Below are 57435 nucleotides of genomic sequence, written 5' to 3'. Positions count from 1 at the left end.
GCTCCGATATTATCAAGCGGAGAAAAGATAGCTGAGCGTGCGCCAACGACCACACGAGCTTTACCTGACTTTATCTTGCGCCACTCGTCGTACTTCTCCCCATCAGATAGACCAGAGTGCATGATAGCCACTTGCTTGCCAAAGCGGGAGATAAAGCGGTGAGTCATCTGAGGAGTCAAGGAAATCTCAGGCACGAGGACAATCGCCGTTTTACCTTGCTTTAAGACCTTGTCAATGATATGCAGGTAAACCTCGGTCTTTCCAGAACCTGTCACGCCTTCTAGTAAAAAGGGGGTGCTATCCTTGCCAATCGCTGCACTCACCGTCTCAACGATAGTCTGCTGTTCGTCATTTAAGGTCAGAAAATCCGTCTTTTCCACCGTCTCAAAATAACTGTCCGCTCGATTAACAAGACGCTCAGACAGCGTGATTGCCTGCGCTTCGATGAAAAACTGGACTACGTCTCGTGAGTACCTTTCTCGCAAATCACTAAGCTTGCCCTTTGAAGACGTCTCTAGGTACTCTTTCAACGCCTGACGTTTCTTGGCTCTCTGGCTAATCTCTAGAGAAGCTAGAGTGCTAGAATTGACTTGATAGTATTTCTGCGTTTTAACCGTCTTTTTGTCCTTGGCGAGGTAATCAAGGGCAACCTTTTTTTGCCTAGCCAACTTAGTAAGAAGCTGTTTTTGGGCGTCTGATACTTCTGAATAGCGCATGCTCGCTTGTCCTGAAAAAACACTGTCAACGACATCTTGTGGCGTCTCATCCGTCACGGAAAAAAGCTTGTCATACTGTGAGTTCAAAAGACTTGGTAGCATAGACTTGAGGATAGAAATCTTGTAGGAAAAGACTGTTTTTCGCATGGCGTCCGCAAGCGCTAGCTGTTCTTCATTGAGAACCGGCTCTGGGTCAAGCACTTCTGCGATTTCTTTGAGTGACTGTGAACTGTCTAGCTGCTCCTTAAAGCCAACGACAAAGCCCTGCAAGAGCCGATTACTAGCCCCAAAGGGCACGTGAACCCGACTACCAAGCGCAACGTCCTCTTCTAAGTCCTTTGAAATAGCATAAGAAAAAGGTTTATCTGTCTGCATAAGTGCAGCATCCACAATGACTTGTGCAACTTTCACGTCTCCACCTCCTACTTTTTGGCTTAGCTGTTTTATTCATTATATCAAAGAATATGAAAAATCTAAGATTAAAAACCTTAGATTTTTTCGCCGTCTTCTTTTTCTTTTGCGATACGCTCTTTGATTTTGCGCTCTTCTTCTTCTTTAAGCAAGCGCTCTTCTTCGATTTTAGCACGCACTGCTGCACGCTTAGCCTCTGGATCTGGGTGGATAATAACATTGCCAGACTCGATTTCTTCAAGCGCACGAAGTGTTGACTTGACTGAGGTGAACTCTTGAGTTGGTTTTGCGCCAGCTTCTAGCTCGTGAGCACGTTTGGCTTGGAGAACAACCAAGGAATATTTTGATGGTACCTTGTCTAGCAAAGTATCAATCGATGGTTTTAACATCATAAGCTTTTATCTCTTTCTATCTTTTTTACAGTTTGGGTGTTGATTTGACCATGTCACGGTAGTGACCGATAACACGCTCTACACGGTAATGCTCTGTCTCAATGATATGCTTAACACGCTCAGCAGCAAGGGCAACCTCGTCATTGACAACAGCGTAATCATACTCACTCATGAGCGCAATCTCTTCTTTGGCACGCTCAATGCGTTTTTTGATGACTTCTTGACTATCTGTCCCACGACCCACCAAGCGGTCTTGAAGTTCGTCAAGGTCAGGCGGTGTTAGGAAAATAAAAACACCATCTGGTACTTTAGACTTGACCTGAAGAGCCCCTTGTACTTCAATTTCCAAAAAGACATCAACGCCCTTGTCAAGTGTTTCATTGACATAGGTCAAAGGTGTGCCGTAATAGTTGCCGACATACTCAGCATACTCCAGCATCTCACCTTTTTTGATGAGATCTTCAAACTCCTCACGGCTTCTAAAATGATAGTCAACGCCATCAACCTCACCAGGACGTTGTGGGCGTGTCGTCATTGATACCGAATATTCAAATTTATGGTTGGGTGTTGAAAAAATCTCTTGTCTCACAGTTCCTTTGCCAACACCAGATGGACCTGAAAAGACGATTAACAAACCACGTTCAGACATGTCAAACCTCCACATTCATTCTCTTTAGTTTACCAAAAAACATAGGGGATTTCAAGCTCGCTTTGCTAAAAAGGAGAAGATAACTCTATCTCCTCCTTTGTCTACCAAAGAGATCATCTTTATTTTTACGGTCAACTCTAGCATATAAGACCATCATAGACGGGAGAGTGCGACCTTGCTTAGCAAGAAGACGTCCCACTCTATAGCGTCTAACAAAGGTAACTATTGGCAAAATAAAATACGTATAGATACCAGCGATTGGTGAAAAGTAAGCAATGAGGACAAAAATAAGGAGCCAACCATTTGTCCGAACAGCGTACTGTCTGATACGTCTTTCTAAATCTTCCTTAGAAATGGTCTCTGGCAAGTTTTTGACAAAGCCATATCGGATATAGAGTATCCTTGTGGTATCTTGTAGTAAGCTAATAAACAAGGTCAATATCCCATACACCACAACAGCAATCGAGCGATTGTCATAGTGCATCATGAATTTTGTCATCAATGGAACCAGACAAACCAAAAGGTGGTTAATGGTATCTAAAGCGATAATTTCATCGTTGGTATTGTCGGTGCCAACACCGTTTTGAGTGCGCTCGTACCAAAAGTTAAAAATAATAGTAAAACTCAGCGCAAAAAGCCCGATGTGATTGATAAAGGCGCTAAGCTCACCACTGTTTGTTGGCGCCTCAATTTCTAAGACCAAAATAGTCATAGCAATGGCAATAATGGCGTCACTAAGAGCGTCAAGGCGTTCCTTAAATTTCTGCATGTTCTTTTTCCTTTCTATCTTTGAAAGCCTTTACTAAAAAGATAAGGAGAAGATAGTCCTATCTCCTCCTTTGTCTGCCAAACAGTTCATCTTTATTTTTACGGTCGGGTCTAGCATATAAAACCATCATGGACGGCAGTGTCCGTCCTTGCTTGGCTAGAGCACGTCCCACTCTATAGCGTCTGACAAAGGTCACCACTGGTAAAATCAAGTAAGTGTAAACCCCGACATTTGGGTTAAAGTAAGCAAAAATGGCAAAGACAAGAATCCAACCATTTGTCCGAACGGTAAACTGTCTGATACGATTCTCTAAGGTTTCTTTTGAAATCGAGTCTGGCAGGTTTTTAATAAAGCCGTAGTTGATATAGCGGAGCCTGATGATGTCTTGAAGCAAGCTAATGAAAAAGTTCAACAAACCATAAGCCACAACAGCGATAGAGCGTTCTTCATAGACCATCATAAACTTGGTCATCAGCGGAATCAGACAGACCAAGAGATGGTTAATCGCATCTAGAGCGATGATTTCATCGTTGGTATTGTCCGTGCTGACCTCATTTAGCGTCCGCTCATACCAGAAATTGAAAATCATGGTAAAACTCAGCGCAAAAAGCCCGATGTGATTGATGAAGCTACCAAGCTCTTTGCTGTTGGTTGGTGCGCTGATTTCTAAGACCAAAATGGTCATAGCAATCGCTACGATAGCATCTCCAAGAGCGTCAAAACGCTCCTTAAATTTCTGCATAAAACTTTCTCCTTTTTTCCTTTAGGATACTAGTATAGCATACTTTAGAGCGCATTTACAGCCAATCTTTTTGGCGAGCTTTTTGTATAGCTTCCATGCGATTAGAGACACCGAGTTTACTAAAGATACGAGAAGTGTAGTTGCGCACAGTCCCGTCAGACAGATAAAGTGCTTTTGCGATTTCCTTGCTGGTGAGACCTTGTTCGATATGCTTTAGTATCAAGCGCTCTTGTGCAGTTAAGGGATTGTCATCGTAGGCAATGCCTTCAACAAGCTCTGGCGAGTATTCTTTGCCACCAGCAAGGACAGTGTTGATAGTTGCCATGAGTTCTGACGTGGAGCGGTCTTTTAGGACATAGGCGTCTACTTTTGCGGCTAAGGCTCGCTTAAAATAGCCTTTTCGTCTAAAGGTCGTAACGATGATGACCTTAGTGTCCTTATGCTCACGCACCCACTCCAGCACTTCTAGCCCAGACTTTTCTGGCATTTCGACATCTAAAATCGCCACATCAACTGGCTCTTTTTCTAAAAGCGCTATCGCTTCTAAGCCGTTGCTGGCTTGATAGACCGTCTCTACACTTTCTTCCATGAGGAGCAATTGGCACAGCGCATCACGCAGCATAGACTGATCCTCAGCCACTAATAATCTCATACTCTATCTCCCTCTTGTAACTCGATACGGACAATAGTCGGGTGTTTCAAAGAAACAACTTGACTAGCTCCATTGACCAACTGCAGGCGCTCGCGAATGCTTTTAAGCTCCTGCCCAGTCAACTCCATAAAACCGACGCCATCATCCTCGCACTCAATAAAGAGCTTGCTGTCACTGTCACGTCCTAAGGTCAAGCGACAATGCCTAGCCTCACTATGCTTGACAACGTTATTAGTCAGCTCACGTAAAACCATGGTGATAGTTGACTGGAGCACAGGCGACAAGCTCTCAAGCTCTAGCTTATTTGTCAATTGCAGACTAATCCCAGACAGGTCAAACAAACGCTCAATCTCCTGCAACTCCTCAGCTACCGTACGGTACTTGAGATTATTGACAATCTCTCTGACTTCATACATGGACTCGTGGCTGATACGATTGATGTCCTCGATTTGCTGCTTGGCGCTGTCATATTGCTTGTTTTCTAACTGCTTTAGGGCAAGCTCGGTCTTTAGTGTCATCATGGCAAAGGTGTGCCCAAGTGTATCATGCAAATCACGTCCGATACGATTGCGCTCATTTTCAGCAGACAGGATGTTTATGGTGCGGTTCTTCTCCACCAACTCCTGCTTGATGAGACGTGCCTGATGGTCTTTTTTAGAGGCTACTGTAATCCCCATGATAAAGACCAGCACAACCAAAAGCTGCATGGCATTTACCGCGCTCATGCCGTCTCTCACAACCACCGTCGCAACAGCACCAAAAAGGGTCAAATAAAAGAGAATGAATTGCCAAGAAAACCAGCTAGCGTTGAACTTGTAAACCAAAAGGTTCGTCGCAAAGAAAAAGTACCAGACAAAGTTGACATCGCCAAAAACTACCATGCCATAGATGTAAGCAAGGATAAAAAGCCAAAACAGCCAGTTGCATTTCGCTAAAATCCCTCGCACCAAAAAGAGGTAAGCTATGGCAAACAAAACGGTCGCAGGAATCACAAGGATAGCGCTCTTCCAGTTATAAATGGAACTCAGCGCAAAAACAAGAAACAACAAAGCGACATCGTAGCGAATAAACGACAAGGGGTGTTTTTTCAACGGTCTCCAAACTCCTTTTTCTGACTCGTCCAAAATAGCAGCAGCAAGGCACCAAGTGCATAAGCAATGAGGACGAAAAATGATGTGTTTATTATTGTACCATTTTTGAGGTAGCTTGTAACTAAGTGATAAAAGTGATAGGTTGGTGTGCACTTACTGATTGCCTGCAACCAGTCAGGAAACATGGATAGAGGCATCCACATGCCACCAAGCATGGCTAAGCCTATGTAGAGGAGGTTGCCAGCAGTCGATAGGGCTTCGCTGGATTTTATGGTAGACAGCAGCAGACCAAAAGGCAAAAAGCACAGCATGGCAAACATAAGTAAAACCGCTGACATCAACCACTCTGACGTAGGCAGGTCAACCCCACGCACAAAGTGCCCCACTGAAAAACTCACCACAATCGCTACAAGGTAAAAGAGAACAATCCGCAACACCTTAGCAAGGTAATAAAGCGGCATAGGAACTGGCGTGTGCTTTAAGAGACGCAAGCGGTTGGTTTTTCTATCCTCTACTAGAGAGAAAGGCAGAGTGAAAAAAACAAGACTGAGACTCGCAAAGGCTGTCATCGTCATCAGATAGTCTCTTAAAATGGTTTGCTCAGCTGGGGTTGTCCCAACACCCTGCGAGAAAAAGAGAAAGAAACAAGAGGGCAAGATAATTGCCGTTACAAAAGAGATAAGGTTACGTTTGGTTAACAACCATTCATTCCACATCAAAGCTTTAAACATCGTCATTTCACACTCCCATCATTAAAAATATTATCCATCAAACTGCGATTGGTCATCTCGATATCAGCAATCGGACATTTTACTTCTTCAAGCAAATGCCAGACTTCTTCAACGTTGTTGCTTGTAAAGCTGATATTGTCCCTTTTTTCCTCAATAGCTGAGGCGTCGGCTATCCTCTCTAGCAAATAGCGGTAGCTAATGGGCACCGTAAAGATTTTCTGACGCTTTTCTTTTTTGAGGGCATACGGTGTCGTGTCACGAAGCAACTGTCCCTCTTTTAGAACCAGCACTCTATCTGCTGTCTGCTCCACCTCCTCGATATAGTGAGAAGAGTAGATAATGGTTTTATCTTGCGCTTTTAAGTCGTCAATCAAACGCCAAAAATACTGACGTGTCGCTGTATCCATGCCCGCTGTCGGCTCATCTAAAAAGAGAATGTCAGGCTTTCCAATCAAAATCAAAACAAACTGTAACAAGCGCTTTTGCCCACCAGACAGGGTACTTGCAAAACTATCATACTGCTTATCTGAAAAACGCAGCAAGGCTTTTATCTCCTCATCAGAGAGAGTGTCCTTGTAAATAGCTTTTTGAAAAGCAATAAGCTCACGTACTTTCATCTTTTCTTGGACCAGATTTTCCTGAAAAAGGACGGTCACTTTTGACTTTAAGTCCTTTGCCTGTGGCGACTGCCCGAGGATACGAATCTTGCCACCTGTCGTCTTGACATCGCCTAAAAGACATGACATAAGAGTGGTCTTACCAGCCCCATTTGGTCCAATGAGCGCTACACACTCACCGTCTTCAATCTGAAAACTGATGTCTTTTAAAATGCTCTTATCTGCTACTGATTTGTTTAAATTTTCTACACGAATCATGTCAAACTCCTTTCTTAAGACACTCTTAGTATAGCAGGAAGTAAAACATGCTCATAGACCAGTTTGTCATGACATGAGATGACTTTTGTCACTTCATCAAAAAAACGTTTAGAACCTAGTTCTAAACGTTTTATTTTGCATAAGTAATGGCACGTGCCTCACGGATGAGGGTGACTTTGATATTACCTGGATAGTCGAGATTATTTTCGATTTTCTTGCGCACTTTATGCGACAAAATCACCATCTCATCATCGGAAATCTTATCTGGACGCACCATGATACGAATTTCACGCCCAGCTTGAAGGGCAAAGCTGTTTTGAACCCCATCAAAACTATTGGCAATGTCCTCAAGGTCACGCAGACGCTTGATGTAGTTTTCGATAGACTCATTCCTAGCACCTGGACGGGCTGAGCTGAGCGAGTCTGCTACTGCGACAAGGACAGCAATCACCGTCTCAGGCTCAACATCACCATGGTGGCTGGCGATAGCATTGACCACAACAGGGTGTTCCTTGTACTTGCGTGCCATCTCTGCACCAATCTCCACGTGACTGCCTTCGATTTCTTTATCAACAGCTTTTCCCATATCATGTAGAAAACCAGCTCGTCTGGCAAGATCTACATTTTCACCGAGCTCACCTGCGAGTAAACCAGCAAGCTTTGCGACTTCAACAGAGTGACGAAGGACATTTTGCCCATAGCTGGTACGAAATTGCAGACGCCCCATAATCTTAATCAAGTCTGGGTGCAAGTTGGGAGCGCCAACCTCAAAGGCAGCTGACTCACCGTACTCACGAATGCGCTCATCCATCTCCAAGCGATTTTTCTCCACCAACTCCTCGATACGAGCTGGGTGAATGCGCCCATCCTGAATAAGCATCTCAAGTGTCATGCGAGCAATCTCACGACGAATCGGGTCAAATCCAGATAAAACAACCACCTCAGGCGTGTCATCAATGATGATATCAATACCCGTCAAGCTCTCAAGCGTTCTGATATTGCGCCCCTCACGCCCAATGATACGCCCTTTCATGCTATCATCAGGCAAGTGCACTGTAGTGACCGTCTGCTCAGGCACAAAGTTGCCGGCTAGACGTTGCATGGCTTGCGCTAGCAGATTTTTAGCAATCTTTGTTGAGCGCTCCTTAATGTCACGCTCTGCCTCACGAATACGCCCCGCAATCTCATGCGTCAACCCCTCCTCAGTCCTATCTAAAATAAGCTGACGAGCCTCGTCCTGTGTGAGTTCTGCCAAGCGTTCCAGTTCTTGATGCTTTTGTTCTTCTAATGTTGCGACTTGTTTTTCACGCTCATCAATATGTCTAGTACGATCCGTTAGACTCTGCTCCTTGCTTCCAAGGAGCTTTTCACGATCGGAGAGCTTTTCATCTTTTCGATCAAGAGTTGTTGCACGCTCTGTTAAGCGTGTCTCCATTTGCTTTAACTCCTGTCTTTCAGACTTGAACTCCCTATCAACGTCTTCACGATACTTCCTAGCCTCTTCTTTTGCTTCTAAGAGATATTCTTTCTTTTGGGCTCTGCTGTCACGCTCTGCTGACTGGCGAATGTGCTCTGCTTCCAGCTCAGCTTTACTACGAACATTGACAGCTTCTTGTTCAGCATTTAAAAGAGTTTGCTCTGCGGCGTCTTGCGATGCTTTAAGACGCATCGTCATCACCGCATAACCAATAATCAAACCAATGAGGGCACAAACAACAGCAATGATAACATTAAGCATGTTTATACCTCAATCTAAATTTTACTAGCTTTCATTAAGGAAAGACCACCTAAAATTCTATCATAATTTGTAACAATTCTCAATTTAAAATAACAAGCATTTTTCAAGATTTTATGATATGATAACTAAAAGATGACCTTGTTATAAGGAACACATAATCTACTTTATGAGTACAATTTACAGGAGGAAAACATGTCAAAAGACGTTATCGTTGAGAGTTTTGAGCTAGATCATACTGCCGTTAAAGCGCCTTATGTGCGTTTGATTTCTGAGGAAGTGGGACCAAAAGGAGACGTTATCACAAACTTTGATATTCGCCTCGTTCAGCCAAATGAAAATGCCATCCCTACGGCTGGGCTTCATACCATTGAGCACTTGCTAGCAAAACTCATTCGCACACGCATTGATGGGATGATTGACTGCTCACCCTTTGGTTGCCGTACTGGTTTTCACATGATTATGTGGGGACGACACACCAGCACAGACATCGCAAAAGTCATCACTTCAAGCCTAGAAGAAATTGCTAATGTCACTTCTTGGGAGGATGTCCCAGGCACAACCATTGAGTCTTGTGGTAACTACAAAGACCACAGCCTCTTTTCTGCTAAAGAATGGGCAAAACTCATCCTTTCAGAAGGCATTTCAGACGACCCATTTAATCGCCACGTGGTTTAAAAAAAATCAGACGCATGCGTCTGATTTTTTTCTTAATAATCGAGTGCATCAGAGTGACCAGCGGCATTTCCGACAAAGTAACCTGTCTTATCATTGATAGAGAAGAGATAAGTTCCATCAGGTTTAAACATGTTGTAATAACCGTTGCCGTTGATGATATTGACACGCTCTAAGATAAAGTTATTACCTGTGATATAGCCACGTTGACGTGAAATCTCCAAAATCTTCTCAAGCACACCTGGATTAAATGTCCAAGCAGAGTTTGAGCTATCAGCAATCTTGCTAAAGTCGTATGGCACACGACTGCGATCACGTTGCAAGATAGCAGGGTCATAGTTAGTGATACCATAGCTTGACGCTGCAGATACCGTTTGTCCACTTGTTGCTTGAGTGCTGTCTGTTGAAGACTGTGCTTGCGTTGTATCTGTTGCGGCTGCACTTTGTGCTGTCGTATCAGCTGATGACGCTGCCTGCGCTGCTGCTTCTTGAGCGCTGGTTAATTGCGCACGTCCGTCGGTAACGGCTGCCTGCAAGAGTTTGTCAAGCGTGCTGTTGCCTGTATTTAGTGTGCTGCTAGCCAAATCATCAAAGTTCGCATCTGACTTGACAGTAGCGTCTGTCTGACTACCATCAACGACTCTAGCAGAGTCAAACTTAGCATTCACCGCTTGGATAGCCTTGATTTGTGCTTCTAAGCTGTCGTACTTGCTCTTAGCAGCCTTGTAATAGCTAGTATTTTTCAAAGCGTCCAGCTTGGTCTTTAAATCTGACAATTGGTCAAACTGGCTGTTTTTGAGAGCTGTTTGCGTACTGTCTGTAAAGAAAGCGTCATAAGCTTTTGTAAAGGCGCTGTTGGCTTCTTTAGCTGCCTTGGTACTTGTTGAGCTTGATGTACTTGTGCTGGTTTTGGTCGTTAATGACGTGCTAGTACTTGTTGTTTGGTCTTTATTATTACTAAACCATGTGAAGCAAAAAGCGATAATCGCTAAAACCAAGACAATCAAACTTCCCCAGACAATACGGCGAGAGCGTTTTTGATTGTCCTCTTCAACAAAGTTCTCCTCAAGTGACGGCGCTTCTTCCTCTTGAGCCACTTCTTCTTGTGCTTCGTTTTTCACAAGCGGTGTGACTTCTATCTCGTCAATGACAGGCGCCTCCTCAACAGGTGTTTGGGGCACTTCATCGCTAGAAGCAGTCTCTTCTTTTTGGCTTTGCGCTTCAATCTCTTCGAGTTCTTGCAATTCTTGTTTTTTCTTTTCGATAAACTCATCAAGTGAAGCTGTATCTAACTGCTCAAGCTCTGCCACTTTGGTATCAAACTTTTCTGCAGTTACCTCATCACGGTGCTGTTTGATATAGCGGTCTAACACACCATCTTCTTCGGTGATACCTGCTTTCATGTCTGCCTCTGCTCTAGCTGCCTCGCCGACCGTCATCTGCTGTGCTTTTTCAAAGTCAATACCATCAGGTTGCTTGCTTTCTGGTTGTTTATCAGTGTCTTTTGTCACAATAAGCTCTCCTAGTTCGTTTTGCTTTGTCGCTTAACCCGTTGCCCAAAGAATTGGTACAAATCTACTCTCAAGGTTCCATTGTAGAGTTTGCGTTTCTTATCCGCTTGGCGTCCAAATTTTGACTCAAACTGCTCATCGCTAGTCAAAATAAACAGACTCCAAGTCTTCAATGGGGCAAAGGTTTCACCCATTTCATTATACAAAATATCCACTGCTTTGTCATCAAGTAAGCGCTCACCGTACGGCGGATTAGAGATGATGACACCACCAATCTTATCAGTCCTAAAGTCCTGCAGACGCATTTGCTTGAAAGTGACAATATCATCAACACCAGCTGCCTTGGCATTTTCCTTGGCAATCTCAACCATGCGTGTGTCAATATCAAAGCCTGAAATATCAAGCTCAATCGTCTCATTGATAGCTTTTTTAGCTTCAGCACGCACACTAGCCAGGACAGCTTTATCAACCCATTCCCACTGTTCAAAAGCAAAGCTGCGCTTGAGCCCTGGTGCGATATTCTTGCCCATAAGAGCTGCCTCAATGCAGAAAGTCCCAGAACCACAAGTCGGATCCACCAAAGGTTTGTCTGGATACCAGTTGGACAGTTCTAGGATAGCCGCTGCCATATTTTCCTTGATTGGAGCACCACCCTTATCCACACGATAGCCACGCTTAAAGAGACTAGAGCCAGTCGTGTCAATCATAATAGTCGCTTGGTCTTTTAGAATAGACACTTCGATTTTATACTCTGCTCCAATTTCCTGCAAAGGCACGCCTTCAGGTCGATGGTAAACCTTTTGCAGTTTTTTGACAACTGCTTTTTTCGTGATAGCTTGCACACTAGGTTCATTGTGCAGTTTTGACTTGACACACTTAGCCTTAGCTATGGGAAAAGTCGCACCTAATGGCAGGTAGTTCTCCCAGTCTAGCTTAAAGACGCCTTGGAACAACTCCTCAAAAGTTTTCGCTGGAAAACGCCCAACAATAATCTTGATACGGTCAGCTGAGCGCAGCCAGAGATTGGTCTTTGCGATTGTCTTAATATCACCGTCAAAGTAAACCTTACCATTATCCACTTGGCAATCAATCCCAAGCGCTCTCACCTCACGCCCAACCACTGCCTCTAAACCAGCTGCTGCTGTTGCTACTAAATTAAAATGTTCTTTCATATCCTACCCTTACTTTCAAAAAGATAGGAGCTGAACCCATAGCCCAGCTCCTAAAAACCTATTATGCAATTTTCTATAAGCCATGTTTTGTTCCGGCGGCAACTAGGTCTTGCCACCTTCGATAATCATCTGTCTACTGCAAAAGCAGTCAGGATAGATCGTTCGTTTCCAACTATCCCATGCCCCTACCAAAGTTTGGGTTGCTAGCTTGAGGGGTTTACCGCGTTCCACTTTTTAGGTTTCCCTAAAAACTACGTCACTGTGGCACTTTTCAGATCTACTTGAGCATATCAAAGACTTAGCTCTTTTGATCGCCGTAAGGTATCGCTACCTCCCTAGGCTTATTTTTTCGCCTAGCACAAACACTACCGGCATCACAGCCAGTGCTAGCATGGACTTTCCTCATGGTATCTAAACACCACGCGATTATCCAAAAATTGCACAGTTTTTATTATTCTCTGATTTGTTTGCCAAAGACTTCCTTTTCAAGGCGACTAATACGTTTTAAAATATCTAGGTTAGTCGCAGTTTGCGAGCTTTTAACAGCCTGCGGCTGCTCCGCATAGAAAGAATTGGTCTTGCGATAAGCTGAAGCCATGTCTTTTGGTTGTTCGGCATTGGCTTTTTTAAGGTTTGCATTTTCTGCCTTCAAGCGCTCAATCTCTGCCATAAAGGCTTCATAGTCCTTGATGACATCATCTAAAAATTCATCTACTTCGCTGCGGTCATAACCACGCATGGCAACCTTAAAGTCTTTTTCAAAGATATCCTTGGGGATATATTTCACATTCATACGGCTCTAATCTCCCTTACATTCAAATCGTTAGCGCACTAAGTATACTAAGCGCTTCTTAATGATACCTAAATTTACGCTAAAAATCAAGCTAAATAAGGTCATTACACTAAAATATTACCTCTATTCTTCTTGTGCGATTTCATTTAAGCGATCAAAGGTCAGATAGGTTATGGGATAATGGCTCTCACTTCTCATAAGCCCTAAAAGGTACTTGAGATTAGTCTCTAGCTCCTCATCGTAAAAAAGATAAGCCTCGTCGGTGTTGCTAATAACAAAGCGATTGTGGTTGGCAAATTGGCTTGGGTTGTCATAGCTAGGATACGAAAACTTAACAAAATCAACGTTTTTGAAAGCTTGTAACTTTTCTTGATTAGCTTCATTCCAGTTGCTACCGTGATTTTCAAAAGGAAATAGTGTTGCCATACTAAACTCATATCCTTCTTCTTTTAAGTCCTTTGCCACCTCAAGTGCCCAATACTCAAAGCCGAGATTGCCCATAAAAATGAACCAGTCTGTCCCCTCATCCAAAAAATGAATGAGGTCTTTTCGTATCGCTTGCTTAATAATCGCAAGCTTAGGGTCACTATCTGTAAAGATTCCCAACTCAAAACTTTTATAGCCCGAAATTAAAACTGCAGTCATTTTATGTAATCCTTTCTGAAAATATGGTATAATAGTATGGCTTATAACTTATAAGGAAAATGGTGTTAGGAGTTTTCAACAATGGTAAACTATCCTCATGGACTTATTCGTAAAAGCACCCCTCTTCGTTCTAACAAGTCTAAGCGTAAAACGGTGGATTTTGCTAACCGTGGGATGAGCTTTGAGGCTGCAATCAATGCAACCAATGCTTATTACCTCTCACGTAAGATTGCAGTCATCCATAAAAAGCCAACCCCTATCCAGATTGTCAAGGTTGACTATCCAAAGCGCAGCCGTGCTAAGATTGTCGAGGCTTACTTTAGACAAGCTTCTACAACAGACTACTCTGGTGTTTACAAGGGACGCTACATTGACTTTGAAGCCAAAGAGACCCAGCAAAAGACAGCCATGCCTATGAAAAATTTTCATCAGCATCAAATTACGCACATGGCCAATGTTGTCGAACAAGACGGGATTTGCTTTGTACTTTTGCATTTTTCAACCTTAAAAGAAACCTATCTCTTACCTGCCAAACTCTTGATTGACTTTTATCAAGTTGATTTAGGTGCCAAATCCATGCCTCTTGATTATATCAAAAAAAATGGATTTGAAATTAGTTTGGGCGCTTATCCGCAAGTTCCTTACTTGGAAGTTGTGGACGATCATTTATTTTAGGCGGTGATTATCATAAAAAAGACAGTATTTAAATGGCTGAAATATGGTATTGGTATTGCTATCAGCCTCTTCATTGTTGCAGTTATTGCCGGTGCTTCTTTATTTGCTTACTACGCAGCAACAGCACCAAAATTATCCGAAAAATCACTCAAATCAGCAAACTCCAGCTTGGTCTACGATGCCAATAACAACTTGATTGCTGACCTTGGTTCTGAAAAACGTGAGAGCGCAAAGACTAGCGACATTCCTCTCAACTTGGTCAATGCCATTACTTCCATTGAGGACAAGCGTTTCTTTAAACACCGTGGTGTCGATGTTTACCGTATCTTGGGTGCAGCTTTTCACAATCTGACCAGCTCGAGTACCCAAGGGGGGTCTACCCTTGACCAACAGTTGATTAAGCTTGCTTACTTCTCCACAAAAGAATCCGACCAAACCCTAAAACGTAAAGCGCAAGAGGTTTGGATGGCTATTCAGATGGAGCGTAAATACACCAAAGAAGAAATCCTCACCTTCTACATCAATAAGGTCTACATGGGAAATGGGAACTACGGTATGCTAACAGCTGCCAAGTCTTACTACGGCAAAGACCTAAAAGACCTCTCCATTGCTCAGCTGGCACTGCTTGCTGGTATCCCACAAGCCCCAAGCCAGTACAATCCTTATGACCAGCCAGAAGCTGCGAAAACAAGACGTGATACCGTTCTTCGTGAAATGTACAAAGACGGCAATATCACAAAGTCAGAGTACAACACAGCTATTGCAACACCTGTCACAGATGGACTGCAAGAACTCAAAGAGTCTACAAGCTATCCTAAATACATGGATAACTACCTTAAGCAAGTTATCGAGCAAGTCAAGGATAAGACAGGACAGGACATCTTTACAGCTGGACTCAAGGTCTACACCAATATCATCCCAGAAGCGCAACAACAACTCTACGATATCTACAACACTGGGCTTTATGTCAACTATCCAGATGACGATTTGCAAGTGGCTTCAACAGTTGTTGACGTCACAAACGGTAAGGTTATCGCTCAATTAGGTGGACGTAATCAAGACACCAACGTCTCCTTTGGTACCAACCAAGCGGTGCTGACAGACCGTGACTGGGGTTCAACCATGAAACCTATCACAGACTATGCACCAGCTATTGAGAGTGGTAAATACACCTCGACAGCTCAGCGTCTGAACGACTCGATTTACTACTGGCCAGGAACAAGCACGCAGATTTACGACTGGGATAGACAATACCTTGGTTGGATGACCATGCAAACCGCTATCCAACAATCTCGTAACGTCCCTGCTGTGCGTGCCCTTGAAGCAACTGGACTTGATTATGCCCTCAAGTTCCTCAATGGACTTGGTATTGACTATCCAGAGTTGCTCTACTCAAATGCTATCTCAAGTAACACCAGCAGCTCCGACCAAAAATACGGTGCTAGCTCTGAAAAAATGGCTGCTGCTTACGCTGCCTTTGCTAATGGTGGTACATACTACGAACCACAGTATGTCAATAAGATTGAATTTAGCGATGGAACAACTGAAACCTATGACGCTAAAGGTAGCAAGGCGATGAGCGAGACAACCGCCTATATGATGACTGACATGATGAAAACTGTACTGACTTACGGTACAGGGACACGTGCTAGCATCTCAGGCGTTATTCAAGCTGGTAAGACTGGTACATCCAACTACAGCGATGATGAGCTTGCTCAAATCGAAGCGTCTACAGGTATCTACAACAGTGTCGTAGGTACCATGGCGCCAGATGAAAACTTTGTCGGCTACACCAACAAATACGCTATGGCTGTCTGGACAGGTTACAAGAACCGTCTCACACCAATCTATGGTAACGGTCTTTACGTTGCAACCGACGTCTACAAGGCGATGATGACCTATCTGACAAACGGTTACAGCTCAGACTTCACAATGCCAAGCGGACTCTATCGCAGTGGTGGCTACCTCTATCTTAGCGGCACAACACCAAGCTATTTGAGCACAGCAACTACCTATAGTAGCAGCTCAAGCACGTCTACTAGCACGTCCTCTACTGATGAGAGCGAAAGCCAAGATGAAGAGGATGAGTCAAGCACTGAAAGCTCTTCTGACACAAACTCTCAACAAACAGATACAGAAGATGACGACAGCGAGGACAACAGTACCGTAAACAACGGTAATCATTTTAACAACCCATAATAAAAACCAACCTTAGGGTTGGTTTTTATTTGCTATCAATAGACCTGTGTATACGATAGAGAACAGCTCGAGCCACAGGCTGGGCAATCACGGCTTCTACAAGAAAGGCAATCGTCATGTTGCGAGCAAGACTTGCTATATAGGTAGAAAGCCCCATCCAATAAACGTGACCACTACCAATCCAAGTACCAACAAGTGTCATGACAATAGCTATCATGCAGACATTAAACAAGATAGTGATGGTGATTTTGGCATTAAAACTATCTGTCTCTGCTGTAAAGCGATTCATGAGCTTTTCTGCTGGTGAATGTGTCAAAAGAACGAGAATGACGATAATCAGCCAAATCCTAGGTAGAAGCGTGAGAGTGTGCTGATAGGTCTCAAGCGAAAAGCCCTGCGTCAAGCAAGAAATCAAGGGCGCAATAAGATTGACCGAGATAAGGGACACAATCAGCAAAAACAAGGCAAATTCACGCTTGTTGCGGGGTAACTTCATGTAAAATTCCATTTTTCCTCCTAAAAGACAAAAAGAAACCAGCCACTGGGCTGATTTCTTTTACGCCTTATCTTTATGAAATAACTTTATGATACTTTTATTGTAGCACCTTTGGTCTGAAAAAACAAGATTAGTGACTTGCAAGTGCTCCCATTGGATCCCACGGTGCCAGCACTTGTGGCTCTGCTTCGTAGGCTTTGAGTTCTTCTTCAGTTAACAAGTCTTTACGGACAACGATTTGGTAAGTGTACTCGTCCATCCAGCTATCAGATGCGACAAAGTAACCTTTTTGTCCGACCTTGTCACCCCATGAGTTTTCAACTTTCCATTTGAGGGATCTGCCATCGGCATCCAAATCCACACCTGTCAAGACCATAGCATGTGTCATGAGACTCTCGCTGTAATCTAGACGTCCTGCCTTGTCTTGAGTCAAGTGGATGTCCATGCTTGAGGCGAAATCGTAAGTGTTTGTCGCCATGATACCAGCTTGACGGTCGCTTGATTGACCGACATCAGAACCAAACCAAACAGTTTCTCCAGATTGTAATTGAGCGATAGCAAGCTCTTTAAAGCGATCCATCTCAAGGTTGATGTATTTAACTGGGCGGCTACCCACGACATTTCCGAGTAACTCAACAGTATAAGATTTGCCAAAAGGTTTGTCAGCTGTTGGGGCGTTGATAACAGAAACGTAGTCAGAGAGTTTTAAGCCAACATACTTTTCAAAGAAAGCTTGCGGTGTGATGTCTTTTTCCACGTGATAAGCATTGTCTTTGTCACGGAAAGCAAAGTCAAATTGACGTGGTGGCAAGCCAAGTGTCATAGCTAAGAAGTTAAAGATTTCTTGCAGAAGCTCTTCTTTCTTAGCTTGAACAGTAGCTTCGTCTGCTCCACTCTTAATCAAGTCACGCAAGATTTGCGCATCTTGGCGAAGGAGTTTGTTTAAGTATTGGTTCAACTCACGGCTGTTGCTTGAAGCGACAGACTCTGGGTAGACAGATTTTGGTACAACACCGTATTTTTCAAAAAGGGAAACGACCATGTCCCATTGACCACCGTCTTGTTGAGGAGTGTCAAGGAGAAACTTAACCTTGCGGCTCTCTGTTGACTCAGAAGCCGTTGCGATGATTTGCTCTAAGAACCAGTTTGATTTTTCATACTTGTCCCAGAAAAAGGTGTGAGCCTGTGACAGCTCAAAGTTTTCAAGCTTGAACTCGCTGATGAGTTTGTGGCGGAAAGTGTTTAGAGCAGCAAACATCCAGCAGCGTCCAGACGCTTTTTGGTTAGCCACTTCATCTTTTGTCAAATCAATAGAAAAAGCATAGTCGTTGTCCACAGCACTTTGGCGGGTTTCAAGAGATTTCAAAAGCCCGTTGTGAGTGACGGCATTTTCAATAGCACGGTACTTGGCATTTTCTTCAAATGCTTGGTAGAGTTTGTCTGTAAAGTTTTGTGTTAATTCTGACATAGTGCCTCCTTTGTTTGCATTTATATGTGATAACACTTACCATTATAGACCTTTCTTAGATTTTTTCAAGTCGTAATGGCTTAGGCTTTCCAAAAATCATCAAATATCGTAATCGGCAAGTGGCGCTTGTGCTCTCCCTTTTTCCACCAGTTTTCGATAATGTCTTGGGCAGATTTAGAGATGGTCTTACCTTCTAGGTAGTCGTCAATCTCATTATAAGTGACACCGAGCGCTACCTCATCAGCGATACCTGGTTTTTCCTCTTCAAGGTCGGCTGTTGGCACTTTTTCATAAAGCGCTTTGTCAGCTCCCAGATACTCGAGCAACTGCTTACCTTGGCGTTTATTGAGACGGAAAATCGGTAAAATATCCGCACCACCATCGCCAAACTTGGTGAAAAAGCCTGTGAGGTTTTCTGCAGCGTGGTCTGTCCCGATGACAGCACCAGAAGTCTCACCAGCCACAGCATACTGGCTAATCATGCGCTGACGTGCCTTGATGTTGCCTTTATTGAAGTCTGAAATAGCAAGTCCAGCCTCTTCTAGGGCAGCTACCTGCGCATCAACAGCGCCTTTGATGTTGATGGTCATGGTTTTATCAGGTTTGATAAAGGAAAGCGCCGCTTGCGCATCGTCCTCATCAGCCTGCACGCCATAAGGCAGACGAATAGCGATAAACTTATAATTTTCCTTTGTTTCAGCTCGCAATTCCTCAACAGCTAGCTGAGCAAGACGCCCTGACAAACTGGAGTCCTGTCCACCTGAAATACCCAAGACATAAGTCTTAAGGAATGGGTGTTTTAGCATGTAGGCTTTTAGAAAATCAATGGATTTTCTGACTTCTTCTTCTGGGTTGATTGTCGGTTTAACGCCTAATTGGCTGATAATATCTTCTTGTAAGGTCATTTTACTTCTCCTTTGGCGTAGGTATCACGGCGGATACGGTCAATTAAGTTCATCTTGTGCTGCCAAACATCACGTGCCAAGTCCACAGGATAATCTTGTGGATTGAGCACCCGCTTGTACTCATCCCAGAGCTTGTCAAACTCTTTTCTGGCATAGACTTGGATGTCTTCAAGACTTGGTAGACTGTAGACCAGCTCTCCCTTGTCAAAGATGTCTACTAAAAGCGGCACAGCGTCAAAATCACGCACGGTTTTGTTGATATAAGTATAGGTCGGATGGAACATCTCAATCTCATCAAGGCTGGTCACATCGCTGTCAGCGAAGGTGATATAGTCCCCCTCAGACTTGCCTTTTTCACGACTGGTAATGCGCCAGACCTGCTTTTTGCCTGGGGTTGAGACTTTTTCAGCGTTGTTTGAGAGCTTGATACGGTCAACCATTTGCCCATTATCATCTTCGATAGAGACAATCTTATAGACCGCACCGAGCGCTGGCTGGTCATAGGCTGTAATCAGCTTAGTCCCAACACCCCAGACATCTATCTTAGCCTTTTGCATTTTGAGGTTGAGGATGGTATTTTCATCAAGGTCGTTTGAAGCGTAGATCTTAGCGTCTGGAAATCCTGCCTCGTCCAGCTGCTGGCGGACTTTTTTAGACAGATAGGCAAGGTCACCAGAGTCTAAGCGCACGCCCAAGAAATTGATACTGTCTCCCAGCTCCTTTGCGACACGAATAGCCGTTGGCACACCGCTTCGGAGCGTGTCAAAGGTGTCCACTAGAAAAACACAGTCCTTGTGAGTCTTAGCATAAGCCTTGAAAGCCTCATAGTCATTGCCATAAGCCTGCACAAGCGCATGCGCATGCGTCCCTGAGACAGGAATGCCAAAGAGCTTGCCAGCACGCACATTAGACGTTGCATTGGCGCCACCAATAACCGCTGCACGTGTCCCCCAGATAGCAGCGTCCATCTCTTGGGCACGGCGTGTGCCAAACTCTAAGAGCGGCTCATCATCAATCACCGAGCGAATGCGAGCTGCCTTGGTCGCCACCAAGGTTTGAAAATTGACAATATTTAAAATCGCTGTCTCCACCAACTGACACTGAGCCAGTGGCCCTTCGATTTGCACGATGGGTTCATTGGCAAAGACCAAATCACCTTCTCTTGCTGAGCGCACAGACAAGGTCATCTCCAAATGACGAAGATAATCTAAAAAAGGCTCGTCATAACCTAGCGTCTCTAGGTAAGCTAGATCGCTTTCAGAAAACTTGAGATTTTCCAGATACCGCACGATACGCTCTAAACCTGCAAAAACAGCGTAGCCATTTTTAAAGGGCTCTTTTCGAAAATAAACTTCAAAGACCGCATTTTTATCATGAATGCCCTGCTCGAAATAGACCTGCATCATATTGATCTGATAGAGATCGGTGTGCAAGGTTAAACTGTCGTCTTGAAACATAGATACTCCTCCAGGCGGGCTCGCCCGCTTTCATCATTAGTTAACATTATAACATATTTTAAAAATAAGGTTAAAACATTGTGATTTTTAGAACATATCACAGCAAAAAAGCCTAGGGCTTTGCCTAGACTTTCTATTTTAGTAATGTTCTGTGATGTAGTGGTAGACGCCCTGTCCTGCGATAGCCCCCTCACCAACAGCTGTAGCAATCTGACGGAGGTCTTTTTGTCTGACGTCCCCAATGGCAAAGACACCAGGAACCTTTGTTGTCATGTCTGTATCTGTGATGACCCAGCCATTCTCATCTGTGATACCAAGGTCAGACACCATGTGTGAGGCTGGATTCATACCGACATAGATGAAAATGCCTCCAAAGGCATGCTCAGACAGCTCACCTGTCTTGACATTTTCCACAAGGACACCGCTCACCTTTGTCTCATCGCCCTTGATTTCCTTGACAACTGAATCCCAGATAAAGTGGATTTTGTCATTGGCAAAGGCTCTATCTTGGATAATCTTTTGCGCACGCAACTCATCACGACGGTGGATAATTGTCACTGACTTGGCAAACTGCGTGAGGTAGATAGCCTCTTCTACCGCAGAGTCACCACCACCAACAACCAGCAAATCTTGGTCTCTAAAGAAGGCACCGTCACACACCGCACAGTAAGAAACCCCACGGCTAGTATACTCTTCCTCACCAGGTACGCCCAAAAGACGATATTTAGCACCTGTGGCAAGGACGATGGTCTTTGCTTCATAGCTAGCGTCCTCAGTGATGACACGCTTGATGTCACCGTCAACTTCTACTTTTTGGACGATACCGTAGATGTTTTCAACTTTGAATTTCTCAAGCGGCTCGTACATTTTCATCGAAAGCTCTGGTCCTGAGATGTTATCATATCCTGGATAATTTTCAATCTCAAAGGTGTTGTTCATCTGACCACCAGGAGCACCTTGCTCAATAATCCCCACCTTAAGATTTGACCTAGCAGCATAGAGAGCTGCTGTCATCCCTGCTGGTCCTGAACCAATAATCAATGTATCGTACATCACATATCCTCCTTAACTGATAAAACGTCAACTGCTGTTTGTAGCCTATATTGTATAGCAAAAGGTCAAAAAAGCCAACTGTTATGCTCTCAACATGACAATCAGCGTGGTGAAGGCAAAGGCAAGTATAGGGACAGTAATCAAAGTGATGATAATCATATCATATAAAAACGCCTGACGTTCTTTGGCTGTTTTATCCTTATGTCTAGACATCCGCCACAAGAGCCATATCCCACTCACCACTAGAGTCACTATCAAAGCTGTCAACAAGCCAGAGCCGTAAAATTGCACCATTTGAAAAAACATACCAAAACCTCTTATCCTTAGATTATCATACGAAAAAGGTTGGGACTAAGCCTCAACCTCGCTATAAACATAACTTCTAAGACTGTTTAATGCGCTTATATATCACCTTTTTAGTGATAATCACTTTTCATTATAACAAAAGTTCCGCCTTAAACATAGGTTTTACTATAATTCGCAAAAAATTCTTTGGTACGCTCTTTTTTAGGGTGCTTAAAGATTTCTTCTGGTGTGCCCTGCTCAAGGATACGCCCGTTTTCCAAAAAGAGGACTTTATCTGCCACTTGATAAACAAAGTTCATATCGTGGCTGACAAGCACCATGGTCTGTCCTTGCTTAGCTGCGTTGGCGATGGATTTTTCAACCTCACCGACAAGCTCGGGGTCAAGGGCACTGGTTGGCTCATCAAGCAAGAGCACATCTGGCTTCATAGCTAGCGCACGAGCCAGTGCCACACGTTGCTTTTGCCCACCTGAGAGGTGTCTTGGATAGTGGTTTTCACGGTCAGACAGTCCGACCTTAGCTAGCTCTTCCTTGGCAATAGCTGTCGCTTCTTGGTCAGACATTTTTTTGACCACTTTTAGACCCTCTTTGACATTGTCAAGGGCTGTGCGACGCTCAAAGAGATTGAACTGCTGAAACACCATAGCAAGCTTTCTGCGTAAGGCCAAAATCTGCTCTTTAGTGATGGTTTTAAAATCCACCTTGAAGTCATCAATGGTGATAATGCCTGAATCTGGCTCTTCAAGGTAGTTTAAGCTACGCAAGAAAGTAGACTTCCCAGCACCAGAAGCACCGATAAGCGCAACGACCTCTCCTCGCTCAATGGTGAGGCTCAAATCATCCAGCACCTTATTGCCAGAAAAAGATTTTGATAAATGTTCAACTGTAATCATCAATGTTCTCCTTCCGTAATCACATTGGTAATCGTCTCTGGAGTCTTTATCGCCATACGGCGCTCAACGAAGTTTCCAATCTGCTCGATGATGATACTAATCACCCAGTAGACAAGGGCAACCGAGATAAAGCGCTCAAAGTAGCGATAGTCTGAACCACCTAAAATCTTGGCTTCAGCAAACATCTCGACAATCCCTGCGTTAAAGGCGAGTGAGGTTCCCTTGGTCAAGCCAATCAAGCTGTTAATCAAGGTTGGAGTCGCAATGACCGCAGCATTTGGAATGATGACACGACGATAAATCTGAGCCGTTGTCATCCCCAGACTCTTAGCTGCCTCAATCTCGCCATCATTAACCGCTAAAATAGCAGCACGCAAGGTTTCGCTGGTGTAGGCAGCTTCGTTAAAGGCAAAAGCTGCAATGGCAAAGACCTCAGCAGGAATGGCATTGACATTCCAGTTGAAACCGTAGCGCTTATTCAGGTAATTGAGAAAGAGCGGAATACCGTAGTAAGTCAGCATCAATTGCACCAAAATCGGTGTCCCACGCAAGAAACTTACAAAAACAGCTTGGATAGGGTAGATGATTTTGGTTTTATTGATTTTGACAATGGCAAACAACAGTGCTAGAAGTAAGCCAAACAAAGCGCCAAAAAAAGTTAAACTAAGAGTAATCGGCAGGCGGCTCAAAATCTCTGGAATGCCGTTAAAGACGGCGCGTAGACTAAAAGTCTGCCCAGATGGGATGTACTCCATTAAGCGATCGTACCAAGCCCATGATGCTAAGACTAAATTCATCTGCTATTTTCCTTTTCTATCGTTTTTCTATTTTACCATTGTAACACCACAAGAGCGATTTTGTAAATGATTTAAACCTCATCCCGTGATAAGAAAAAGCTATCACAGTGATAGCTTTTTTATAAGACTCAATCAATGTCACTCACATAATCCCCACCAAAATAGGTCTGGCTGAGTTTGGCTAGGGTACCATCTTTTTTCAAGGCTTTGATACGCTTATCAATGAAGGTTTTGAGTGTTTTTCCTTTATCGTTTTTAGGAAGGAGCAGGTACTCAAGACCTTCGGTTGATTTTTCGACCTTGTCCTTGACGCTTGAGACTGTCAAGTCCATGCCTTGGTCTTTGACGATGTAGTTTGATGAGATGGCGTCGTAGAGAATAAAGTCAATCTTACCACTCTCGATATTTTTCAAACGGCTGGAGATACCTGTTGTACCTTCGACATAGTTGATAGTGATTGGTGTCTTGTCTGGGTGTTCAGCGTTCCAATTTTCTAAAATCTGTGCATAGTTAGAGCCTGCAATAGCTTCTGTGGTTTTACCTGAGAGCTGGCTGAGAGAGGTGTATTTTTTGCCCTTGGCAGAGGTGATAGCGTAGTTGGAGCGTGAGATAGGGTCTGAGAAAAGGTACTTTTGCGCACGCTCCTCGTTGTAGTTGTAGTCATTAGCTGCAAGATCGTACTTGCCAGCGTCCACACCTACAGTGATACTATCAAAAGGAACGGTCTTAAAGGTGACCTTGTACTTAGACCCCTTAAAAATCGCCTTGACCACCTCGATGTCATAGCCTTTAAAGCTATTGCCTTTTTTATAGGTAAAGGGAGCTGTATCAGAGTCTGTCGCAACGACAAGCGTCTCCTTGCTGTCAGCATGAGCGCTAAGGCTTGCACCAGCTAATAAAACAGCTAGAGCTAGAAAAAGAATCTTCATCCGTTTCATAGACATACCAATCTTTCTGTTTAAGTTTGATGTAAGACTAGTCTAACACCAATTGGCAGACTTGACTAATACCTCTTTTCTATCAAGCTATAAGAAAAAGCTATCACAAAAGCACCTCGATTGAGGTGCTTGTTCGGTTTTAAAAACTTTGGCGCTTGGCTTTACGCTCTGCACGTCCTTTAGCACGATTGGCGGCACGGCGTTCTTTGCGGCGCTTTTCATCCACTTTCCACTGGATTTTTTTCTTGTAGCCTGGCTTGATTTTTTTCTTTTTCTTTTTAACCAAACCAATCATTTCAGTATCTAGTTTTTGATAAGCTTTTTCACGATTTGCCCTGCGGTCACGGTCATAAGTGTCCTGAAATTCACCATTTTTGATGACCTTTGGCACAAAGCGAATGCCCATCTTCTCCAGCTCACGAATATCAGAGTCGTCGCTTGGCTGATAAAGGGTAATGGCAATACCAGAAAGCCCATTACGCCCTGTACGCCCAACACGGTGGACAAAGAAAGATAGGTCTTGAGGAATGCTGTCGTTGATGACATGGCTCACGCCCTCAATATCAATCCCACGTGCTGCAAGGTCGGTTGCGACAATGTACTCATAGTCTAGCTGCTTGACTTGGTTCATGATACGCTTACGCTCACGTGGCGAAATCCCTCCGTGAATCTTTGCCACCTTGAGCCCATTGCTGTACAGATAAGCATGCAAATCATTAGCACGTTCCTTGGTATTGACAAAAATCATGGCAAGAAATGGCTGCAAGAGTTTTGAGATTTCTAGAATTTGCGCATTTTTATCACGTCCTTTAGTAGAAATCAACCAGTTGTCGATAGTGTCTGCGATGACCGTCTCTGTCTTGATAGTTTCCATGACAGGATTGGTCAGGTATTTCTTCAAGAAAGGTTGCAATTTTTGCGGAATGGTGGCTGAAAAGACCAAAATCTGCACATCTTTTGGTAGACTAGCTGCAATCTTATCCACAGTCCCCAAAAAGCCCATGTCCAGAGTCATGTCCGCTTCATCCACAACAAAAGTATGCGCCTTGTGAATATCAAGGTCACCAGACGCAACTAAGTCATAGATACGCCCAGGTGTGCCGATAACGATATGTGGCTGGTTTGCCTTGAGCTTTTCAATCTGGCGCTTCTTGTCCGTACCGCCCACATAGTGCCCAATGCGAATAGGATTCTTGGCATGGCTTGCGATTTGCTTAGTCGCTTGGTAAATCTGCGTTGCTAGCTCACGGCTAGGTGCTGTGATTACCACTTGTGTTTCGTTTTTAGCTTCATCTAGTTTCTCAAAAATAGGGAGCAAGAAAGTGTGGGTCTTTCCTGAGCCCGTCTTTGACTCACCGACCAAGTCACGCCCAGAGCGCACAATGGGAATCAGCTTTTGCTGAACGGGTGTTGGATCGACAAAGCGAAGCTCATCAAGCGCTTCTTGAATGTAGGGTTTAAAGTTAAAATCTCTAAAAGTCATATCTTCTCTCTCTTTGTTTTCGTTCTTTTTATTATAGCATGATTGCCCTTTAAAAAGCAAAAGACTGAGAAAATTCTCAGTCTATCGCCTTATAAATAGAGAATGGCTAGGGTGATGGCTGACATGACAATCCCAACGCACCACAAGAAAGCGTCAACTCTCCACTCACTCCAAGTTGACCCCTTCCCAGTCAAACCACCTAACTCTAGGTGGTGATGAAAAGGTGTCATCCTAAAGATACGCTTGCCTTCTCCTGTTTTTTTCTTGGTGTATTTAAAGTAAGTCACCTGTAGCATGACAGAGGCTGTCTCAAAGACATAGACAAAACCAATGAGAAGTAGTGTCCACTCTTGACGCAGGGCAATGGAGATGGCAGCCAGCATAGCACCGAGAGCGAGACTGCCGACATCTCCCATAAAGACCTTGGCTGGCTTGTGATTAAAGACAAAGAAACCTAACAATGCCCCAATCATAGTCACAATAATGGTCAAAATATCAAACTGCTTTTGCATAATAGCGATAACAGCGTAAGCGACTAAACTGATAACAACAGAGATAGACGCTAGCCCATCAATACCATCTGTCAGGTTGACCGCATTTGAAAAGCCTACAACCCAGAAAAGCACAAAGAGCAGATAAAAGACACCTAGATGCAGATGATAGCCAAAGATGTTAATCGAGTCTGTCCCACTTGGACGCACATGGATAAAGTAGAAAAGCAGCCCTGCAATAATCTGCAAGCTCATCTTCTGCCAAGGCGTAAGCCCTTCGTTGATTTGTTTGAAAATTTTCAAGAAATCATCTAAAAAGCCGATAATCCCATAAATCAAAACGACCAGTAAAATACCAAGCGGAGCGCCTAGAGGAGCTTTGTCAAACAAGCTAAAGACAAATCCTACAATGATAGCAACTGCTAGAAAGACTGTCCCTCCCATCGTAGGTGTCCCAGCCTTTGCTAGGTGCTGCTTAACATCTTCGTGCATTTGTTGACCACCAATTTTCTTTAATTGGTAATAACGGATAAACCTTGGCATTGCAAGAACGGTTAGTATAAACGCAATAGCACCTGCCAATAAACTGATTGTCATGTTAGTCTCCTAATGTTATTGTTAATTTCTTCACTTTTTTGATAGCCTTACCTGAGTCGACACTTTGCTTGGTGACAGTCCCTGACTTCTTGCCTTTTATGGTGATGTCAATGCCTGTCCACTTGGCAAAGGTCTCGACATTTTTCTTGGTCCAGCCATACATATCAGGCAGCTCTGTGAGCTTATCAGTAAGGAGCAAGATTTGCTCGTTTTCTGAGAGCTTGCTGCCTGCTGCTTTAGACACTTTACTAATCTTGCTACCATTGCCTAGGATAATCGGCTGAATGATGTTTTGACGTAGTACAACAGCCGTAGATCCTGGGCTTTCTCCGACGATATTTGGCAAGGTGTACTTAGAAGCTGTCGCTTCTTTGACCGTTGAGGTTGTCAAGGTATCTTTCATTGCCATGGCTTGCTCAAGCACAGGATTGAAAATGGTAGACCACTCTGTACCTGTCCATTTTGTTGGTTGTTGGACAGTGACGTACATCATAAAGTCAGGATCATCAGACGGCACCATAGCGATAACAGAGTTAATCGTGTCATTTTGTCCAGTCAAGTAAGAGCCGTTTTCAGCGATTTGGGCTGTACCAGACTTGACGGCGACACTTTGATTGCCGACTTGGATGATAGGCTGACCGTTTGAGATAAGTGTCCCGTAGGTAGAGTCAGTTCCGACAGTGACCATGTAGTCACGGGTCTGACTGGCTGCCTTTTTCGAGATGGGTTTGCCGACAACTTCGGTCGTTGCGGTTCTGCTAGTGTCTGTATTTGGGTCATAGACGCTTCTGATAAACTGTGGCTCAAGCATGACGCCATCGTTTGAGATGGCTGAGAAGGCTCTTAGCATTTGCACACGGGTCACACCGATAGCTTGACCAAAGGAGGTCATAGTACCGTTGACACGTGTTAGGCTAGGAAAGAGCCCGCCATCTTCATTGAGCATACCAAAGCGGGTCGGATAGCCAAAACGGAACTTAGAGAGATAGCTAAACCAAGTGTTGTCTCCCATTTTTTCCTCTAAGATAGACATGCCGACGTTACTTGAGTGGGCAAAACCTTGGGCAAAGTTCATGTACAAGCCTTCGGTTTTACCTTCGTTGACATCCCAGTCACGCACCGTCACGTCACCAACCTCATACTGGTTACTGTAGTAGTACTCTGTCGTGTTAAAGACGCCACTGTCAATGGCTGACGCTAGGGTCATGACTTTCATGGTCGAGCCGGGTTCAAAGTAAGTTTGATAGAGGAGGTCATTTTTATTTGAAAGGTCATTATAGGTTTGAGGGTCAGTTGGGTTGTAGGTCGGACGCTGTGCTGTGGCGAGAATCTCACCGGTTTTGGCGTTGACCAGCGTTGCAGTGATGTTTTTAGCTTCGACCTGACTTTGAAAGGCGTCCAGTTGCCCTTCAAGCAAGGTCTGTAATGGCTCAGAGAGAGTCGTGTAGACGTCCTTACCATTGACAGCTGGTTTTGACTTGATAACAGAACCAAGAAGAGTATTTCCATTGCTGTCTCTTTCGTAGGTGATATAGCCATCCGTTCCAGAAAGGAGGGTATTGAGCGACGCTTCTAAGCCGGTTTTTCCGACTAGCTGGCTACCAGAGTCGTCATCCTCTAGCTGAGCGTAGCCGACAAACTGGGAAGCAAAGATACCATTTGGATAGGTTCTCCCTGGGCTGGTCTCAAAGCCAATTCCATTGATATTAGCTTTTTTCATCGCCTCTTGAATAGCCGTCATGGTCGTGTAGGAAATCCCTTTACCTTTCGTTCCAAAGGAAACTTGGAAAAGATTTTTTTGCTTGAGCTGCTTGAGGACTTCTTTTTTCTCGATACCCAGCTGCTCATTTAAAATCTTTGCAACCGTATTGTACTGCGAGGGCTGGACATAGAGCTTTTTACCGCTACTATCCTTGTAACTCTTTGAGATAATGGCGTAAATGGTATAGGTCGTTGCGTCCTCAGCAATGGCATTACCGTCACGGTCGTAAATAGTCCCACGCTTTGCCTGCACCTTAACGGTTGTTTGATAAACTTTCTTAGCTTCTGCGGACAAGTTCTGCCCAAACTTTTTATCTGTGCCAACAATTACGATAAAATTCACCACAAAAATGAAAAATAGAGCGATGGCTAAAATCATAAGATTCTGCCCTACACGCTCTCTATTTTTCTCTGGGCTTTTTCTATCCTTAATCACATACTTTAAAAAGCGATTGCGTTTCATCGTCTAATCCACCTTTTGAATATTTCCAGTCTTATTGGACAAGCCCGCATTATTAGCAATTTCAGTCACTCGGTCTCTAGTCGTGAGCTCATTGACCTCTTGCTTGGCGTCATCATACTCGGTTTGCTTTTGCGTAATTTGACTATTTAAGTGCGATATTTCCTGCTTTTGCTGTAAATTACGGCTCTGCAAGAAAATAATCCCCACCGCCATGACAATAGCAGTGATGATGATACTCGCATAAAATGCCTTTTCGATACGGGAAAGCTTACGCATACGACGTTGTAAGGCTGTACTTTTAGCCTCGGTTTGTTTAGTGTCATCTGTCATCATATCTTCTCTTAGTCACGAACCTTTTGTGCCACACGTAGCTTAGCTGAGTGCGCACGGTTATTAGCTCTTAATTCTTCTTCACTTGGTAATATGGGTTTGCGATTGACTAGTTTTAATTTTGGCTGCATATCCTCTGGGATAAAAGGAAGCCCTTTTGGCGCATGCAGTTCTGAAGCCTCTTTAAAAAGCTGCTTGGTTAGTCTATCTTCTAGCGAGTGAAAGGTAATCACAGAGATACGCCCATCCACTGCCAACAAATCAATAGCTGCCTGTATCGACTCATCTGCTGCTCCTAGCTCGTCATTGACCTCGATACGAATCGCCTGAAAAATCTGCTTGGCTGGGTGCCCTTTTTTCTTGAGCTCACGAGCTGGCTTTGCTGACTTGATGATGTCAGCTAGCTCTGTTGTCGTCTCGATAGGCTTGTTTTTGCGGTAAGTCTCAATCTTTCTAGCAATTTGCTTTGAGAACTTATCCTCACCATATCTAAAAAAGATACGCACCAAATCGTGATAGTCATAGTTATTGACCACATCATAAGCTGTCAAAGACTGCTCACGGTTCATCCGCATATCAAGTGGCGCATCCTGCTTGTAGGAAAAGCCACGCTCTCTCTCATCTAACTGCGGACTAGACACTCCTAAGTCATACAGGATACCGTCTATTTTATGGACACCACGCTTAGCTAGCTCTTCTCTCAAATGGCGAAAATTGGACTTGATAAAAGTAACCTGCCCCTTTTGGATGTAGTCAGCTAGGCGAATTTGAGCGTTGTCAATCGCTTTTTGATCCTGATCAAAAGCATAAAGGTGCCCCTTGTCATTTAACTGCGACAAAAGATAGCTGCTATGCCCAGCGCCACCAAGAGTCGCATCTACATAGACACCATCTGGCTTGATGTCTAGCATATCCACTGTCTCATGCAATAAAACAGTGACGTGTTTAAATTCGTTAGTCATAATTTCTATTTTACCATAATTTAGGCAAAGGATAAACGAAAAAGCGATTTTACTCCTAGTAACTTGTAAAATCGCAAGATTTTTATTCTCTTATCTGACCAGAACCGTTGATGTAAAATTTGGTGCTGGTTAGAGCTTCTAGCCCCATAGGACCTCTAGCGTGCATCTTTTGAGTAGAAATACCAATCTCAGCACCCAAACCAAAGACAAAACCGTCTGTAAAGCGTGTAGAGGCATTGACATAAACCGCTGCCGCATCTACTTCATCTTGGAAGCGCTCTGCGTGATTGATATTGGTCGTTACAATCGCTTCTGAATGGCGTGTGCTATAGCGATTGACCCAGTTAATCGCATCGTCTAGGCTGTCAACAACCTTGACAGACAAGATATAGTCTAAAAACTCTGTCGCATAGTCCACATCACTGGCTGGAACTGCCGACTTCAGGTAAGACGCCGCTATCTCATCCGCACGAAACTCGACAGCATGGACTTTTTGAATAGCCTCCTCCAAGCGAGGAAGGAAGTCTTTTGCCACACTTTTGTGAACCACTAGGCTCTCGCAGGCATTGCAGACGCTTGGGCGTTGTGTTTTGGCATTGATGACAATACGTGTTGCCATCTCAAGGTCAGCATACTCATCCACATAGATATGAACATTGCCGACACCAGTCTCAATGACAGGCACTTTTGAAGTTTCCTTGACCGTCTGAATGAGCTTAGCCCCACCACGTGGGATGAGCACATCGACATAATCCACCGCCTGCATGAGCTCTCTCGCTACAGCGTGGCTGGTGTCCTCGACAAGTTGCACCGCATTTGGTGTAATGCCTTGAGCTTCTAAACTCTTTTGCACCACATCAACCAGCGCTTTGTTTGAGTTGATAGCGTCACGCCCACCACGCAAAATAATAGCATTTCCAGTCTTAAAGGCAAGGCTAAAAGCGTCAACAGAGACATTGGGACGACTCTCAAAAATCATGGCAATAACACCAAGCGGCACTCGCTTTTGAACGATTTTGAGCCCATCCATGTTGGTGTAGCCACGCACCACTTGTCCAATCGGGTCTGCCAAGTCCGCCACCTGACGAAGCCCTGTGGCGATAGCTTCTAGGCGCTCTCTTGTCAACAACAAACGGTCAACCATAATCTCTGAAATGCCGTTTTCCTCTGCTTTGTCGACATCACGGGCATTTTCAGCTAGGATATAATCTTCACTCTCCAGCAAATCCTTAGCAATCTGGTAGAGCGCCTTGTTTTTAGTGCTAGTTGCTAGGTTTGCTAGGTCGCTGCTGGCTGCTTTTGCCTGCTGTCCCAGTCTATCAATGATTGTCATCTCGTGTCACCTCACTTGCAAAATACGTTCCGATTGTCTCCCCAGAGAGTGCCTTTAGCATTTGTCTTGGGTCTTTGCCGTTCATCAAAATCATCTGACCGCCCACGTCAAACATCATCTGAGCACTCTTAATCTTGCTACGCATACCGCCTGTACCAAACTTGCTTCCAGCGCCGCCTGCTGACTGCCAAATCTCCTCTGTAATCTCTGGCACATAGCTACGCAAAACAGCGTCGTCGTAGATATTAGGATTTTTATCATAAAGCCCATCAATATCTGATAGCATAATCAGCAAATCAGCCTGTGTAAAGCCTGCGACAACGGCAGACAGACGGTCATTGTCCCCAAACTTGGTCTGGTGGTCCATCTCATCCACACTGATGGCGTCATTTTCATTGATGATAGGCACAATCCTCATCTTGAGCAGACTCTCGATAGAGTTGGTCACATTTCTCAAGCTCTCTGGATACTCCACAACATCACGGGTCAATAAAACCTGTGAAACAGTGGTTCTATAGTGGTTAAACATCTGCGTGTAAAGACTCATCATAGCAACCTGCCCAACGCTTGAGATGGCTTGTTGCTGGTCGATTTCCTTAGGACGCTTGTCCATATCAAGGACATTTAAGCCAAAGCCCATGGCTCCAGACGAGACCAAAATCACATCTACCCCACGATTCATCAAGGTTGAGATGACAAAGGCTAAGCCGTCAATACTCTCTAAATTGATTTTTCCATTTGGCAAAATAAGCGTGCTTGTCCCCACCTTAATCACCAAACGCTTTATACTCTCAAAATTTCGTTTCATATCCAAAATTATAACACAAAGCCAGCAAAAAACCTAGATAGGATTATCTAGGCACAAAAGCTCGACGTAAAAAGAAAACAGACAAAACCGCTAGACTCACTCCGTAGATAAAGTACAGCGAAAAGTAAGTCTGTAGCTGTAAAAACTGCAAGAAAAGCATGGCGCAGACACACAAAAGATTGACTAAGATAGAAATGCGTAAGACAAATTTCTCATCTTCTAGACTTTGCAGAACCATCTTTGTACTCTCATAGAGAGGCGATACGCACATAGCGATAACAGTAAACAAGGTGATAGGGATAATATTTTGCGTGATTTCGCTTGAGAGAAAATGCGCTAGGCTGTTTGACAAGCAAACAAGAAGAACAGACAAGACCAGACTCACAGCGTAGGCATTTTTACAAATAGTTTTCAAAAAGGTACTCACCTGTCCTGTTTTTTCTGCTTGCGGTAGATAGACAGAAACTGCTGTCGCATAGACAAAAGCAGGCACACGCACGATAGCTAGCAGCTGACTAGTAACCGCATAGATAGCCAGTATCTCAACCCCAAGTCTTGCCATCAAGGCATCAAACACCATGATAAACAAGACACTCTCTAAGATTTCCTGCCCCATCAAAGGCATACCAAACCGAATCAGCTCACACTTACTCGTCGAGCGAGACGCTAAAGCCTCAAAAACCAGCGGGTAGACCAGCCACAAGTAACTCAGCGATATAAAGGCTAGCGATAAAATGGTCGCTAAAGCTGCACCTTTGATACCAAATACTGGTACAAAGAGATAGTTCAGCCCCACATCTAACAAGGAACTCGCTAGCCCCACCCACATGATAGGTTTTGTTTTCTTTTGCACTCGTAGTAAACTGGTCAACGAAAAGTTCAGTAAGGTCAAGCCTATGTAAGGTGCCATGAGAAGGAGATAGGCTGTTGATAAGTCTAATAGCTGCCCACTAAAGCCGTAGACTTGCCTTAGCAGTATTTTTCCAAAGACAAGTACAAAGACGGCAAAGCCAAGTCCGATTATCCCATCTAGGATGAGGTTTGACTTGAGCAAATCACTAAATCGGCTTCTTTCTTGATTGGCAAAGCTTCTGGCGCTTTTGATATTAAAAGCCAAGCTAAAAGCACCTAACAGCCCACCAAAAGCAAAGAGCAGATTTTGAATAATCGCAATGCTTGACAGAGCAAGAGATGAATTTGCCACAGCAAAATGCAAAGCCAACTGCCCAATGAGAATCTGACCAATCTGTGTCACAATGAGCGGAAAAGCAAAACTGTTGATTTCTTTTGAAGGTATCATTTTTCCTAAAAACTGTAGGTCAAACGAAGCGACCTACAGCTACTTTCTTTATACTAATGTCTTCCAAAACAGACGGTTGAGGAAAAGCTGCAGGACAGCTATGACAAGTGCTGACATGACAAGGATGACGCCACTCACAATCGTTGGATTGATTTTGAAGGAGGCAAAGATAGCTAGGCAAAGGAGCACCACACCGACAATCAATTCAACAAAGAAGATAAGAGCCGATAGCATTTGGCTATTACCACGGTTGAAGAGCTGGTTGATATTTTGCCAGTTGAGATTGAGATGACGGTAGTCGCTGCGGTAGATGAATTGCCCTTGTATAAGAGCTGAGAGCAACATACCAACAAAGAGACTCACCACTAGAACAGGGTGCATGCCAAAGAAAAGTGTGGCAATAGACATGAGAAGAGCTGGTGGCAAGACCTGAACGCCATACAAGACCCAAAACTTCTGCTTGATAAAGCCTTTGAAAGAAAAAGGCAGGGTCTTGAGATAAGTGTAATTGTCCTTTTCCAAAGACAAACCAACGCCCAAGATGGAAGCAGACTGCGTCATAAAAAGCCCCAGCAAGGCGCCTACTAGAAAAGTCACACCAAAATGCTTACTGTCAAAGAAGCTGCTAAACCTAATCATAGCTCCTGAAAAGGAAATCCCTAAAATAACAGGCACACTATAGGTTTGTACCAAGAGCGAAGCATGTCCTAGAGTAGAGAGGTGATGGCGTCGCACCAGACGACCTAGACTCCGTGTTTTTATCGCCTTTTTTGGTTGTTTTTTGCTCGGTGCGACCTTGGCATAGAGCGTATCTCTGTAGTAGTTTGGCACGATGAAAACGATAACACCTAAGATGACAAGTACCGTCATAGCGATAGGCAACCAATAGTTGAGAAGGCTCTCCTTTGAAAAAGGAGCACGTACAATATCCACAAAACCTCTAAAGTAAGGCAGTGGCGTGATGTGGGCGAGCGCTTGCTCATCATCTAGCTGGGAACTGGTCATATTGATATAAAGAATAGGAACAAAGGCTCCAAAGCTAGCAATAGCCGTCAAGGCTGTTGAAATCGCCTTTTGATGACGACTCTTGACGATATAGCGCCCAATCAAGCCAGTCACAAGAAGCGACAAAGAAAGCACCGTCACCGACAAAACAGCAAAATTGACAATACCTAGTAGAATCGTGAATGGATTTCCCGTAATTTGCCAATAAGCAAAAGCAAAGAGTGTCAAGGTAGGCGCTAAGTACAAGAGACTCATCCCTAAAGAGGCGATGACCTTTGCAACAAAGAGCTCCCTTGGCTCAATGGGCAGATAAACATAGTTCTTCGTGTCGCCACTCTCATAAAAGACGCTATACATGGCTGAAAAGGACGTCATCAGCGCCATAACAGCAAAGACGATCGTCTGCTGACCTAAGTAGTAAGGATAGTGCCTATAGTCCACCATCAGTAGAAAATAACTAAAGCAAACCATCATCACGACTAGAAGAATGACTTGATTTTTAATCATCTCCTTGGCGATAGAAAAGCGATCCTTTTGCTTTTTTTCCTGCCTTTTTCGGATATTGGCTAAGTAATTACTGTTTGAGTAGAGGATATTGACCTTTACTAACTCCCAAATCGTTGACCATTTCATAATAACCTCCTCATGTGCTAGTCCTCTTGCGCTTTTCTGCCTGCCAATTCCAGATAAATCGTCTCCAAATCTTTATTTGGATAGCTTTTCTTGAGCTCATCGATGCTGCCGACATAGATGAGCTTTCCTTTTTTGAGAATGGCAATGCGGTCACACAGCTGCTCAGCTACGGCAAGGACATGCGTTGAAAAGATAACGCTATTTCCCTCTTTAGCATGCGTTTTCATCATTTCTTTCAAATCATAAGACGCCTGTGGGTCAAGCCCTGTCAAAGGCTCATCCAAAATCCAAATATCGGGATTGGACACCAAAGCCCCAATGACAATCACCTTCTGGCGCATCCCATGCGAAAAGCCATCAATGACCTCGTAGCGACGCTCACCTAGCTCAAACAGAGTAACCAGCTGGTCAATGCGTGCACTCGCTTCTTCCTTTGGCACGCCGTAGATGGTCGCTAAAAACTGCCAGTACTCCTGCGCTGTCAGATTTAAGAAAATATCAGGAGAGTCTGGCACATAGCCAATCTTGCGCTTAATCTCATCCCTATGCTCAGAAAGCAGCAAATCATCCACATAAACCTCACCATAAGTCGCCTCGATGATGGAGGTCAAAATGCTGATGGTCGTTGTTTTCCCTGCACCATTGTGCCCTATGAGACCAAATATTTCCCCGTCATTGATGGTGAGATTGAGGTCACTCAGCGCTTCTTTTCCCTCATACACTTTTGACACATGCTCAAACCTTATCATAGTTCTCCTCCTTTATCCTGCTAAGCAGGTATTTGTTTGTTCTATCAAACAAATACAATTTTCCTTTGGCTTCATTATACTCCTCATGAAAACCCTTGTCAAGCGCTTCCAAAAAAATTGTCAATAAAAAGGTCTTGCCTGAGCAAGACCTTTTTAAGACCTTCTTATTAAGAATTTGGGTCATCTAAGCTACGTCCGTGAAGTCCTTTTTCACGTTGGACTTGGCGTAGTTTTTCAGGTGTAACGTCGTTGCCTTCTTCATCGACAATCTTGATACCTTCGATGTGATGGCGAACGGCACGGCGATAGCCTTCGATGTATTCTTCACGAAGTTCAGCTTGCTCCACCTTTTCTTCTGGTGTCAAGCCTTCTTCTTTTTTCTTTTTAGCAAGCTCGTTAATACGAGCGATTTTCTTAGGATCCATAGTGTCCTCCTTTAAAGTTTACTTGGTATTGAGTTTATTAAAGGCTGCGACTTGGCTGGCTTTTGCGACAAGGCTAGAAAGCAGAGCGAGGCGGTTGTTTTTGAGGGCTTCGTCTTCTGCCATGACCATGGTATTGTCAAAGAATGCGTCAATGACTGGGCTAAGTGCAAAGAGTTTGTCTAGATTTTCAGTCATGTCAGCTGAGAGCTCTAGCGTCTCAATAGCGTCGTGTAGCGCTTTCTCCTCGTCATTTTCAAAAAGGCTAGGGTTGACTGTAGCACTAGTATCTGCTTTCTCAGCTAGGTTAAAGACACGTGAGAGGCTCTCAACAGCTGCCTTGTAACCTGCGTCCTTACTCTTTCTAGCAAGCGCTTGGCTGGCTTCTAGCATGGTGCCAACGACATAAGTTGATGAAGCAAGTGTCGCTTCTTTGATGTCTTTTGCGATAGCGCTGTCCATCATTTTTTCGATACGAGCTACGACAAAGTCCATGACTTGGTCTTGATTAGCATAGTCTAGGCTGTCAAAGCTAAGCGCATAGAGGTCACTAATCAGCTCATCCAGCGGAATATCCCAACCAAAGGCGTCTAAAACGCGGACAATCCCTTGAGTGGCACGACGAAGCGCATAAGGGTCGTTAGAGCCGCTTGGGATAAGTCCAACAGAAAAGAAAGAAAGCACTGTGTCTAGTTTGTCAGCAATAGCTAAGATTGCTCCGACCTTAGTCTCAGGTAGGTCTCCGTCTGCTGAGTTTGGCAAGTAGTGTTCACGGATGGCAGTCGCAACCATTTCAGACTCGCCAGCGAGAGTAGCGTATTTTTCACCCATGATACCTTGCAACTCATCAAACTCACCAACCATGCCAGTCAATAGGTCAAACTTATAGATAGACGCTGCTCGTAAAACAGCTTCTTTCTCATCAGCGCTCAAGCCTGCCTTGTCAGCTAGATAGCCAGCAATGACTTTGGTACGTTCCATGTGAGCAAAGAGAGAGCCGATCTTTTCATGGAAAGTGACGTGTTTGAGTTTTTCAACCAAGTCAGCAATCACTAATTTTTGGTCCTCACGCCAGAAGAAAGCACCGTCTTCAAGCCTTGCCACTAAAACTTTTTCATTTCCTTTGATGACATTTTCAATGAAGTGGCTATCGCCATTACGCACTGAGATAAAGTGCGGAAGGAGTTTACCAGACTTGTCACGTACGACAAAGTAGCGCTGGTGATTTTTCATAGACGTCACCAAAACTTCCTCTGGAACCGCCAGATATTTCTCATCAAAAGCACCCATAAAGGCTGTTGGATACTCGACGAGATTGAGCACTTCATCCAGAAGCTCATCGTCAATCTCAACGACAACGTCATGTTCTTCTTCGATAGCTTTGATTTGAGAAACAATCAAGTCCTTACGTTCCTTGCTATCTGCGATAACAAAGCTGTGGCGCAAGTCCTCCTCGTAAGAATCTGCTGACGCTACCTCAACCTCTGTCCCTAAAAAGCGATGTCCACGACTGGTGCGACCTGAGGTGATGTCAAGAAAATCAAGGTCAAGCGCCTCATCATCAAGCAGCACAATCAAGGTATGGACAGGGCGGATGTACTCAAAAGTGTTGTTTGCCCAGTGCATGTTGACAGGGAAGGTCAAGTCTTTGAGGACACTTGTGACCGTTTCAAGAACCTCACGGGCTGGTTTTCCTTCCTCGTGCTTGGTCACATAGACGTACTCTTCACCCTTGACCTCACGAAATGTGATGTCGTCAACGCTCAAGCCCTTACCACGGACAAAACCTTCTGCTGCTTTGGTGAAATTGCCATCAGCGTCCAGTGCGATTTTCTTTGCAGGTCCTTTGAAATCTTCTTCCAAGTCAGACTGTTTATCAGCCAAGCCCTTGACACGCACAGCGAGGCGACGTGGTGTGGAGAATACTTCGATGTCCTCAAAGGTAAGACGATTGTCCGCTAGGAAAGCCGTCATCTTTTCCCCAAGTTGCTTCATGGCAGGTGTCACCACGTAGGCTGGCATCTCTTCAAGTCCAAGTTCGACAAGTAAATTATGAGTCATGATAGCTCCTTTCTTAGTCTTCTTTTGCTAATAATTCACGGCGTGTCTCTTCGTCAAGAAGCGGATAGCCTAGACGCTTACGCTCAGCGACAAAGGTCTTTGCGACCACACGAGCCAGATTACGAATGCGAGCGATATAGCCAGCACGCTCTGTTACAGACACCGCACCACGGGCGTCAAGCAAGTTAAAGGTATGTGAGCACTTGAGTACATAGTCATAAGCTGGGTGTACCAGATTATCTTCAAGCGCACGCTTTGCTTCTGCTTCAAACTTGTCAAAGTTTTCAAGCAACATGTCTTGGTCTGACACTTCAAAGCTGTATTTTGAGTGTTCGTACTCAGGTTGTTTAAAGATTTCACCGTACTTAACGCCAGGAGCCCACTCAATATCATAGACAGAGTCGACCTCTTGGATATAAGACGCCAAGCGCTCCAAACCGTAAGTCACCTCAGCAGTGACAGGTTGTGTCGCAAGACCTCCGACTTGTTGGAAGTAAGTAAACTGAGTGATTTCCATACCGTCAAGCCAAACTTCCCAACCAAGACCAGCTGAACCTGTTGATGGGTTTTCCCAGTTGTCCTCTACAAAGCGAATGTCGTGCTCAATCGGATTGATCCCCAAAAGCTCTAGTGACTTGAGGTAGAGCTCTTGGATGTTGCTTGGGCTTGGTTTCATGACCACTTGGAATTGGTGGTGTTGGTAGAGACGGTTTGGGTTTTCCCCGTAGCGTCCGTCTGCAGGACGACGACTAGGCTCTACGTAAGCTGCATTCCAAGGCTCAGGTCCAATAGCACGCAGGAAAGTGTATGGACTCATGGTTCCTGCTCCTTTTTCATTGTCATAAGCCTGCATGAGCATACAGCCTTGGTCGTTCCAATACTGCTGGAGCGTCAAAATGATTTCTTGGAAGGTTAATTTTTGTGACATCTTATCGGTATCCTCCTATTAGCCTAATGTAAGCGATAAATAAAAAGAACCGCCCACACACCTATGCAAAACATAGGGGCGTTGGTACGCGGTTCCACCCTAATTTATAACTTCATTGGTTTATCAAACATAGCAAAAGAGCGCCAATCACACTAGGCTCCACTTGGCTCACACCAACTCCAAGCTCGCTTTTGAAACCCTCAAGGTGTCATTTTCTCTTTTTACAAGGGTAATTATAGCAAAACTAGTGACTTTTGTCCATGCTTATCTACTAAAAGTAAGTGGTAGAATTTTTTAGAAGTCCTCAAACCCCATGAGAGAGCTCCCACCGAGTAAGAAAAAAGACCAGGATTCTCTTGTCCCAGTCTTGACTTCCTACGCATTATGCTTTATCATAGGTTTAAGACTGAGTGAGTTGTGTTCCTTATAGTGTCTCACTCGGTGCCGTAAGGACTGCAATCCTTACGGCTTTTTTATTCGCTTAATTTGATATCATTATAACAGGTTTTAGTTCACCATGCAAGTTTTTCTGCTAGCTTAGGGCTTAAATTGTTTCCAGGTAATTCTCGCAGTCGGCATGGATTGACTGGATTTTTTAGATTCCAAACGTTTGATTTCACCTCCAGACAGACCTTTCAGTGCTTGAATTTTCTGATAGTCTTCCCGCCATGAGCCTAACATGAGTTCCCTAAGCTCGTCTTTATCAGTTAGTAGTATCATCTGGCTCATGGCTTCTGCCCCTCTTAATGTCCAATATTTACCCCCTTTCTTCATGCGATAAGTGATTTTCCGGTGTTGGCTTTCCATGATACCAATTCCTGCATGACGAAATCCTCTTAAGGTAGCTGGCTTAGTATACTGAAAATTTTGAAGGAGTTTACGTTTAAAGTTGTCAAACTGTTCCCATTCATCCGCTGTCTCTATTAAGCCTTCTGTGGTATCTAATACCGTACGCAGAAAGCTTTTATTATGCTCGTGAATAGCCTGAAAAGCCTTATCCAGGAGTTCAGCTGGATAGGGTTTAAAAAAGGTTTTTAGCTTTTGATTGAGATGGTATTCGTCCCAGAAATGTTCATGACGACTCACTTTGAGCGCTTTAGCCATTTCTTTAAAAACGTAGGGAGTATAGCCATGTCCCCCGTCTGAATTTGTGATAAGAAGGGTATCTTTGGTCATCTCGAAATGGTGGTAAAGGTAATCTAATACTTGGTCACGTGCTTGACGATTATTGAGCGATACAAACTCTTTCTTGTTTTGGAGCTCAAATCGGTTGTTACCCACTTTCTGACTGCCTGTATGCACTACAAAATGGGAGAGGTCAATACGACGATTCTCCAGGTCTTTCTCGCTGGATTTGACCATGACCCCGTCCCCCTCGACATAAATGGTATTTGCTTTTTCTTTAGTGATATTATCTTCCTGATAAGCTTGATAATCCTTTTGTTCTTCCAGTAAGTCAGCGCATAGTTTAACGGCTTTGACAACCGTTGGTTTTGTGATGACAATATGATAGGTCAGTTCTATTACACGGACGACCTTGGCATAAGACATCATGGTTGACAATCTGGCCACTTGATACATAAATTCTCTTGAATACCTGGTATTTTTCTCTAGTCCTAGTTTTTCGTCCACTGGCACAACCCAGCTATCCCCTTTCTTCCAGCGACGTCGCCTGAAGGTAAATTCTCCAAAGGTAAAAGCGACCGTACGTTCCATAGAATGAATGCAGGTATAGCCTTTTTGCTTCATGATTGGCACTAGTGATTCATCATAGGCCTTCACCCAACTTAAAAAGTCCTTATTAGTGTTTTCTAGTAATTGTTCCTTGAGTTCTCTCTCGTCTATCATACCCGCCACCTCCAAAAGCAATAAAGCTATTGTACAAAGCAGGTAGAGGAGTAGGCAAATTTATTTTAATTCTACGTAAAAAAGCTCCTGGCTAATGCCAAGAGCTTAATGCATATCAACTCACTGATACAATGTTAACACTTTACCTTTTTTGAGAAAAAACGTCAACACTAGCTATCGTCCTCCTCAATTTCAGCCCCTTTAATATGAGATTGTCCCTGCATCCGTTGACTAGCTTGTTTCATTTGTTGGTTCATCTGGTTCATTTGATGCATGGATTGTTGAAAATGATGCTTTGGTGAAGAACTTACTTTTGGCTTTTTAGGAGCACTAGAGGCAACATTTGGAAGAGGAGCTTGTGCTTTTGGTTGCGTTGCTGCTTCTTGTGGAGAAACTGGTGTTGGTTCACTGATACCGCCAAAATCTTCTCCAGAGGAATCAGTTGGTGCTATCGTTGGGTCTGTAATACCTCCACCACTTGGTCCAGCATCATCTGAGAACATAGGGTCAATGCTAGATGAACCTGAAGGGGCAAAGTTCGCATCAGGGTCATAAGGAGAAACAGGTTGTGGTTGGTCTTTAAAACTATTGTCCTTCAAACCACGATACACGGCATCGTGACCAGCTTGTTCTTTTTGGCTAAGGTGGTCACTCACTCCACCTGCAAAGTCTTTGACTTTACCGACGGCTTCTCGTGCTGCGAGATCGGCTGCACTATACATATTGCTTAGTCCTCCTTTAGCTGTATTGGCTAAACCTTGGTCTTTCACAGAGTTAAAAGTACCTCGAATACCACCGCCAGTTGTAGCTAGGCTATTGCCGAGGATTTTACTTCCTGAAGCAACCACCCCAGGCGTTTTCTTAGCTACATTTAATCCTAAACTGCCCATAGCCATTGCACCATTTCCAACAGCACCTGCGCCAGTCGCAAAGGCTTGTCCTGCCATCATCGCTCCAATCAATTGTTGAGCAGTATCACTATGACCCGTTGAGACACCAAGCCAACGCTCAATCATGGTCACCCCTTGCATGGCTGCTAAGAAAACACCGATATAGACCACGCAAGCCGCAATCATCTGTTCCCAACTATTGAGACCGTCAAAGAAGCCTCCAGATAATTTTGTAACCGCTGAAACAGCAAGCGTCGGTAAGTCCCTTAAAATTTCCATGGTCACTCGCACAATCACCACTTCAAAGAAAATACCCGCCAGAGCTCCTCCAGCTGTTCGTAACAGCTCTTTATACTTCTTAGATGATGACAGAGAGGTATAACCTACAAGAGGGGAAATTAAGGCTTGTATAACAATATCAAAGATAGATTTAACCAATTTAATAGCCATACTTGCCAAAAGAACAATCAAGATGATGTACTGGGCGAACATCCCTATCCAGTTGACCTTATAACGCTTATAGACAGGTTCAAAAGAGTTCAATTGTCCTATAAATTTATGTTCGTTCATCGCTAGAATACCGTCTTGTGTGGCATTTAATTGATGTAGGAACAATCCTTTTAGTCCCTTTTGTTTCTTCTCTAAAGCATCAAGAAGCTCAGAGTCTGTCGCTCCAAAGGTAGCACTGAAATCAATGCGAGAGGCAAAATCAGAAGTATCTCGTTTATCAGGACTATCTGTGATGTTATTGACAGGAGTTGAGCCTTCTTTAGGTGGTTTAATAAAGCCTTGGTCATCCAATGGGAAAAGTTCCGTTGAAAAGTCTTTATCAATCAGTACCTTAAGATCTACCACATTATTTTTCATGGGTTGAACCGCCAAGGAGGAGAAGTAAGAAGAATCATCTTCTGTTGCGCTCTTCACTGTTTGGATATTTTGGGCATCTTGAGCGATGGAGGTGGAAATAGCTGTCAGTGCCATCGGAAAAACGGACGTGACAAAGGTCACTAGTAAGAAGTTGGTAATAACTCCCTTGTATTTGACAGGTTTTGTAAAAACACCAGTAATTGCACTTACAACTAGAATTAAGGTGAAGAGGGTTACCCCTATCAGCTGAAACCAATAAAAGAACTGCCCAATAATTGTATCTTGATTGCCTAGGTAACCAAAGAGTCCAAAGAGCTTGAACATGTTATTAAAAACATGTTCTAGGCTAGCTGTGATAAAATATAGTCCCTTAGCAAGTGTTCCCCAAATGTTAGACATGAAAGCAAGGTAGGCTGGTGTAGGCTCTAAATAGTTACTCCAATACTTGTAAAATTCAACCAAGGGTGCAGACCTTGGGTCTGTTGCTGGAATTTCTCTATGTAAATCCTTGAAATTTGACATTAAGTCTGAAAACGTATCGTATTTCATTATCTACTCCTTATAGTATTGTTATTTCTACCATAAGAGATAATGACAATTCTTGCAGTAAGGGGACAAATCACAGGAAAAAACAAAAAGGAGCTTGTATTAGCTCCTAAACTGCTTATTCTTTAGCTGTACCAGTGAAGACAAAATCATCACCATAGCCATAGATAGAACCTAAAGCAATAATTTTGATGTCTTTTCCACCGTTACTTAAAACAACCTGATAAACAGCCTGTTGTTCAGATTTTGTTACTTTCCCGTCCATATTAACGTCATTATCTTTTAAAACAAGATAAAATACGGTATCCTTATCTGTGACTTGGGCTTTATATTTTTGTGCTTGCCCTTGAAGTTTAGAATTTAGCTCATCTTCTTCGACTACAATGTATTTTTTGGAGTAGTAATCATCACCAGAACCATCTGAAATCGTGCTTTTTTTCACATTAAAATCAAATTCGTTGGTACTTTCTTGGAAATAATAGGCGTTATCTGTATCAGAACGATAATACCCCAAATAACGGTTTTTCAGCGTGCTAGGCGTGCCGTCCGCATTCTTGGACGGTTGACTCGAACAAGCTGTTAAAACAGCCACACAGAGCCCCAGAAGCCCTAAAATAAATATCATTTTTCTTTTCATCATAGGTAATCTCCTTATTTTTCAAGTGTCTCTGCTGGTAGGGCAAAGAAAGGAAAGTGTAGAGGGAGTTCGTCAAACTCTATACCAAGAACATCTGCTAATTCTCGAACCTCCTCCATAAGTGTTTCAATCTCATGCTCCAAAAGATCAAAGCGTTTTTTTGCTAGGACTTTTTTCACTTTATTGGCTTGATTTGCCACAAAGCCAAATTGATGAGTAATCTCACTTTGGGAACTGTCCCAATAATTTTGTGCAATCTTTCGCTTTTTCTCCATGGCATTAACATGGTCTGCGAGAGCATGAAAACTATCCCAGGCAACTGATTCCCACTGTTCAGCCTCTTTTATCTGGGCTAACAAACGATTTCGTTTGGTTGTTAACTCCTCTATTTCAGCAACGAGTTCTTGTTTTTGAGTCATTGACTTCCCTCCATATATTTGTTCTATTATACCAAATTTCCAGCCGAAAATCACTACTTCATAAAGCGATTAAGCCACATTGTGGTGAGCTCTTCTACCGTATCTTGCTTGACATTGGCATACTGTAGCTTGATTTCATTTTTGAGCAGTAATTCCAAAATTTGCGCTTGTTGTTCTTTAATGTCAGCCAAAGTCTCCGCAAAGTGATTATCATATAAGTCTAACCCTCCAGCTTTTACAATACGCTCCATCTGTGCCACCATAAAAGCATTAAACGAGCGATACCCCTGTTCCTTAGCCATCATGTGTAATTGCACAAATAAGCTATCTGGAACACCACGAATAATAAAATCTTTAGTCACTGCTTTCTACCTCCCCTTCGTATTCTAACCAGCGTGAAATGTGGTCCGCATAGCGGGCCATTTTTTCTTCATTCTCAGCCAATAGATCTGTCTGTTTTTGGGTTAAAAATAGGACATGGTCAGATGTCAATTTCATATTTTCCAGATGAGCCAAGTAGTTGGCTTCCACCCTATTAAATTTTCCTAGTTCAATTTTTTCACGCAAGACCTGGACTAAAAATTCATTTAGTGATTTTGCTTTTACTCTTTTAGCTTCAGCCTTCAGATAATCAATTTCAAGAGGGGTTAATCCTCTAATTTTTAACTCTGTTCGTTTGTCTACTACCATATTTTCTCCATTTCTATTCAGCTAAAAAAGTTATCAATAGTTCCATTTTTTCTCTCAAGATAATCTATGAGTGAAAAATAAAATTCACTATCTATTGTCCCATGTGACTGTCTTTCCAGTTCTTGCAAGACTACCAAACTATCTGGCGTACGGATTAGAAATTCTCGAAAAGACTCAATCGTTTCTTTGGTATTTTTTTCAGGTAAATTTTTGGAAGTGACCAGCAAATCTTGAATCAAGTTGAGTTGATTTTTAACAATCGTTTCAAAGTCATCACTGTAGTCTGATGACCGTAAAAAGCTTTTGATTTTGACAATCCCTTGGGGTGAAATATAGGTCACACCGTTTTTCATTTTAACATCGCTGTTTGTCAGTTTTTGTCGATGATACCTGACTAAACTTTTTGTAATATTCAACTCTTTAGCGACCTCTAACATGGTTTTCCAATCGTCCATATACGACCTCACTTTCTCGTCAATTTTTGAGAGGTAAAAAATAGGGAGGTAAATTAACCATTTTTTTGACTAGGTAATTTGACTACCTTATTATTCCCCTAAACTCCAGAAAAGAGCATAAGGGAAACTGTTACCACATGTCGTGGTAAGTTGATAGTATCAACGTTTCCGCTGTCCCCAATTTTCTCGGCTACGCCTACCTAAAACACACACTAGTTTTTACCACCTCTCTTCAAAAACACACTGCCACACACTCATGATATTTAGGAATAACACACCTAAACACACTAGTTTTTCTCCTTCTTTTTGGTCTGTTTTCTCTCTTTTTTGGAAAGAATGTTTAGCCGTTTCGGTACAACCATCATACAAAAACAAGCTAGAGCAACAGAAGAAGGAAGGGTGATTTTTTTATCTGTTTTTGAGCCTACTCTTATCTCTAAAAAGCAGACTGGATAGAAAGCTAACATGAGTAAAATGGCTACGATAAAACCATGTAAAAGGGCTTCCCAAATTCTAAAAATAAGTGTCATTGATTCTCTCCTTTTTGACGTTTTTGTCTGGCCAAAACTTTGATTTCCTCGTGCATGTCTTGACAGCTTTCCATCACATTTTTAAACAAGAGTGGGTCAAAATGTTGGTAGATTTCAAAAATCGGTAACATAGGAAAACCGTCTTTTTGTTCTGCCAATAAATACTCTTCAACTGCTCTTTCAGATGTGACAATCCCATCAACTCGTATCAAAGCAGGCAGGTAAGTAATAGCCTCCTGGTTTTGATAAAAGGTCACTGCAATATCTCCAACCTGAATCGTTTTAAATTCTACTTGGTCTTCTGATAGTTTGAAATGATAGACCAGTTCCTCTTGTCCTAGTCCTGTTAAATAATAACCTCGAATGATTTTATAGTGCTTCATAATCTTCCTCCTTTACAAAGCGAAATGGTGCGTCATAGTAGCTGTAATTAACAGTAACATCTTTTGTTATTTGAAGTGGTTTAGGCTTTCGGTAACGCTCTAAAAATTGCCTAGCCAAGCCCTTTGTTTCAAATACGATTATCGCATCATTTTGGCGGATAAACTCTCCATCATAAAAATTAAAAATTACCCATCTAGCCATGTTGTTTCTCCCTGTGAAATGCCCAAGCCATTTCTTGATTATGGAATTTAATACGTTTCCTAAAACCTTCCAAGCGCCCCTCTTCATCATCTACACAACAAATATTTTCACGTCTGATATATTTACAAAGTGAAGAGTAGCTTAGTCCTAATTTGTCTGCAATCTCTCTCCGAAACAGACCCTGATGAGCCATCTTTCGTATCTCTTTTCCTTTACTGGCTGGTGTTGTTTTTCGGACTGTCCTTAATCCCAATTCCCCTCTTTTGTGTGAGACTGAACTATAAGAACGCCCTAATAATTCTGCTTGTTCTTTGACAGTTATTTTCCCATTCATATTTTTCAAGGCATTGATTTCCCAATCTGTCCATTTATCCAGTAATTTGGTGTGAACTCCTTCTTGCCTTAGTTTATGAACTTGTGTTCTAATAGCGCCAGGAGTCCTATTTAGATATTGAGCAACCATAATACAGTTATCCCCATCAGGAAATTCTGAAAATGTCCTAAGATAATCTAATTCCTCAGTTGACCATGCTTTATTTTTTCTGTCCATTATTTCCCCCTTCAGTATCATAGATATAATGTAATGGCAGTCTGGCTATTTTATTTTTTCTTACTTTTATCCCACATCTTCCTCAAATAATTGTCCTTGTATGGCATGTTTTAAACCCTCCTGAGCTTTAATAATAGTTTGTTTGATTATTTGTCCTGGTATCTCTAGAAAACTTGCGAGAGACGCAAAATAAGCCGTTTTAGTTTCTTGTGTCTTTTGCATGATAGACAGAAGAACCGTTTTAACAGAAGCGAGGATTAAACCTCCTCCCCGTCCTTTCTTCACCTGGAGGAAGATTTTATTATGGTCTGCCAATCGACGTAAGACAATCTTAAGACTAGAGCTAGCAATACCAAGAGCTTTCTGCAGATCTTTTTGAGTGACTTTTAGAACAACCTTGTCAGTATCTGTTTGATCCGTGATATAGCCCATAATGTCCGTTTCCCATTCAGTATAGTGGCTATATACTCGATCAGCACGTTTCTTTTTAAATTTGTACCACCCCTGTTTAATAAAAAGTTCTGAACTTTTGAGGTCTTTATTGACCCAAGCTTTGCACAGTAGTGTGATATAATCACGGCTAGCCGCCTCATATTTACCTGAGTAGGCACTAGCAATTAGCTTTAAGAGTTCACCTGTAGAGACTGGTTCGTCTAGTTGTAGATTGAACTCATTTAAAATGACCTCACAATCGCCCTGAGAGACACCAGATGAAAAGTTGGCTAAAGCAAGGGTAAATAGAACATTGTTTCTCCCCATTAGAGCTTTAGCCCCCTTGATACTCGCCCTCTTCATCAGCAAACCATACCAGGGCTCGTCAATCTGTTTTACCCCTTTTGTCCCTGAAATAACTGTTAAATTTGGTTGCTTACTCGGGAATGGCAAGTCAGACTGCTTCATTGACCAATCTAACCACTCTTGAAAAGAATACGTATAGTCTTTATGAAAGAACTCTACATTGTCTGTTCGTGGCATACGTGCAATCCCAAAATGGTTACACGTGAGATCAACTGGCAAGGTTTGGGCAAAATACTGTCTCAAATTTTGAGAAATGGCTTTTGCGACTTTAATCACTTTAAAATTAGAATGAGCTGTGACATAGGCAGGTTCTGACAGAACAAAGTAAGCTTGATAGCCCTTATCAGACTTCAAAATTAAAGTCGGCATAAAGCCCAGGTCAATCGCAGCTGTTAAAATATCTCCAGAGGTCATCTCTTCAGCGGAAGACGTAATATCAAAATCAATGTAGAAAGTGTTAATCTGTCTGAGATTCTCTTCAGCGTGTCCACGTGTAATTGTGCGTTTATCATCACTATAAGAGCCGTAGCGATAGACGTTTGGTGTCCAGTGGGTAAAGTTGTTCTGGTTCTCAAAAATAGCTTCCATCGATGTCAGAACAACTCCACGTGCCTTTACCATATTAGCCTTAGAACGATAGGCAAATATAGCACCACGTTTCCTTTCTTCAGCCGAAGAGATTAGTTTTAGGTGACTGTTCTTAAATTTGGTTTGTCTTAACCCATCTTTGAGGATTAAGGAATAGATGTTTTTTGTCGTCATAAATTTTTTTAAAATAGTTTCGATAGTTCAAAATAAAGAGTAGTACCAGCAATAAAATACAGAAGTAAATAGATAACTATTACAGAAACCCAATCTTCAACACTGAGCTTTATCTTTCCAGACTGTATTTTCTTTATATCTAGCCACAACAAAACTGAAATCGAGATGATGAGACCTATTGAGCAAATAACTTGTTTAATATCCATTGCTTATCTATCTCCTTGTTTAACGCTAAACTACTTGGCAAGTTATGCTTAGGATAACTATTTCCATTTCTCAATTTTTCTTTTAGGTAAAATCGAGGTTTAGCAGTCTCCACATAATCAGAGCGTCTCCAGTTACGCCTTAAACGTTTGGTCGGAAGTTTAATCTTCCCTTCAATTTCTTTAAATCGAAAGCCTAATTTCAAGTAGGTCGTTACAATCTCATCAGCGTGTTTTTTCGCTTCATCATTTCGTAAGCGGTAATCTAATGACTCATTATGGCTTTGAGAACATTCTAGATATTCTATATAGAGTTTTCTCATTTCCTTAATTCTTTCCTGCCAGTAAGGACTGTAGGGATTTCCAGAGTATTTATTGACTAATTTCTCAACAGGTTCAACAAATTTCATGAGAACACTGTCAAATGTTCCCAAGTCCTTAAAAGGGTCAATAAAGCCTAGTGGTTCACTTTCCATTAGTTTCTGATAAACAAACTGATCCAATTTGAAACCTCCCTATCATTTTGAGCAAACAAAAAAGGGAGAACAGCTTTCTGTTCTCCCTCATAGGGCTATATTTGATTAAATCTAAAAACTCTTACCACTTACCTACTAAAAGTCAACTTGGTCTGGGTCAGACGCTCCTGAGACACCAGAGAGTGTATCGAGTGCTTTCATATCCTCGGCGCTTAAAGTCATATCTGGGACATCTAGGTTTGATGTGATACGCTCAGGTGTTACAGACTTAGGCAGTGGCAAAAAGCCGTGAGCAAGACTCCAAATAAGAGCTAGTTGAGCAATGGTGACTTGATATTTTTCAGCCAAGCTTTTAGCTACTGGGTGGCTAAAGAGCTCCCCTTGACCAAATGGTCCCCAAGCTTCTAACAAGATGTTTTTATCCTGACAATAAGCGACAACCTCTTCTTGTAAGACACCAGGTGCTAGGCGGATTTGATTGACCGCAGGAGTGATAGTTGCTGTCTCAAGCAGCGCTTCTAAGTGGTGCACCATGAAGTTGCTGACACCAATAGAGCGCACACGACCGAGTGCCACTTCCTCTTCAAGCGCTTGCCAAACGTCAGCATTACGCTTTTTCCAAGCGCCGTCACGAAGCGGTTTTGGATTTGGCCAATGCACCAAGTACAAGTCAACATAGTCAAGCCCTAGTTTGGCTAGTGATTCATTCAAGGCTTGATGGGCTTCTTCCTTGGTGTGGGCTGTGTTCCAGAGTTTTGTCGTAATGAAAAGCTCTTCTCGATCTAGCCCTGAGTCTTTGATCGCACGTCCGACACTTTCTTCATTGCCATAGACAGCCGCTGTATCAATATGACGATAGCCTGCTTTGAGAGCAGCTAGAGTAGACTGATAAGCTTCCTCACCGTCTTTTGCTTTAAAGGTTCCAAAACCAATAGCAGAGATCGTTTTTCCGTTGTTTAATGTGTAGGTCTTTGTCATAATAGCCCTCCTTTTTTTACTTAGTTTATCCCTTTTTGTCTGGCACGTCAACAGATTTAATCTCCAAAAATAAACCGCTACCACAGAAAGTGTGTACTTATTTGGCGTTTGGCTTAATTTATTCTTAATTTTAGCTTTTCTTTTGGCGCAATTAAGGGTATAATGAGGTGAATATCTTTTTAAGGAGTTTCCATGAAACAGTCAAAGAGTGAATTTTTCTTCTTTATTTTGAGTATTATTTTGGTTATCTTTTTAGGAGCAGCTTTTTTCATCTTTAGAGATAGTGAAAGCAAGGCTGAAAAGATTGACTATCAAACGACAAGCCAGTCTACTACCACTTCTAGCTCCACTAGCGAGGAAGACACCACTAACATTGAGCAAAGCCTAGCAAGCCTCAAAGCCAATCCAACACAAGACGGTATCAGCTCTCTTCAAGCGGAGATTGACAAGGTCAGTGACGGCACTAAAAAGGCTCAACTGCAAGAAGAGCTCAACGTCATCGCAGCCAATCTCGCTATCACAACAGCAGATAGCCTAAGAACAGCAGATAGTGTCAATGCCGCTCAAGAAGCGATTAACAAAGTTAGCGACGAAACCTCTAAAGCCAACTTACAGGCAGAGCTTGATCCTATCAGCCAAGCCGTCTCAGCAGCTGCTACGGCTACGCAAAGCTATACAGACACCTACGAGGATGAAACTGGCTCAGCAGCTCTAACAACAGATTATGCTCAATAATACAAGTATCGGGCTCGTCTTCTCCAGTATCGGAGCTATCTGCCTAGCCATCTCAACCTTCAATCCGTCTAAAAAGCACATGCTGCTCTGGCAAGTGAGTGATTATGTCTTTACCTTGATTGCAAACCTCCTCTTAGGTGGGCTCACAGGTGCGCTTACTATCGCTGTATCCATCGTGAGAAATACGCTTGCTATCACAAAGCGTGACAATCGCTTGACGACGCTTATCCTAGTCATCCTTCAAATCGTGTTGGGCTATTACTTCAATCGTCTGGGCTATATCGGCTTTTTGCCTATCGTGGCTAGTGTTTCCTACACGATTGCTATCCAAATGACCTCATCCACACAGATTTTACGTTTTGTCATCATTGAAAATATGCTCTTGTGGTTTATCTATGACGTCACCATTCGTGCTTATCCTGCTGCTATCATGGACATCGTGATTACGCTATTAAGTGCTGTATCGATTTGGCGTTTTTACCAAAAGAAAACCTCTTAAAACCATTATAAAAATCTGAGCTAAGCTCAGATTTTTTGCGTTTCATAACCAATCATGACACCGCCCTGCTCAGCGTAAAAACTGCACAAGCCCGATGTCGGGAAAATAGAAATAGCAGCTTTAGGAAAATCACTCTCAATCAGTGCCGTTAGCTGCTTACAGAACTTAGCGTTGTCCTGATGGGCAATAACGAGACGTCCACCTGCGTAACCATGTTGTTTCAGTTCTTGATAGATTCTTTGTAGGGTTTTCTTTTGCCCACGTGGTTTTTCAAGCACTTCTAGCGTACCCTCTGGACTTGCTTCACCGACCAAGCGAATGTTTAAGAGCCCAACGACTTTACCGACAAGTTTTGACAGACGTCCATTTTTGACCAGATTATCCACTTTTGATAGGGCAAAAAGGAGCTTACTATGCTGTTGATAAGCCGTGATTTTGTCAACCACTTCCTCAAAGGTCAGTCCTTGCTTAATCAAGCGCACAAGCTCTAAAACCAACAAATCAATCTCACCACCTGCAGACAAAGAGTCAATCAAGTGAATATTGGTTTTGGGATAGTCTTCCTCTAACATCTTTTTGGCTAGAAAAGCACTGTTGTGGCTACCTGACATCTGGCTGGTAATGGTGATGGCAATCACATTGTCAGCGCCCTTATAGGCTTCTAAAAAGCGGTCTGGACTAGGACAAGCAGAAGCCGCTGCGCTGTCTGAGGCGTCCATAGCCCTCATCAGTTGCTCGACATCAAGGCCTTCGTCATCGACATACATTTCATTTCCAATCTGGATGATAAAAGGCACACGCTCATAAGCAATAGCCACATCATCTGTTGGTAGCGTCATTATATCACAAGCCGAATCGACTACAATTTTCCAAGTCATAACATTTCCTCCTCAATCTCAATTAGTTTGACAAACAAAGTATAGTTGATTAAAATAAGAACAAGTTAGTAAAACTCATTCTGAATTCGTTACTTAATTAAAGTATATCACTACTTTGCCGTTTAGGTAGCAAAAAAACATTCGGATGTTACAAGAAAGGGGAAAGTGTCTTGTCGGAAAGTAGTATCTCTCAAAAATCACTGCAAAATCTTAGCCAGTATAACAAGGAACACAGACGATTGACCCGTGAAGCTTTGGAGACAGCTCTTCTGGCTCTGCTTGAGAGTAAGGAGCTTGCTAGTATTTCTATCTCCGAGCTGGTCAAAAGAGCTGGCGTTTCTCGCAATGCTTATTATCGCAATTATAAGAGTAAGGAGGCTATTTTCGAGAGTATCTTAGAAGGCAGTGTCAAGCGGATATTTGCTGGGCTCAAGCCCTTTAATCTAAAGACCCAGACCTACCAAGCTTGGCTCTATCTCTTTAGCGAAGCTAAAAAAGAGGGGCAGCTTCTTGCTATTCTCTTTCGGCAAAATAGCGAAAAGCTTCTCATTGCTATCGTAGCTAAGCGCCTGCGCGCCTACCAAAAACTAACCGGCAAACAGCTCTCTCAGTACATCATCTCCTTTTGGAGTAATGCCATCATCTCTGTTCTTGAGAAATGGGTAGCCGAGGACATGAGTGTTTCTGAGGAAGAGCTAGCTGGCATAGGGTTGCCGCTTTTGCCCTGAACATCCTCTATATGTGTTATCCCCAAAAATTAAACTTCAAAATCTCTAACTGTTTGCTTCTCTTCTTCAGTTAAATTGAACAAGTCCATAACCGACTCATCAATGGCGACATTCAACTTCTCTACTTTTGAATCCTCTCTGTCATCCTTTGACATTTCACTCATGATGCTTTGAACAAGCTGAGCTATTTCTTCTTGTTGCTGTTCAGTAGCATTTGGAATTGGAAATTGTTTAATTTGCCCCAACCTCATCTGTGGAAATGTACTGCGCTGTAAGAAATCAAATTTTTGGATAGCATAATATGAAACGACTCCAGAATTTAACACTCCTAAAAGGAACAACGGAGAAACTTTCAGTTCAGAGATACTTTCAATACTCTGCTCATGCACGTATTCATCATCAGTGATTGTAGCTCTAAAGGCATATCTTGATTTCACTGGAATTCTGGCAATTAAAATTCTATCTCCTTCAAAAATTTTTGAATTCCTTGGTGCTGCTAAGTTACTTCCATATTTTAAATATTCTCCAGACCAGAATATACTATATCTTTGTACATCACTACCATTTAAAAATTTTCTATATGATGGTTCGAGCCTACTTTGGGCAAAATATGTTTTTGAACCCTTAAAAATTTTAAATTCTTCTTTATCAGCAGGTTGTTTTGGTTTGCCCTTACCTCTTTCATATGCCTTTAGTCCATCTTTTACTGTTCCATAATTATTTTCAATTGGTTTAGAGTGTTCTTCCATCTTTGATAGTATAGAGTCACTTAAATTATTATTAGATGCAATCTTAATAACATCATCATTTAACATATCTATAGCTGATTTTTCAGTAATTATCTGAATTTCACCATTTTCAATAATTCCTAAAGAAACTTTTTGAGGACGACTAGTAAACATATCGATAATACAGACGTCGACCGAGGCTTCATCGAAAATTTTATCCGTAGAATTAATAATGGTTACCTCATCATAATTCTTCAATATAAAGCGCCTCATAGATTGATATTGATTAATTGTCAAAAACGTATTGGGGATGATAAATGATATTCCTCCGCCATATCGTATTAGAGAAAAAGCGAGTTCAAGAAATAGTCCGAAAGTATTGGCTTGATAGGTATTTTGAGGATACGTTTGTGCATAGTATTTCTTCATCTCACTCGTGAAATGGTTATTCTGAGAAAATATATAAGGCGGATTACCAATAACGAGGTCAAAGCCGACAAAGTGACCGTCTTCTCCCAGAATTTCTGGGAACTCCATTCGCCACTCCATACCACCAGCATAAAGTGGATTGTTCAGACGAGCCTGCAATTTTGCTTCTGCTTCTTTCAGCTGCTTATTGAGAGACTCAACTTCTTTCGCAACATTTTTATTTTCTTCTTCAAAGAGACTTAATACCCCTGCTTGATTGCGCTTAGCTAGTAATTTACTAAGCTTTTTCAACTCAGGACTAGAAGCGGTATCATCAAATGACCGTTTTAATCCAGAAATTTTATCCCAAATCTCTGCCTTAGTTCGCTTGTTGTTTGTTTCTTTATAATCCCTTACTAAAGACAAATATTCTTTAAAATCTGTCCTACGCATATCAAACTCATAGTCAAAGTCAAACTTATGTAAGAGACTGTCCCCAACTTTAATATTGATGTCTATATTCGGTAGGGTCGTTAAAACGTGATGACCTGAGGCTTCCTGATAGTAGTAAGAGGACTTCAATAGCTCAATCCACAGACGCAAACGACAAATATTGACCGAACTTGGATTGATGTCCACTGCAAAGAGAGAATTTTCCAAAATATGACGCTTTTGATTGAAAATGGCTTTCTGAATTTTTTCAGATTCTAGATTATTAACTTGGTAAACAAAATTATTACCAGCCCTATCTTGGATGACAAGTTCATCATTGATAACATAACACTGGATAAGATTTCCTATGAAATGACCTTCTTCATCAAAAAGTACATTTAATTCACTTTTTAGAGCGATGATTTCATTTAAAGTCGAAACTAGAAAGTGCCCTGAACCAACAGCAGGGTCACAGATTTTTAGATTATCAATAGCCTGACTAACTTTCTTAGCGTTGTCGAGACTGTGTCCCATTGCAAATTTAATATCTTCAATTGTTTCACATTGCCAATTTAATTCCTCATTTACCTTATCGACAACTACCGTTCTAATAGCTTTCTTGGACATATACATAGTAATGTGACCAGGTGTATAGAAAGAGCCATCTTTATAGCCGTTGATTTTCTCGAAAATCAAACCTAGTACGGAAGCATTGATAAGGTCATTCTTAGACTTTTGACGATGGGAAATAGTAGTAGAAAAGTCATAGGCATCTAAAAATTCAAATAGATAAGCAATGACATTTAATTTACCTGATTTACGTTTTTTATCAGTCCCTTTAAGTGCTGTTTTTGAAAAAATCTCAATGTCCCCCTCTGGTAAACGGTCGATTCCAATTCCGTCTCTTGAGGTTTCAAGCTCTGTTTCTTCAAATAGTGATGAGTTAAGATAAGGAACGTAACCAAATTTTTCTTGAACACGCTGATTTCTGTCCTCTTCCCTTTTAGCAAGCACCGCAAAGAAAAGACTGTAAATTTCTTCAAAACTATTTAATTTATTGTAGGTTAAGAACCTAAAGTCTTCACTTTTATTAAATAGTATCAACTGAGATTCTAACAGTTTTAAGAATAAAATACGATTCATCCAAACAACAGTTAATTGAATAGCAATCTCTTCCTGCTTCTCTTTGGGAACATCCTTCATTTCTAGTTTATCAATAACATTTTCCACAAAAGCATATTGTTGACGTTTAGCTGGTTTAAGCCTTGAAATGATTTTACTTGTTCCCTGTTTGGTCTCTTCTAGTCCCATTAAGTAGAGCAATTCATCATAAAAGTTCTTATTCAGTTTATTGGAGTCTGTGAAAATTTCTTTGTTCAATAAGTTTTCAGCAGTGAAAAATCGATAAAGCTGAGTCAGATTATTTTTCTTAATTTCAATGGATTTACTCTTTTTTACTAGAGCTTGACTAAGGTCAAAATGAGCAATTGCAATTCCTTTTTCAATCGCTTTATCAATTGCTGGGGCGATGACTTCTGAGTAAAGAAAGTCTGTTGTATTACTCGAAAGCTGATTTTTACTAAATTTTGTTACAAGATCAATTAAATGCCTATTCTTGAAAAAATACTTTTCAAACTCTTTGGCTTCTATCACAAACCAAGATAAACCGTTTGTTATAATACATTTTTTAATTTCAAGATTTTGGGCAAATAAACGCTCAG

At 42.6% G+C, this 57435-nt stretch carries 57 protein-coding genes, 1 other RNA gene and 1 pseudogene (2 of these 59 running past the window's edge); 6 read left to right on the top strand and 53 right to left on the bottom strand.

Features of this window, described 5'->3' with window-relative positions; genetic code table 11:
• From G5B60_RS02430 to G5B60_RS02385, 10 genes are all read right to left on the bottom strand, one after another.
• Positions 1 to 1091, bottom strand: the 5' portion of a protein-coding gene (locus G5B60_RS02430; protein ID WP_241154545.1) for a primosomal protein N'. It extends 1255 nt beyond the left edge of the window; the window shows 1091 of its 2346 coding nt (coding positions 1–1091); its start codon is at positions 1089 to 1091; its stop codon lies beyond the left edge, outside the window.
• A gap of 113 nt (positions 1092 to 1204) precedes the next feature.
• A complete protein-coding gene (gene rpoZ, locus G5B60_RS02425) occupies positions 1205 to 1519 on the bottom strand; it encodes a DNA-directed RNA polymerase subunit omega (protein WP_164682422.1) in 315 nt (104 codons plus the stop codon).
• A 25-nt stretch (positions 1520 to 1544) separates the two neighbouring features.
• Positions 1545 to 2168, bottom strand: a complete 624-nt coding sequence (gene gmk / locus G5B60_RS02420; protein WP_164682420.1) for a guanylate kinase — start codon at positions 2166 to 2168, stop codon at positions 1545 to 1547.
• A gap of 85 nt (positions 2169 to 2253) precedes the next feature.
• Entirely contained in the window at positions 2254 to 2937 is a 684-nt protein-coding gene (locus tag G5B60_RS02415) for a TMEM175 family protein (RefSeq protein ID WP_164682418.1), read from the bottom strand.
• A gap of 58 nt (positions 2938 to 2995) precedes the next feature.
• On the bottom strand, positions 2996 to 3679 hold the full coding sequence (locus G5B60_RS02410; RefSeq protein WP_164682416.1) for a TMEM175 family protein: 684 nt from the start codon (positions 3677 to 3679) through the stop codon (positions 2996 to 2998).
• A gap of 55 nt (positions 3680 to 3734) precedes the next feature.
• On the bottom strand, positions 3735 to 4331 hold the full coding sequence (locus G5B60_RS02405; RefSeq protein WP_164682414.1) for a response regulator transcription factor: 597 nt from the start codon (positions 4329 to 4331) through the stop codon (positions 3735 to 3737).
• Positions 4328 to 5422 carry a sensor histidine kinase gene (locus G5B60_RS02400; RefSeq protein ID WP_241154470.1) on the bottom strand — a complete coding sequence of 365 codons (1095 nt, stop codon included), beginning with the start codon at positions 5420 to 5422 and terminating at the stop codon, positions 4328 to 4330. Before G5B60_RS02400 ends, G5B60_RS02405 begins: the two co-directional genes overlap by 4 nt.
• Entirely contained in the window at positions 5419 to 6159 is a 741-nt protein-coding gene (locus G5B60_RS02395) for an ABC transporter permease (RefSeq protein ID WP_164682410.1), read from the bottom strand. The genes G5B60_RS02400 and G5B60_RS02395 overlap by 4 nt, the downstream gene beginning before the upstream one ends.
• Complete coding sequence (locus G5B60_RS02390) at positions 6156 to 7028, bottom strand: ABC transporter ATP-binding protein (protein ID WP_164682408.1); 873 nt, start codon at positions 7026 to 7028, stop codon at positions 6156 to 6158. The genes G5B60_RS02395 and G5B60_RS02390 overlap by 4 nt, the downstream gene beginning before the upstream one ends.
• Before the next feature lie 130 nt (positions 7029 to 7158).
• On the bottom strand, positions 7159 to 8766 hold the full coding sequence (locus G5B60_RS02385; protein WP_164682406.1) for a ribonuclease Y: 1608 nt from the start codon (positions 8764 to 8766) through the stop codon (positions 7159 to 7161).
• Positions 8767 to 8958: 192 nt separating this feature from the next.
• On the opposite strand from G5B60_RS02385, the gene G5B60_RS02380 reads away from it, so the two are divergent.
• On the top strand, positions 8959 to 9441 hold the full coding sequence (locus tag G5B60_RS02380) for an S-ribosylhomocysteine lyase (RefSeq protein ID WP_164682404.1): 483 nt from the start codon (positions 8959 to 8961) through the stop codon (positions 9439 to 9441).
• Between the two features lie 32 nt (positions 9442 to 9473).
• Here the strand turns inward: G5B60_RS02380 and G5B60_RS02375 are convergent, their stop codons facing one another.
• The 5 genes from G5B60_RS02375 to G5B60_RS02355 form a co-directional block, all read right to left on the bottom strand.
• Positions 9474 to 10949, bottom strand: a complete 1476-nt coding sequence (locus G5B60_RS02375) for a cell division site-positioning protein MapZ family protein (protein ID WP_241154469.1) — start codon at positions 10947 to 10949, stop codon at positions 9474 to 9476.
• An 11-nt stretch (positions 10950 to 10960) separates the two neighbouring features.
• Positions 10961 to 12121, bottom strand: a complete 1161-nt coding sequence (locus G5B60_RS02370) for a THUMP domain-containing class I SAM-dependent RNA methyltransferase (RefSeq protein ID WP_164682402.1) — start codon at positions 12119 to 12121, stop codon at positions 10961 to 10963.
• 71 nt (positions 12122 to 12192) lie between these two features.
• Positions 12193 to 12559: RNase P RNA component class B (gene rnpB, locus G5B60_RS02365), an RNA gene on the bottom strand.
• A gap of 13 nt (positions 12560 to 12572) precedes the next feature.
• Entirely contained in the window at positions 12573 to 12914 is a 342-nt protein-coding gene (gene gpsB, locus G5B60_RS02360) for a cell division regulator GpsB (RefSeq protein ID WP_164682400.1), read from the bottom strand.
• 123 nt (positions 12915 to 13037) lie between these two features.
• Complete coding sequence (locus G5B60_RS02355; protein WP_164682399.1) at positions 13038 to 13559, bottom strand: DUF1273 domain-containing protein; 522 nt, start codon at positions 13557 to 13559, stop codon at positions 13038 to 13040.
• 81 nt (positions 13560 to 13640) lie between these two features.
• Here G5B60_RS02355 and recU point away from each other — a divergent pair.
• Both recU and pbp1a read left to right on the top strand, forming a co-directional pair.
• Positions 13641 to 14266 (top strand): annotated as a pseudogene (gene recU, locus G5B60_RS02350) (Holliday junction resolvase RecU).
• On the top strand, positions 14244 to 16433 hold the full coding sequence (pbp1a, locus tag G5B60_RS02345) for a penicillin-binding protein PBP1A (protein WP_115271583.1): 2190 nt from the start codon (positions 14244 to 14246) through the stop codon (positions 16431 to 16433). Before recU ends, pbp1a begins: the two are co-directional and overlap by 23 nt.
• 25 nt (positions 16434 to 16458) lie before the next feature.
• On the opposite strand, the gene G5B60_RS02340 is transcribed toward pbp1a, so the two are convergent.
• From G5B60_RS02340 to G5B60_RS02165, 36 genes are all read right to left on the bottom strand, one after another.
• A complete protein-coding gene (locus G5B60_RS02340) occupies positions 16459 to 16941 on the bottom strand; it encodes a hypothetical protein (RefSeq protein ID WP_164682395.1) in 483 nt (160 codons plus the stop codon).
• A 118-nt stretch (positions 16942 to 17059) separates the two neighbouring features.
• Positions 17060 to 18397, bottom strand: a complete 1338-nt coding sequence (gene pepC / locus G5B60_RS02335) for an aminopeptidase C (protein WP_164682393.1) — start codon at positions 18395 to 18397, stop codon at positions 17060 to 17062.
• An 80-nt stretch (positions 18398 to 18477) separates the two neighbouring features.
• Positions 18478 to 19302 (bottom strand): ammonia-dependent NAD(+) synthetase, encoded by an 825-nt coding sequence (gene nadE / locus G5B60_RS02330; protein WP_164682391.1) that lies wholly within the window; start codon positions 19300 to 19302, stop codon positions 18478 to 18480.
• Complete coding sequence (locus G5B60_RS02325; RefSeq protein WP_164682389.1) at positions 19299 to 20759, bottom strand: nicotinate phosphoribosyltransferase; 1461 nt, start codon at positions 20757 to 20759, stop codon at positions 19299 to 19301. The genes nadE and G5B60_RS02325 overlap by 4 nt, the downstream gene beginning before the upstream one ends.
• Before the next feature lie 138 nt (positions 20760 to 20897).
• The gene (trxB, locus tag G5B60_RS02320) at positions 20898 to 21812 is read right to left on the bottom strand and encodes a thioredoxin-disulfide reductase (RefSeq protein ID WP_164682387.1); all 915 of its coding nucleotides are present in this window, start codon (positions 21810 to 21812) and stop codon (positions 20898 to 20900) included.
• An 81-nt stretch (positions 21813 to 21893) separates the two neighbouring features.
• Complete coding sequence (locus G5B60_RS02315) at positions 21894 to 22118, bottom strand: DUF4059 family protein (protein ID WP_115268444.1); 225 nt, start codon at positions 22116 to 22118, stop codon at positions 21894 to 21896.
• Between the two features lie 149 nt (positions 22119 to 22267).
• Positions 22268 to 23011: an amino acid ABC transporter ATP-binding protein gene (locus tag G5B60_RS02310; RefSeq protein WP_164682386.1), complete on the bottom strand. Its 744-nt coding sequence runs from the start codon at positions 23009 to 23011 to the stop codon at positions 22268 to 22270.
• Positions 23011 to 23808 (bottom strand): amino acid ABC transporter permease, encoded by a 798-nt coding sequence (locus G5B60_RS02305; protein WP_164682385.1) that lies wholly within the window; start codon positions 23806 to 23808, stop codon positions 23011 to 23013. Before G5B60_RS02305 ends, G5B60_RS02310 begins: the two co-directional genes overlap by 1 nt.
• Positions 23809 to 23936: 128 nt before the next feature.
• Positions 23937 to 24746: a transporter substrate-binding domain-containing protein gene (locus G5B60_RS02300; RefSeq protein ID WP_164684102.1), complete on the bottom strand. Its 810-nt coding sequence runs from the start codon at positions 24744 to 24746 to the stop codon at positions 23937 to 23939.
• Between the two features lie 139 nt (positions 24747 to 24885).
• Positions 24886 to 26229, bottom strand: a complete 1344-nt coding sequence (locus G5B60_RS02295; protein WP_164682384.1) for a DEAD/DEAH box helicase — start codon at positions 26227 to 26229, stop codon at positions 24886 to 24888.
• An 89-nt stretch (positions 26230 to 26318) separates the two neighbouring features.
• Complete coding sequence (gene mraY, locus G5B60_RS02290; RefSeq protein WP_164682383.1) at positions 26319 to 27317, bottom strand: phospho-N-acetylmuramoyl-pentapeptide-transferase; 999 nt, start codon at positions 27315 to 27317, stop codon at positions 26319 to 26321.
• Position 27318: 1 nt separating this feature from the next.
• Complete coding sequence (gene pbp2X / locus G5B60_RS02285; protein ID WP_164682382.1) at positions 27319 to 29541, bottom strand: penicillin-binding protein PBP2X; 2223 nt, start codon at positions 29539 to 29541, stop codon at positions 27319 to 27321.
• Positions 29542 to 29544: 3 nt separating this feature from the next.
• A complete protein-coding gene (gene ftsL, locus G5B60_RS02280) occupies positions 29545 to 29871 on the bottom strand; it encodes a cell division protein FtsL (RefSeq protein ID WP_164684100.1) in 327 nt (108 codons plus the stop codon).
• 11 nt (positions 29872 to 29882) lie between these two features.
• Positions 29883 to 30833, bottom strand: coding sequence for a 16S rRNA (cytosine(1402)-N(4))-methyltransferase RsmH (gene rsmH, locus G5B60_RS02275; protein ID WP_164682381.1), 951 nt, complete (start codon positions 30831 to 30833; stop codon positions 29883 to 29885).
• Positions 30834 to 30915: 82 nt separating this feature from the next.
• Positions 30916 to 32166: a glutamate-5-semialdehyde dehydrogenase gene (locus G5B60_RS02270; protein ID WP_164682380.1), complete on the bottom strand. Its 1251-nt coding sequence runs from the start codon at positions 32164 to 32166 to the stop codon at positions 30916 to 30918.
• Positions 32153 to 32974, bottom strand: coding sequence for a glutamate 5-kinase (gene proB / locus G5B60_RS02265; protein WP_164682379.1), 822 nt, complete (start codon positions 32972 to 32974; stop codon positions 32153 to 32155). The genes G5B60_RS02270 and proB overlap by 14 nt, the downstream gene beginning before the upstream one ends.
• Before the next feature lie 43 nt (positions 32975 to 33017).
• Positions 33018 to 34274: an MATE family efflux transporter gene (locus tag G5B60_RS02260; RefSeq protein ID WP_164682378.1), complete on the bottom strand. Its 1257-nt coding sequence runs from the start codon at positions 34272 to 34274 to the stop codon at positions 33018 to 33020.
• Between the two features lie 48 nt (positions 34275 to 34322).
• A complete protein-coding gene (locus tag G5B60_RS02255) occupies positions 34323 to 35912 on the bottom strand; it encodes an ABC transporter permease (protein WP_164682377.1) in 1590 nt (529 codons plus the stop codon).
• Positions 35913 to 35929: 17 nt separating this feature from the next.
• Entirely contained in the window at positions 35930 to 36661 is a 732-nt protein-coding gene (locus G5B60_RS02250) for an ABC transporter ATP-binding protein (protein ID WP_164682376.1), read from the bottom strand.
• Between the two features lie 167 nt (positions 36662 to 36828).
• On the bottom strand, positions 36829 to 37086 hold the full coding sequence (locus tag G5B60_RS02245) for a DUF896 family protein (RefSeq protein WP_115268420.1): 258 nt from the start codon (positions 37084 to 37086) through the stop codon (positions 36829 to 36831).
• Positions 37087 to 37104: 18 nt separating this feature from the next.
• Positions 37105 to 39144: a glycine--tRNA ligase subunit beta gene (gene glyS / locus G5B60_RS02240; RefSeq protein ID WP_164682375.1), complete on the bottom strand. Its 2040-nt coding sequence runs from the start codon at positions 39142 to 39144 to the stop codon at positions 37105 to 37107.
• Positions 39145 to 39157: 13 nt separating this feature from the next.
• Complete coding sequence (glyQ, locus tag G5B60_RS02235) at positions 39158 to 40072, bottom strand: glycine--tRNA ligase subunit alpha (protein ID WP_164682374.1); 915 nt, start codon at positions 40070 to 40072, stop codon at positions 39158 to 39160.
• A 537-nt stretch (positions 40073 to 40609) separates the two neighbouring features.
• Complete coding sequence (locus G5B60_RS02230) at positions 40610 to 41920, bottom strand: ISLre2 family transposase (RefSeq protein ID WP_164682373.1); 1311 nt, start codon at positions 41918 to 41920, stop codon at positions 40610 to 40612.
• A 170-nt stretch (positions 41921 to 42090) separates the two neighbouring features.
• Entirely contained in the window at positions 42091 to 44226 is a 2136-nt protein-coding gene (locus tag G5B60_RS02225) for a pLS20_p028 family conjugation system transmembrane protein (protein WP_164682372.1), read from the bottom strand.
• Positions 44227 to 44341: 115 nt separating this feature from the next.
• The gene (locus tag G5B60_RS02220) at positions 44342 to 44863 is read right to left on the bottom strand and encodes a hypothetical protein (RefSeq protein WP_164682371.1); all 522 of its coding nucleotides are present in this window, start codon (positions 44861 to 44863) and stop codon (positions 44342 to 44344) included.
• Positions 44864 to 44874: 11 nt separating this feature from the next.
• On the bottom strand, positions 44875 to 45279 hold the full coding sequence (locus G5B60_RS02215; RefSeq protein ID WP_164682370.1) for a hypothetical protein: 405 nt from the start codon (positions 45277 to 45279) through the stop codon (positions 44875 to 44877).
• 53 nt (positions 45280 to 45332) lie between these two features.
• Positions 45333 to 45641 (bottom strand): hypothetical protein, encoded by a 309-nt coding sequence (locus G5B60_RS02210; RefSeq protein WP_164682369.1) that lies wholly within the window; start codon positions 45639 to 45641, stop codon positions 45333 to 45335.
• Positions 45634 to 45969, bottom strand: a complete 336-nt coding sequence (locus G5B60_RS02205) for a hypothetical protein (RefSeq protein ID WP_164682368.1) — start codon at positions 45967 to 45969, stop codon at positions 45634 to 45636. The genes G5B60_RS02210 and G5B60_RS02205 overlap by 8 nt, the downstream gene beginning before the upstream one ends.
• Positions 45970 to 45986: 17 nt before the next feature.
• Complete coding sequence (locus G5B60_RS02200) at positions 45987 to 46424, bottom strand: hypothetical protein (RefSeq protein ID WP_164682367.1); 438 nt, start codon at positions 46422 to 46424, stop codon at positions 45987 to 45989.
• A gap of 287 nt (positions 46425 to 46711) precedes the next feature.
• Entirely contained in the window at positions 46712 to 46954 is a 243-nt protein-coding gene (locus G5B60_RS02195) for a hypothetical protein (RefSeq protein ID WP_164682366.1), read from the bottom strand.
• The gene (locus G5B60_RS02190; protein WP_164682365.1) at positions 46951 to 47337 is read right to left on the bottom strand and encodes a hypothetical protein; all 387 of its coding nucleotides are present in this window, start codon (positions 47335 to 47337) and stop codon (positions 46951 to 46953) included. Before G5B60_RS02190 ends, G5B60_RS02195 begins: the two co-directional genes overlap by 4 nt.
• Entirely contained in the window at positions 47324 to 47539 is a 216-nt protein-coding gene (locus G5B60_RS02185) for a hypothetical protein (RefSeq protein ID WP_164682364.1), read from the bottom strand. The genes G5B60_RS02190 and G5B60_RS02185 overlap by 14 nt, the downstream gene beginning before the upstream one ends.
• On the bottom strand, positions 47532 to 48089 hold the full coding sequence (locus G5B60_RS02180) for a hypothetical protein (protein WP_164682363.1): 558 nt from the start codon (positions 48087 to 48089) through the stop codon (positions 47532 to 47534). Before G5B60_RS02180 ends, G5B60_RS02185 begins: the two co-directional genes overlap by 8 nt.
• Before the next feature lie 66 nt (positions 48090 to 48155).
• A complete protein-coding gene (locus G5B60_RS02175; protein ID WP_164682362.1) occupies positions 48156 to 49649 on the bottom strand; it encodes a primase C-terminal domain-containing protein in 1494 nt (497 codons plus the stop codon).
• A gap of 175 nt (positions 49650 to 49824) precedes the next feature.
• Positions 49825 to 50328, bottom strand: a complete 504-nt coding sequence (locus tag G5B60_RS02170; protein ID WP_164684098.1) for a modification methylase Sau96I — start codon at positions 50326 to 50328, stop codon at positions 49825 to 49827.
• A 135-nt stretch (positions 50329 to 50463) separates the two neighbouring features.
• A complete protein-coding gene (locus G5B60_RS02165; RefSeq protein ID WP_164682361.1) occupies positions 50464 to 51306 on the bottom strand; it encodes an aldo/keto reductase in 843 nt (280 codons plus the stop codon).
• A gap of 192 nt (positions 51307 to 51498) precedes the next feature.
• Between G5B60_RS02165 and G5B60_RS02160 the strand changes: the two genes are divergently transcribed.
• The gene (locus G5B60_RS02160) at positions 51499 to 52041 is read left to right on the top strand and encodes a hypothetical protein (RefSeq protein ID WP_164682360.1); all 543 of its coding nucleotides are present in this window, start codon (positions 51499 to 51501) and stop codon (positions 52039 to 52041) included.
• Positions 52031 to 52540 carry a YgjV family protein gene (locus tag G5B60_RS02155; protein WP_164682359.1) on the top strand — a complete coding sequence of 170 codons (510 nt, stop codon included), beginning with the start codon at positions 52031 to 52033 and terminating at the stop codon, positions 52538 to 52540. The genes G5B60_RS02160 and G5B60_RS02155 overlap by 11 nt, the downstream gene beginning before the upstream one ends.
• Before the next feature lie 26 nt (positions 52541 to 52566).
• Here the strand turns inward: G5B60_RS02155 and G5B60_RS02150 are convergent, their stop codons facing one another.
• On the bottom strand, positions 52567 to 53418 hold the full coding sequence (locus G5B60_RS02150; protein WP_164682358.1) for a DegV family protein: 852 nt from the start codon (positions 53416 to 53418) through the stop codon (positions 52567 to 52569).
• A 170-nt stretch (positions 53419 to 53588) separates the two neighbouring features.
• On the opposite strand from G5B60_RS02150, the gene G5B60_RS02145 reads away from it, so the two are divergent.
• Positions 53589 to 54146 (top strand): TetR/AcrR family transcriptional regulator, encoded by a 558-nt coding sequence (locus G5B60_RS02145; RefSeq protein ID WP_115268406.1) that lies wholly within the window; start codon positions 53589 to 53591, stop codon positions 54144 to 54146.
• Between the two features lie 29 nt (positions 54147 to 54175).
• Here G5B60_RS02145 and G5B60_RS02140 read toward each other — a convergent pair whose 3' ends face one another.
• Positions 54176 to 57435: the 3' portion of a DUF7149 domain-containing protein gene (locus G5B60_RS02140; protein ID WP_164682357.1), read on the bottom strand. It continues 334 nt past the right edge of the window; 3260 of the gene's 3594 nt are visible here — the last part of the coding sequence; the start codon falls outside the window, past its right edge; the stop codon is at positions 54176 to 54178.

It is taken from the genome of Streptococcus hyointestinalis, from assembly GCF_011039275.1.
GTDB lineage: Bacteria > Bacillota > Bacilli > Lactobacillales > Streptococcaceae > Streptococcus > Streptococcus hyointestinalis_A.
The sequence above is the reverse complement of the archived record's forward strand: the minus strand, read 5'-3'. Positions and strand labels throughout refer to the sequence as shown.

What these genes read in the sequence shown, in the direction of transcription:
- G5B60_RS02250 (WP_164682376.1), bottom strand. Translation starts at nt 36,661, where the DNA reads ATGATAAGGTTTGAGCATGTGTCAAAAGTGTATGAGGGAAAAGAAGCG.
- gpsB (WP_164682400.1), bottom strand. Translation starts at nt 12,914, where the DNA reads ATGAATGTGAAATATATCCCCAAGGATATCTTTGAAAAAGACTTTAAG.
- G5B60_RS02225 (WP_164682372.1), bottom strand. Translation starts at nt 44,226, where the DNA reads ATGAAATACGATACGTTTTCAGACTTAATGTCAAATTTCAAGGATTTA.
- G5B60_RS02150 (WP_164682358.1), bottom strand. Translation starts at nt 53,418, where the DNA reads ATGACTTGGAAAATTGTAGTCGATTCGGCTTGTGATATAATGACGCTA.
- nadE (WP_164682391.1), bottom strand. Translation starts at nt 19,302, where the DNA reads ATGACCTTACAAGAAGATATTATCAGCCAATTAGGCGTTAAACCGACA.
- G5B60_RS02390 (WP_164682408.1), bottom strand. Translation starts at nt 7,028, where the DNA reads ATGATTCGTGTAGAAAATTTAAACAAATCAGTAGCAGATAAGAGCATT.
- G5B60_RS02380 (WP_164682404.1), top strand. Translation starts at nt 8,959, where the DNA reads ATGTCAAAAGACGTTATCGTTGAGAGTTTTGAGCTAGATCATACTGCC.
- glyS (WP_164682375.1), bottom strand. Translation starts at nt 39,144, where the DNA reads ATGACTCATAATTTACTTGTCGAACTTGGACTTGAAGAGATGCCAGCC.
- proB (WP_164682379.1), bottom strand. Translation starts at nt 32,974, where the DNA reads ATGAAACGAAATTTTGAGAGTATAAAGCGTTTGGTGATTAAGGTGGGG.
- G5B60_RS02165 (WP_164682361.1), bottom strand. Translation starts at nt 51,306, where the DNA reads ATGACAAAGACCTACACATTAAACAACGGAAAAACGATCTCTGCTATT.
- G5B60_RS02200 (WP_164682367.1), bottom strand. Translation starts at nt 46,424, where the DNA reads ATGGACGATTGGAAAACCATGTTAGAGGTCGCTAAAGAGTTGAATATT.
- G5B60_RS02245 (WP_115268420.1), bottom strand. Translation starts at nt 37,086, where the DNA reads ATGGATCCTAAGAAAATCGCTCGTATTAACGAGCTTGCTAAAAAGAAA.
- ftsL (WP_164684100.1), bottom strand. Translation starts at nt 29,871, where the DNA reads ATGACAGATGACACTAAACAAACCGAGGCTAAAAGTACAGCCTTACAA.
- G5B60_RS02195 (WP_164682366.1), bottom strand. Translation starts at nt 46,954, where the DNA reads ATGACACTTATTTTTAGAATTTGGGAAGCCCTTTTACATGGTTTTATC.
- G5B60_RS02155 (WP_164682359.1), top strand. Translation starts at nt 52,031, where the DNA reads ATGCTCAATAATACAAGTATCGGGCTCGTCTTCTCCAGTATCGGAGCT.
- G5B60_RS02305 (WP_164682385.1), bottom strand. Translation starts at nt 23,808, where the DNA reads ATGAATTTAGTCTTAGCATCATGGGCTTGGTACGATCGCTTAATGGAG.
- G5B60_RS02405 (WP_164682414.1), bottom strand. Translation starts at nt 4,331, where the DNA reads ATGAGATTATTAGTGGCTGAGGATCAGTCTATGCTGCGTGATGCGCTG.
- G5B60_RS02270 (WP_164682380.1), bottom strand. Translation starts at nt 32,166, where the DNA reads ATGACAATCATTGATAGACTGGGACAGCAGGCAAAAGCAGCCAGCAGC.
- G5B60_RS02220 (WP_164682371.1), bottom strand. Translation starts at nt 44,863, where the DNA reads ATGATGAAAAGAAAAATGATATTTATTTTAGGGCTTCTGGGGCTCTGT.
- G5B60_RS02355 (WP_164682399.1), bottom strand. Translation starts at nt 13,559, where the DNA reads ATGACTGCAGTTTTAATTTCGGGCTATAAAAGTTTTGAGTTGGGAATC.
- G5B60_RS02205 (WP_164682368.1), bottom strand. Translation starts at nt 45,969, where the DNA reads ATGGTAGTAGACAAACGAACAGAGTTAAAAATTAGAGGATTAACCCCT.
- rsmH (WP_164682381.1), bottom strand. Translation starts at nt 30,833, where the DNA reads ATGACTAACGAATTTAAACACGTCACTGTTTTATTGCATGAGACAGTG.
- G5B60_RS02180 (WP_164682363.1), bottom strand. Translation starts at nt 48,089, where the DNA reads ATGGACAGAAAAAATAAAGCATGGTCAACTGAGGAATTAGATTATCTT.
- G5B60_RS02215 (WP_164682370.1), bottom strand. Translation starts at nt 45,279, where the DNA reads ATGACTCAAAAACAAGAACTCGTTGCTGAAATAGAGGAGTTAACAACC.
- glyQ (WP_164682374.1), bottom strand. Translation starts at nt 40,072, where the DNA reads ATGTCACAAAAATTAACCTTCCAAGAAATCATTTTGACGCTCCAGCAG.
- G5B60_RS02395 (WP_164682410.1), bottom strand. Translation starts at nt 6,159, where the DNA reads ATGACGATGTTTAAAGCTTTGATGTGGAATGAATGGTTGTTAACCAAA.
- G5B60_RS02295 (WP_164682384.1), bottom strand. Translation starts at nt 26,229, where the DNA reads ATGACTTTTAGAGATTTTAACTTTAAACCCTACATTCAAGAAGCGCTT.
- G5B60_RS02160 (WP_164682360.1), top strand. Translation starts at nt 51,499, where the DNA reads ATGAAACAGTCAAAGAGTGAATTTTTCTTCTTTATTTTGAGTATTATT.
- G5B60_RS02230 (WP_164682373.1), bottom strand. Translation starts at nt 41,920, where the DNA reads ATGATAGACGAGAGAGAACTCAAGGAACAATTACTAGAAAACACTAAT.
- G5B60_RS02300 (WP_164684102.1), bottom strand. Translation starts at nt 24,746, where the DNA reads ATGAAACGGATGAAGATTCTTTTTCTAGCTCTAGCTGTTTTATTAGCT.
- pepC (WP_164682393.1), bottom strand. Translation starts at nt 18,397, where the DNA reads ATGTCAGAATTAACACAAAACTTTACAGACAAACTCTACCAAGCATTT.
- G5B60_RS02410 (WP_164682416.1), bottom strand. Translation starts at nt 3,679, where the DNA reads ATGCAGAAATTTAAGGAGCGTTTTGACGCTCTTGGAGATGCTATCGTA.
- pbp2X (WP_164682382.1), bottom strand. Translation starts at nt 29,541, where the DNA reads ATGAAACGCAATCGCTTTTTAAAGTATGTGATTAAGGATAGAAAAAGC.
- G5B60_RS02260 (WP_164682378.1), bottom strand. Translation starts at nt 34,274, where the DNA reads ATGATACCTTCAAAAGAAATCAACAGTTTTGCTTTTCCGCTCATTGTG.
- rpoZ (WP_164682422.1), bottom strand. Translation starts at nt 1,519, where the DNA reads ATGATGTTAAAACCATCGATTGATACTTTGCTAGACAAGGTACCATCA.
- mraY (WP_164682383.1), bottom strand. Translation starts at nt 27,317, where the DNA reads ATGACAATCAGTTTATTGGCAGGTGCTATTGCGTTTATACTAACCGTT.
- G5B60_RS02385 (WP_164682406.1), bottom strand. Translation starts at nt 8,766, where the DNA reads ATGCTTAATGTTATCATTGCTGTTGTTTGTGCCCTCATTGGTTTGATT.
- G5B60_RS02190 (WP_164682365.1), bottom strand. Translation starts at nt 47,337, where the DNA reads ATGAAGCACTATAAAATCATTCGAGGTTATTATTTAACAGGACTAGGA.
- G5B60_RS02255 (WP_164682377.1), bottom strand. Translation starts at nt 35,912, where the DNA reads ATGAAATGGTCAACGATTTGGGAGTTAGTAAAGGTCAATATCCTCTAC.
- trxB (WP_164682387.1), bottom strand. Translation starts at nt 21,812, where the DNA reads ATGTACGATACATTGATTATTGGTTCAGGACCAGCAGGGATGACAGCA.
- G5B60_RS02185 (WP_164682364.1), bottom strand. Translation starts at nt 47,539, where the DNA reads ATGGCTAGATGGGTAATTTTTAATTTTTATGATGGAGAGTTTATCCGC.
- G5B60_RS02175 (WP_164682362.1), bottom strand. Translation starts at nt 49,649, where the DNA reads ATGACGACAAAAAACATCTATTCCTTAATCCTCAAAGATGGGTTAAGA.
- G5B60_RS02170 (WP_164684098.1), bottom strand. Translation starts at nt 50,328, where the DNA reads ATGGAAAGTGAACCACTAGGCTTTATTGACCCTTTTAAGGACTTGGGA.
- G5B60_RS02370 (WP_164682402.1), bottom strand. Translation starts at nt 12,121, where the DNA reads ATGAAAGAACATTTTAATTTAGTAGCAACAGCAGCAGCTGGTTTAGAG.
- gmk (WP_164682420.1), bottom strand. Translation starts at nt 2,168, where the DNA reads ATGTCTGAACGTGGTTTGTTAATCGTCTTTTCAGGTCCATCTGGTGTT.
- G5B60_RS02340 (WP_164682395.1), bottom strand. Translation starts at nt 16,941, where the DNA reads ATGGAATTTTACATGAAGTTACCCCGCAACAAGCGTGAATTTGCCTTG.
- G5B60_RS02325 (WP_164682389.1), bottom strand. Translation starts at nt 20,759, where the DNA reads ATGTTTCAAGACGACAGTTTAACCTTGCACACCGATCTCTATCAGATC.
- G5B60_RS02315 (WP_115268444.1), bottom strand. Translation starts at nt 22,118, where the DNA reads ATGTTTTTTCAAATGGTGCAATTTTACGGCTCTGGCTTGTTGACAGCT.
- G5B60_RS02310 (WP_164682386.1), bottom strand. Translation starts at nt 23,011, where the DNA reads ATGATTACAGTTGAACATTTATCAAAATCTTTTTCTGGCAATAAGGTG.
- G5B60_RS02415 (WP_164682418.1), bottom strand. Translation starts at nt 2,937, where the DNA reads ATGCAGAAATTTAAGGAACGCCTTGACGCTCTTAGTGACGCCATTATT.